The sequence below is a fragment of the Salinivibrio sp. ML323 genome (assembly GCF_001995745.1).
Classification (GTDB): domain Bacteria; phylum Pseudomonadota; class Gammaproteobacteria; order Enterobacterales; family Vibrionaceae; genus Salinivibrio; species Salinivibrio kushneri.
Genome location: NZ_MUES01000024.1, coordinates 1 through 42,774 on the forward strand (window position 1 = coordinate 1; position 42,774 = coordinate 42,774).

The window sequence follows — 42,774 nt, forward strand, 5'->3', positions numbered from 1 at the left end:
ATATATATGTGAATAAAGAGGGTGACGATGACTTACTAAAAATAATGAAAAAAAATATAATCATTAGAAAACTGCTAAATGAGGATAAACAACGTGCCGATCTTAGCCCTTATCATCAAAAAATCATCGAAGATACTGATTTGGGGCATTGGAGTTTATGGCAAGATGAGCTCGATACCAGTGAAATGGAGGCAGTACCATTACCAAAAAAGCTAGTCGCGCGTGATCCTAAAAGCAGCATTAATGAAGGGGTCGTAGCGATTGATTTTGGTACCAAAAGCACGGTTGTGGCGTATCAAAAAGATAACGTTAACATTCATCCGATGCGGATTGGTACCGGGGATCTCAGCAAAGATATTGCAGCGCATCACTATGAAAACCCAACCATTATGGAGTTTGTTAATCTCAACGCATTTTTAACCGCTTACCATCAAAAAGAGAACAAGCCCGATACGCGTTGGTGTGATCTGACGATTTCTCACACTGCACAAAATTCGTTACAAGGCAGTGAATCCAGCAAGTTCAATACATTTCTTGATGCGTTAAAGCAATGGGCTGGGGATAAAAACCGAAACTTAAAGGTTGTCGGTCAGCATGGCAAGATCATCGATCTTCCGCCTTTCCTATCTCTTGAGGATGGAGATTTTAATCCCATTGAAATTTATGCCTATTACTTAGGGTTATATATCAATAACCTGAATAACGGTATTTTTATGGACTACATTTTGTCTTTCCCTGTCACCTATGAAGTGGCCATTCGCGACAAAATTATCCATAGCTTTAGAAATGGACTTAAAAAATCGCTGCCGGCCGAGCTGGGTAAAGAGACGATTAATACCATATCGGTGAAGAAAGGTGCCAGCGAGCCAGCGGCTTATGCACTGACGGCATTACAAGCTTACCATATCGAGCCAGAAGGCGATGAACGTGTTTTTTATAGCGTGTTCGATTTTGGTGGCGGTACAACAGATTTTGACTTTGGCATTTATCGTGAACCAACAGATAAGAAGGACCGACGTCGCTTTGATTATGTAATTGAGCACTTTGGCGCCGGCGGTGATAAGTTTTTAGGCGGCGAGAATTTACTCGAGCTTCTTGCCTTTGAAGTGTTTAAGAAAAACAAAAATAGCTTGTTAGAGCAGGGTATTCAATTTGAGAAACACCCTGAGCGAGATGCGTTTGCGGGGAGTGAGCAGTTATTAAGTCGTTCGCAAGAGGCACGCACAAATACCAAACAGCTGTGCATTGCCTTGCGGCCTTACTGGGAAGAGCATGACGACTTTTCGTTTGATGCATCAGGTGAATTGCAAGTGACACTCACAGATGTCAATGGTGTACAGCACTCTGCTTTTGGATTGCAAATCGATGAACAAGAATTAAACGCCATTTTATCAAGCCGTATCGAGCGCGGTGTCGAAAACTTTTTCGATGCACTGCGGCTAGCATTTAGTAACCGTCAACATATGCTATCGGATATTTCTAATGTGAAGATATTCTTGGCCGGTAATGCGAGTCAATCGAGCTTCGTAAGGGCACTTTTTGATAAACATATTGCGTTGCAACATCAAGAAATGGGGCTAGCTGAAGGTGAAAGCCGGTTTGAGCTTTTTCAGCCACTGGGCGTTGATAGCCAGGATCTTGAGAAGCCAACCGGTAAAACCGGGGTGGCTTTTGGGTTGATCGAATCGCGCGAAGGTGGCCGAATTAAAGTGATTGATCACAATGTGAATGATGATGATATTCGCTTTAAATATTACCTTGGCGAGAATAGAAAGAAAAAATTTAAGCCTATTATCGAACGCGACGTTAGCTTTAATCAATGGATTGACTTTACTTTCGCGGATTACCAAACTTTTGAGATTTTTTATACAGATCAACCCAGTACCAGTACCGGCCAAGTGGCGATTTCTGATACGAGTATCAAAAAGAAAGTGATAAAGCTAGACACGACGGACGATGACGCCTTGGTGTTCATTCGTGTTGTCTCGCCCACTGCCATTGAGTACGTCATTGCGAACGAGGACGATATTCACAATGACATATACCTCAATGAAATCAACCGTATCGAACTTTAAGGAGAACGACGATGATTGCTTTATTACCAACGCTGATCCCATCAATCGTGAGTGCAATAGCAAAAGTCGCGGCAACGGTCGGGCCTATGGTTGCTAAATACGGACCTATGGTGATTAAAACCGTGGGAGAAAATTTACCGAAAGTAATGAGTACTGTCGAGGCAATCAATGTCGCCACTGGGGTATTTAACCCCAGTGATAGTGTCAGTAACCTGGGTGAAAAAGCACTGGCCGCAGATAAAAAGCCTGAAGATTTCGATAAAATCAATGATTATATTGACTATCTTAAACATGATGTTCAGGTTGAAGAACATGAATTGAATACATCGTCAGTTGATACTGCCGTTCGCGATGTTGTTGGAACAACGATTGCCATTAAAGCCATTGCAGAAAATATAGACATGCAGATGTCAAAAATATCACTGCCATTGTTGAATACTATAAGTAGACTAGATGTAGAACCAAAATTGACACTGGCAATCATGACGGCTTATGCGCAAACTGAATTAGAACCTGCTCATCTTGAGAAATACTTGGCCGATAAATTAAGTCTACAAGAAGCGCATCAACACAGTGATGTATTAGTAAGAGCACACCAGATCGCCAATCCCGACATGGACACAACACAAGCGGAAAACGCGGTTATGAATTTACGATAGGATCAACAATGACAAAATCACTGATTGAGCTGCTTGAAGAGCATGCAAGTATTGCACAAACAAATTTCGGGCTTGAAAAACCCATTCATATTCTTGAACATGAGTTTTCGCTCTATCACATCAAAGAAGTGACATTTGATGAAGACTCACCACGAAAAGAAGCGTTCGAGAATGTACTGAATGCATTAACGGTTCAAGGTATTGTTTTTACCTATCTATTGCTGGGTACCAAAGACAGTGTTTATTTTTATTTTGGTATTGCTAAAAACAAGCAGTATCAAGACAATATTGTCTTAGATGTAGATGATATTGGTGAAAAAATACTCAAACCCTCCATCGAAGGTAATTTTAGAGGCAGTGTTGTAGAAAAACTGGATAAAAATCAACGCTCCGAAGTTAAAGAAGCATTGGAAGGTTTTCCTCATATGTATCGACTGCAAGGGGTGCCTAGTGTGCATGAGGATAACGAGGAGTTTCAAGGTGTAGACCGACTCGTTGATATCATGTCTGGGGACGAGTTCTGCTTTGCAGTATTAGCCGATCCCTTGTCATTATTAGAAATTAAAACAATTGAGTCAGAGCTTTATACCATTTATAACAAGCTGCTACCCCTAGCGAAAAAAACCGTTCAAGATGGAAAAAATGAGGCAAGGACAACTGGTGAAACGGAGGGAAGTTCGGAGACAACATCAACGGGAAAAAATGACGGAATTACTATTACTCAAAATACAGGAAAGACTTACTCTATAACAGAAGGCACATCAACAACGGGGGGAGAAAAGCAGTCCTCCAATAGCTATACCACAAACGATCATGATAAATACAAAAGCGGTTCAGAAGCTAAAAATAAAGGCACGACGACTTCTACATCTGTAGCTAAAAACATAGGCAGTAATACATCAGAACAAAAAGGCACTTCATCGAGTGAGTCCCGAGAGTTTACCGATAAAGCGATCCAAGAATGGCTTGATTACATTGATGATGTGCTATTGCATCGCGTGCAAGTTGGAAAAAACAAAGGGCTTTATCTATCGAATATATATATGCTAGCCAAAAACAAGGCCAGTGCGATTAAATTAGGGAACACGGCTCGGTCGATATTTTCTGGCGAAGAGACAAATAAGTCACCGCTGACAGTGACACGTGTGACAAACAAAAAAGAGGTTTATGCTTTTAGAAACTTACAACTGCCGATATTAAAGAAAAATAATAACAGAGAAAACCCCGAAGCTTATAGGCAGTTAAATCTATTACATGCTAAAAACCCATTGAACAATTATGATTGTAATTGGCTTTCCACCAATGAGTTAAGTGTGGTGGCAGGTCTACCACAAAAGGAAGTCGTTGGGTTAACCCTAAAAGAAGAAGTTGAATTTGGGTTGAATATAGCGAAAGCGATTGAGGAACCTAACCAGCTTTATCTTGGTAATTTGGTTAAAAGTGGCTTAATTCAAGGTGTTGATGTTCATTTAGATAAAAATGAGTTAGATAAACATATCTTTATCGCGGGGGTAACAGGTAGCGGAAAAACCACCACCTGTCAGCGATTACTGGACTCTGCGGATATGCCTTTTTTGGTGATTGAACCGGCAAAAACTGAATACAGGGTGCTTGCTAAGAACAATGACGATATTCTTATTTTCACCTTAGGGAATAATAATATCGCACCATTTAAACTCAATCCATTTGAGTTCTTCCCACATGAGAATATCACCTCTCGTGTTGATATGATAAAAGCCAGTATTGAATCCTCATTCGATATGGAAGCAGCGATCCCTCAATTAATTGAAGCGGCAATTTATCAGTGCTATGAAGATAAAGGTTGGGATATTGCTAACTCGAAGAACCGATTTTATGATGATCCTTTTTCTGATGGCGTCTATGCGTTTCCTACTTTAAGTGACTTGGTGTTGAAGACCGAAGAAGTGGTCGCTAGCCAAGGTTTTGATGACCGACTGAAGCAAGATTATATTGGGTCTATTAAAGCCAGATTACAAGGTTTATTAGTAGGTGCGAAAGGCATCATGCTTGATACCCCACGCTCGATTAACTTTAATGATCTGGTAAAAAGAAATGTCATTCTTGAGTTGGAAGAAATACGCAATCCGAGTGAAAAATCATTGATTATGGGTTTCGTTTTATCGAATCTAAATGAAGCGATTAGAGCGAATCATCGAGCCTATCAAAAACAAGGGAAAAAATTTCGCCATATCACCTTAATTGAAGAAGCGCACCGTTTGTTGTCTAAGTTTGAGGTTGGTGATAGTCAAAATAAAAAACAGGGTGTTGAAACCTTTGCGGATATGTTAGCTGAAGTGAGAAAGTACGGTGAATCTTTGATTATTGTCGATCAGATTCCTAATAAACTCACTCCCGAAGTACTTAAAAATACCAACACAAAAATTATCCATAAGCTATTTGCTAAAGACGATAAAGAGGCCGTAGGGAACACTATGGCGCTTACGGATGAACAAAAAGATTTCTTATCTAATTTAGAGCCGGGGCGGGTGTTACTATCGAGCTCTGGGATGAGTAAACCACTGCAAGTACAAATAAAAGAGTATATTAGTACTACTAATGAAGAAGAGATTGATGAAGATGAAATTAGAAAGTTAGCACTTAACTTTTATATCAATAACTATCGTTCAGGCTTCATTCCTGGCCTAGAATTTCTCAATGTACCACCCAACGAGGACGATATTATTGATTTTTTACATGGTAAGGTGGCAATGGCGTGGTACCAGGCCGTAGGTCAAGACAAGAAAAAGGATGATTTAGTATATTATATCGACCGTTTTGGATGGGAGTTTATGTGTCATTTTATTAATGAAAACTGTTACAATACGGGTGATAACGCGGATGAACAGGAAAGACAATCATTGCTAAATGATTTTTTACACAGTTTATATATAGATCGTGATGTGCGCATTACATTGCGACATCATGATACTTTTAGAAAAGATCTAAAAGTTAAAGTTTAGGAGGCGTTATGGGTTTTTTCAGTAGCTTGGGTTCAGCGTTATCTAGCATAGCGTCTAGCGCATGCAACGTAATCAGTAGTGTGGCGAGTAAAATTACAGATGCGGTAAGTACGACCGCTACGAAGATCGCTGAAATGGGAGTGGAACTGGCAGCAAAAGTCGGTGATACGATCAAGGCGATTGGTATTAGTCTAGGTATTATTAACCCTAACTCCGATATGGTAGAGCTTGGCGAAAAAGCCATGATGGCTGATATGAAGCCAGATGACTTTGATACCATTAATGAATACATTAACTATCTTCAAGATGACGTGACCATTGATCGGGAAAAGTTTGATAATTTGGACGAGAAAGATCTATTGGCTCGCTCGTCGATTGGTGCATCGATTACATTAAAAGGTATTAATGAAAAGCTAGATACTGTTGTTACGCCTGATTTTCTGGCGGTAGTTGCGCAACAGGGTGTCGAATCAAAAGAAATTATCGAAACCATAAAAGTATATAAAGAAAAGCAGTTAGAAACGGGTGACTATGGTCTTTACATCAAGGATGAGTTAAGTGTTAGTGAAAGTGGAAAACACGCGGATGCATTGGTCGCAGCCTACCAGAGGGTCGCTCCCGATCTATCGGTGGAGCAAATAGAAGACAAAGTGATGAGGTTAAAGTCTTAAATGACAGATTATATCGTTTCTGTAAAAGGTGACCAAGCGCAAGCCTATCGACTAATTTGGGGCCAGAGAGAAATTATTCGGTTTGAGGGAGAAGAGTATCTTTCGAAGGCTGATTTTTGGCACACCTTTAAGAAAAAAATTGAGTATGTCGAGGGAGAAAAAATCGCGATTGTCATGATTAGGGATGATCCAGAATTCAGTATCGACCCTGATGTGACCATCGCTGATCGCTTTAATAATGAATTAGAAGATGTTCTACTAGCTATCGATGAATTTTGCTTACGGAACCGTGAAGCTTTGTGCTTCCCAAGCTCTATTGACAAATTGGCGCATCGACGTGTGATTCAGGAACGTCCCTATAATGAAGCGCCGATAGTTGATGATAATCTGTCTGATTCCGATAGCTCTTCCTCCGATGAAACCAGTATTCAGGCATTTTATCTTAAAAAAACGCGCAGCTATAAAAGGCAACAATAATGGCTATTTCCGAAAATGATTTATTATCTGCACTGGAAGATAAAACGGTACAAAAAAAAATTATTGCTATTGTTGAGAGCTCTAAGCAGATAAGTGCTAAGCAGTTGAGCGAAAGAGAAAACACCGTTAGAGTTGAAGAGTATGCTCTTATCAAGGAGAGGAATGAAGAGCTAGAGCTGGCACTGACTGAACAAAAAGAGAAGGTTGAAGTGTCAAAAAAGGAGCTTTCCGATCTGGTTAAAGCTTATGAAGATCTAGCGCAAAAAAAGAAAAACACAGAGGAGGATCTTAATGCTTATAAAGAAGATAACAAAAAACTGGTCGAGGCGTTGAGTGACAAGAAAGATGAGCTGAAAAGCAGGCAAGAACAACTAAGTGAGGTAAATGCCGCGTTAGATAAGTATAAGCATACCTTTGAAAGCGATATATTGCTCAGCCAACTGTATCACGAGTTAAGCGAAAAAACTCAGGGGTCGTTACGAGGTATTTTCAAGGATACCAGCACTCAGGGGTTAGTGGCTTGTGGTATCCAAGAAAAGAATATTGCTAATCTTTGGGATTATATAAAAAACGAAGTGGTTAACGGTGATAATGCCGATATAGATAGGGTTATTAAGATGTTTGATGCTCTATTCGAACGCTTTATTTTGGCTTATCCGATGTTCTCGTTTCAGGAAGTAACTAAAGGTATAGAATTCGATACTCAACAGCACATCAAACACAATACGAGTAAGAATACCAGCGGTCCTATTCAACACGTATTGCTCAGAGGTTATGTAAACACCAACACCAATAAAGTAATCAAGCCATCAGTCGTTTTTTTGTGAACTGTAAGGCTAAATATAACCAATTCTGATGAGAAATTGTCTAATGAAAATAGTTATTCATGAGAGTTTTTAATATTAAAAGTCGGGAAAGATATGCCAATAAAACCACCTGGAAAATCAAATATAGCGTGTAAAGAATGTGGTTATATTCTATCCAATAGACAAGCATTTTTAATCAAGATGCGTGTAAAGAAGTTTGTATGTCCTAAATGTCGATCTGACAAGATTACGCTCATTATGTACTAACTAAAAAGACGTTTCATTAAGCGTATTTATGGTCCTTTTTCGAGGCTGTGCAAATGCACTTTGTATCTAACCCCGTGTTTAACGCTGATGCAAGGTACATATCTTAGCGTATATACCTTGCTAAACTGGAGCAACGTATTGCAACCAGTCAGTGTCCATACTCTCACACCAACGGATACACAGGATCGCCCCAGGTGGCGGTGTTGCCGTCCATCATCAATTCAATGGTTAACGGCACGATTTTTTGCATCATGCATACGCAGTCTTTTAGCTGGGCGCGGTTGGCTTGGCTGCCGTGGGTGGCGCCGCCGTGGAGTAATTGATTACGTAACGTATACAAGCGGCTAAAAACAGCGGCTAATACTGTTGCGGTATCACTGTTTGCCAAGGCTTTGTGCGCGCGGGCTTTTGCGCTTTTGCGCGCAGCTTGCCAGCTGTCTTCAGTGATATGGCCGGCTTGATATTCCCAATAGGCTTGCAGGATATAATCATTATCGAGAATCACCCGGATCGGGCCTGAGAACTCTTGCCATACTAAATGGGTTAAACGTGCTTCTTTATCGAGGTGAATCAGTTTTTCTAGAAAGCCTTGATAGAGGTTTTTCTCGGTAAACTGACGTTTTTGCGCAAACTCTTGCGCATAAGCGGCGTTAAATGCAATCCATAAGAAAATAAACTGGCTGTCTGTATCATCCGTTTGCTCGGCTTGTTTTAGCCAGCTGAGAGCTCGGTGTACACGAATAGACAAATTTTCAGGATAATGCTCGCGCTCTTGGCGCTGCCTCGTTTTAAGTGTTTCATAGTTGGGCATAATGCCTCCCTTTGGTGGGGACCCCAAGGCCAGCTAGGCTGGCCATGGAGATGCTGTGAGCTTACAAATACCGCCCTTGAATATACTCGCGGAAGTGGGCGGGGTTGAGGGTTTCGCCGGTGGCGTCTTTAAGTAAGTTGTCGGTTGAAGTGGTGCTGGCGCGTTGCCAGATATGTTGGGACAACCAGTCAAAAATGGGTGAGAGGTTGCCGCTGGCGATTATACCGTCGACATCCAGTTGCTGGCGCATCGCTTGCATTAATTGCGCGGCATAGAGGGCACCCAAGGTGTAGGTGGGGAAGTAACCAAAGCTGCCATCGGTCCAGTGAATGTCTTGCATACAGCCGTTTTTGTCATTGCCGGCGGTACTCAGGCCAAGGTATTGCTGCATCGCGGTGTCCCAGCGCTCAGGAATATGGTCCACCTCCATTTTGCCGCTGATCAGATCGCGTTCAATGTCATAGCGCAGCATGATATGGGCAGGATAGGTGACCTCGTCGGCATCGACACGGATAAAGCCAGGTGATACCTCAGTGAGCACGCGGTGGAGGTTTTCGACCTGAAACGCGGGATCATCCTGGCGGTTAAAGGCCTGTTTGGCTTGTTGACAGATTAAAGTCGCGAAGGGGGCGCTGCGGGCGAGCTGCATTTCAAAAAACAGGCTTTGGCTTTCATGTACGCCCATCGAGCGCGCTTGTCCCACCGGCAAGCCTGCTAAGTCTTGAGGTAATCCTTGTTCATAGCGCGCATGGCCGGTTTCGTGGATCACGCCCATTAATGCCGAGGTGAAATCTTGCTCATCATAGCGGGTGGTGATGCGCACATCGGTGGGTACACCACCACAAAATGGATGCGTGCTGATATCGAGTCGACCATACTCAAAGCTAAACCCAAGCTGCTTCATCACGTGTTCACCCAAGGCTTTTTGTTGCGCTTGTGGGAAAGGGCCTTTAGGCGTGATCACCGGCTCTTGTGCTTGCTTGTCGACCACGGTTTGGATGGTCTCTGGTAGCCATTGTTTGAGGGCACCAAACACTTCATCAATACGCTCGGCGGTCATCCCGGGTTCGTACAAATCAAGGAGCGCATCATAAGGGGCACACAGCTTCTGGTCAGCGCGGATATGGGCTTCTTCACGCGCCAGGGCGACCACTTCTTTTAAATTTTTGGCAAACCCGTCCCAGTCATTATCTTGGCGTTGCTGACGCCAAGCATGCTCGCATTTAGCGCCCGCTAAAGACTTGGCTTTGACTAAGGTGTCGGGAAGTACGCTGGCTTGCTGCCATTGGCGCTTCATTTCTGCCACGCTTGCTTTTTGCGTGGCGCTTAGGTGGCGGGATTTTTCATCCACGTCCGCGAACCAGTCACCCAGCTCTGGCTGGGTCATTTGTTGATGACAGTAGAGGGCGAGTTCTGCCATGGCGTCGGCACGGGCGTGATTGCCGCCATCTGGCATCATGGTGGCTTGATCCCAACCGCAGATTGCGGCAAGGTGCTGAAAATGCGATAGACGTTTGAAGTGAGCTTCCAGCTTATCTAGTTGTTCCATAATCACTTTCCTTGTTTACAACGTTGCCGGATATTCTGGCAATTTCAGAGAGAAAAGCAAGGCAGCGCCTCTGGTTCTGCCAGTAAATGCAATAAAGGAGTTTGCAACGTCATGTATCTATTTGGATACGGGAGTTTGATGAATCCAGCCTCACGGGCGCTGACAGGCGATTCAGGGTGGGCGTGTCCGGTGACTGTCAGTGGACTAAGCCGCCACTGGAGCAATGTGAGTGAGGCGCTTATCTCACCGCTGGTAGTGCTTGAAGGGGAGGGTGAATGTAACGGGGTACTGGTCAATATCGATCCCGAGTCACTGCCCGACTTTGATCGGCGTGAGGCAGGCTATCAGCGTTTACAGTTAGCTGAATCCAACATCGCGCTGCCCGAAGACGTGACGCTTGATGGCCCCGTGTACGTGTATGTTGCCGATACGCGGCGTCCCCCAGATGCAGACAAGCCGATTGCCCAATCCTATGTCGATACGGTCATGGCAGGCTGTTTACGCTACTCAGCGGATTTTGCCCGCGCGTTTTTAACCACCACTCAGGGATGGGAAGGCGCTTATCATAACGATCGCGCCGAGCCAAGGTATCCACGGGTGGCAGGAGTGAGCGATCAAGATAGAGTAGACATCGATCGTTTGATGCAGGCGCACTTGACCGCTTTTACAGCGCGCGGTTAATCAGTCATTGATTGTTCATGACAAGAAAAGGCCACCGACAATGCGGTGGCCTTTTGCGTGTTTACATGATGCGATCGTCGATGTGATTAATTCACGTCCACATAAACGAACTCTGGCGAAGTGACTTCCACGCGGCGGTTTTTCGCGCGACCATCGGCAGTATCGTTACTGGCCGTCGGGGCGGATTCGCCTTTGCCCATCACGGTTAAGCGCTCAGCCGCAATGCCCGCGTCTAAGAAGACATCCGCAACGACTTGTGCACGCTCTTCAGAGAGTGTTTGGTTATAAGCGGCTGGCCCTTGGCTGTCGGTATGACCCACGATCGTTGCCGTCGCTTCGTCATACTTCAGCAAGCGGTCGACCAAGGGTTGCAAGGAGGCGATCGCTTGCTCAGAGAGACTGGCTTTATCAAAACCAAACATTTCAGTTTCGCCGGCCTCAGAGAGCACAATCGATTGCGGTTCGGCAACCGGCTCTGGTTCTTGAACGGGCTCAGGCTCTGCCATAACTGGCTCTTCAACCATCGGCTCTGGCATTGGCTGGTTGTCAGTGCGTCCGAAGTGATACGTCATGCCGACAGTCACGAAGTTATTATCGACGCTTGAGAAGTAGCCATCATCCATATCGTTGATGTGCTGATATTCCAGGCGAACGTTGAGTTTTTCCGTCGCTTGGTGATCGACACCGAGTGCTCCCATCAGTGACACATCGTCACGATCGCCGGCGTTGCTATTAAAGTCCCACATGGCGGCACCAAGCTTACCGTAAAGGGCCGTATCAGGTTTGAAGTGATAAGAAAACTTGGGCGCAAGTGTCAACGCAGTCAGATCGCCCGAGGCGCCAACAGTGGTACCTGATTGGTCAAATGCGGTATCAAAGCGGCCTAAATAATCATAGGTTCCCTCGAGCGCAAACCAATTGTTGAAATCATAGCCGGTAATAATACCCGCGCCGAGCTCTGAATCTCCGCAATCGGTGTCAGTCACACAGCTATCTTCTAAAAACGAAGGGCCAACGCGGCCACCCATGTATAGACCGCTGTCTTGCTGTGCATAAGCTGCTGGTGCGACGGCGAGTAAGAGGCCGAGACCTGTCACGACTTTTTTCATGCCACTCTCCTATTCAAGGATATGAAGTATCTTATTTTACGCATTGTGAATGCTTGTTATTCAGTCACCTTAGACCATGCGGTTGCAACTGCCAGCGAGTGGGGCAGGCTCAACATGGATAACGTGACGTGGATCCTAGGCTAGGCCTGAGAGGCGTGTAACACAATAGGCGAGAAGCGATTTGACCATGATTTGACGTGTTTAACACAGGTGTCTTATTGATGGGAAAGTGCTGACAGAGGCCGGACATAAGCCGGCCTGTGATTCATCAAGGTTATGACTTTCGGGTCCCCGTCAGGCGCTTTTGTGGGCCTTGCCCATTCACAGGGCGGCTGACTGAGATTTCGCGGCCCTTTTTCATCCCCCGCTCGTAATCATCTGTCATCGCCGCCATGGCTTCTTTCAATTGTTGCTTAAAGGTCTCGCGGTCAATATTGGCGAACTCTTTATCAATATAGTTTTTGATTTTGTCGTCGCTATCACGTGCGTCAAGCTGTGGGAGCTTATCGAGCGCGCCCTCAAGCCAGCCCGTGGTAAATGACTGTACGCGTCGCGTTACCTCTTGCGTACTGGTGCCGGTGCCTGCAAAGCTATTGCGAAACTGGCCGATATGCTCATTCATATCACGATAGACCACATCGAAAGCAAAAGCGGCAAAGATAGCGCGGTCTGCATCACCGATAAACTCAGCCTGTTTTAACCCCTTGTGATTGACGAGCACACACTCCACCCCAAACCTGCTATTAATACCGCGAATAATTTTTAAGATCGATTGGCTAATCGAAGCGGGTAACAGTTTTTCTGAGCGCGTTTTACCCATACTGATGAAGTCAATGTCGTCCTGATCGAGACCATGCTTACGCATCAGCCGCTCGGCCATTTTGATCGCCTGCGCTGCCTCATTCACATTGGCGGAATTGCTAAGCTCCAGGCATTTAGCAATTTTTTTGAGCGCTTTGCTTTTCGGATCTGACATGCATACTTCCCGGAAACGAACAAACGCGCATTGTATCGCGTCCGCGAGAGACAACAAAGGGTTGAAAGTATTGACGGTTGTGCTCGGTCTTATAGAAGGGATGAGTAACAAGGCGTGAATACGAATGAAAAAAGCGGGTGGTGTCATTGGCGCGTTAGTAGTGGTCGTGATTGCGGTGATCAATGCCGAGGTGGGCCGTCGTGCGATTAACCAATGGGTAGATCCGGCCAGTTACATTGGCCTTTGGTTGTTATCTGCCGCCGTTATGGCGTTGGCAGGGCAGCGACTTTACCCGCTAAAGGACGTGGCCGAGCGTTGGCAAGGAGAAGCATGCTTCTCACGTCAAATGCCGCCTTTTTCGACATGGCGTCTTGCAGGCTTGCTTTTCCTTGCGGTGACCAGTGCGGTATTCGCCTGCCGATTACTGGATATCGCCACCTTGGGCTTGGTGATGGTGGCGAGTGTGCAAGGTGTATTGGGGCTGGCATCTCGCTCCCCCCATCAACACCGACTATGGATGGGTTTAATGTTGATTTTCGCGGGGTTGGGGTACTTACTTGCCCCGGGCATGTATGCACCCAGCCCGTTAGGCATGATTCTTGGGCTGATGAGTGGTGGTGCATGGGCGAGTTTTTGGCTGCAAGTGACCCAACGTGCTCACCAAGCCGACGTCATCGTGGCGACCAGTTTACGGATGAGTTTATTGTTCGTGCTGCCCTTACTCATTTTTACTTTACCCAATGGGTTTCTCTCACTGCGCGGTGTTGGGTTCGCTGTCTTTGCTGGCGCATTGTTTGTGTTGGCTGCTGGCGTATTCTGGCACATGATAGCTTCAACTCAGAGGCTATTGGTACAACCAATCATCTGGGTGACCGTTTTGCTCGCCTTGATGGGTCTGGTCGCTTGGGATCAAAACAGCGTGATGAATATGCGCCTCACGAGCGCGGCTGCAGTTGTGGTGATTGGGTTGATTGTCATTGGTGGTGCCGGGCGCGCAGAGCATCCCGACTAATTTCTCAGAGCTGTTTATCTATACAGTAATTGGTGGGGTTTGTTACACTGAGAAGATGACTCACACAACGTAACCCTGATAACGCCTGTGTCCTCATTCTCTTCGTCCTACATGCAGCAAGGCTTTGTGATCACACGTCAACAGCGTGATCGCGGCCAAACCACGTCGATTATACTTTGGCTATCGACGCCAGATGGCCCGGTCAAGCTGTGCGTTGATGATCAGCAAAGCGTGTTTTTTGTACCGCAAGAAGAAAAAGCGCGCGTGGATGCTTTACTCCCATCGGTTGATCCTCACGCTTACTGTAAAGCAGTGTCATTATCCACCTTTCAACACACGCCCGTGGCGGCTTGTTATTTCAGTAGTGTGAAACGCGCGCAAGAGGGACAAAGGGTGATAAGCGGGGCGGCTATTCCTTTATATGAAGGCGATATTCGGCTCGCCGACCGCTATTTAATGGAGCGGTACATATGTGGCAGCTTGCTATTCACCGGCCAAGCTCGTCAACGCCAAGGTTACCTAGAGGTGACTCAAGGCAAAGCCAAACAGGCAGACTACACTCCGACGTTGCACCATGTTTCTCTCGATATTGAATGCTCACAAAAAGGCCAGCTTTATTCGGTGGGACTCGCGAGTGAAAAGGATAGCCGAGTGATCATGGTGGGTGCGCCTGAAGACAATGCCCCTGACTGGATAGAGTGGGTCGATAACGAGGAAGCGTTACTGGGCGCGCTAGAAAGATGGTTTGCCTATTACGATCCCGATGTGGTGGTGGGTTGGAATGTGATTGATTTTGACTTTCGCTTGCTTGTGAAGCGCGCCCAGGCCTATCAGCGCGATCTGCGCCTTGGTCGCGGTGGAGAGCGGGCTTATTGGCGGGATGGGGGAAGCAATAAACCTGGCTTTATCAGTTTGTCGGGACGGGTGGTGATTGATGGTATCGACGCACTAAAAACCGCGACTTATGGATTTCGCTCATGGGCACTGGAGGCGGTTGCACAAACGTTATTGGGAGAGGGAAAAGCGATTGATAATCCCCATGACCGGATGGCCTCTATCAATCGCATGTTTCACCACGATAAGGTGGCACTGGCGACCTACAACTTGCAAGACTGTGTATTAGTCAACCGGATATTTGCTCACACCCATTTACTGGATTTTCTTATTGAGCGATCGCGGTTAACAGGAGTAGAGCTTGACCGTGTCGGGGGATCGGTAGCGGCCTTTACCAATTTGTTCTTGCCACGTTTGCATCGTTCGGGGTATGTGGCGCCGAATCTTGCCAGTGAGGGGTGGATCGCAAGCCCTGGTGGTTACGTGATGGACTCCAAGCCGGGGCTGTACCACTCGGTATTGGTTTTGGATTTCAAATCCCTGTACCCCTCTATTATTCGTACCTTTCTTATCGATCCGCTGGGGCTTATCGAGGGATTAAAAGCACAAGAAACGGGTGAAGAGGCAAAGACGGTACCTGGCTTCCGTGGCGGCGTCTTTCACCGAGAAAAGCATTACCTTCCTGCCTTGATTGATGATTTATGGCAAGCTCGCGATCGGGCCAAAAAAGCCGGCGAAAAAGCCTTTTCACAAGCGATAAAAATTATCATGAATTCCTTCTATGGGGTGCTGGGCTCACAAGGGTGTCGGTTTTTTGATCATCGTTTGGCATCGTCGATCACCATGCGTGGCCACGAAATCATGAAAACCACCCGTGAATTGATTGAGGGGCAAGGCTTTGAGGTCATTTATGGCGATACGGACTCGACGTTTGTCTCTTTAGGGGGCGAGAGGTCGAGCGAGCAAGCTGATCAGATCGGGCAGCACTTGGTGAGTGAGGTGAATGGTTGGTGGCAAGCACACCTTAGTGACACATACGGTTTGGACTCGGCGTTAGACATTGAATACGAAACCCATTACCAACGCTTTCTCATGCCCACCATTCGCGGTCAGGAAACGGGCAGTAAAAAGCGCTACGCCGGCCGCGTAATAGACAGACAGTCTGGCGAATCGAGGTTGGTATTTAAAGGGTTAGAAACCGTTCGTACCGATTGGACGCCATTGGCACAAACCTTCCAAAAACAGTTATACCAACGTGTGTTTGATGGCGACGAGGTAGACGGGTTTATTCGTGAGATTGTCGAGCGTACCAACCAAGGTGAGCATGACGATGCATTGGTCTATCGCAAACGGCTTCGCCGACCCTTGGCGGAGTATCAAAAAAATGTGCCACCGCACGTGCGCGCGGCGCGGATGGCAGAGAGCGAAAACCAGAAACGGGGGCGGCCTGCGCAGTATCAGCGTGGTGGTTGGATAGAATACGTGATCACGGTCAATGGCCCCGAACCTTGTGATTACCTGCGTAGTCCAATTGACTATCAGCACTATATCGATAAACAGCTTAAGCCGATTGCTGACGGTATTTTGCCTTTTATTGGCAAGGAGTTTGATACCTTAGCCTTGCCGCAACTGGGCTTGTTTTAATCTAAATTTGCAATTTTGCTGTCCACCCGCTTGAATAAAAGAATCAGCAGGGAGGATGACGTGGAACAGCTCGATTTTTTCGAGGTGCCGAGTCCGTGCAAAGGCATCTGTCAGGTGAACAATAAAGGGTACTGTAAAGGGTGCTTTCGCAGTCGCGACGAGCGCTTTTATTGGTATGACTTCACCAACGAGCAAAAACGTAATGTTGTCCGCCTTTGCCATCAGCGCTATCTGCGCATCTTACGTGCGAAAAGAAAACAAGCGCAAGACGCCGCTTTGGGTGCTGAGCCCCTGCCTTACCAACCTTCCTTGTTTGATGAGCCAAACGACGATCTCTCATCTGAGTGATTGGCTTTCCTTTTCCTTGATTGAACGTTATTGATCATGGCGCCTTTTGTGGTGGTGTTCGTGAAGAAGATGACAAGGTAGGGGGAAGAGAGAGGATTCTCGAGCGATCAAAAAAGGCGCCACAAAGGCGCCTTCTCTCATCTCATCATGATCGCAAATGCGATTAGATGCGGATGAAGTCCATGTGCTCAACTTTTGGCTTGAACGCGTGGCGCTGGATGTCTTGTGGCTTAACTTTTACTTCTTGGCCATCGATAACCAGGATGATGCCTTCGTAGAACTCAGGCTTGTCCATTTGGTTAACAACCACTGGGTGGTCAAGTGCGATTGATACAGGCTCTTGGTTGCCACCGTAAACGATCGCAGGGAATTTCTTCTGATGACGTAGGCGGCGGCTCGCACCTTTACCCTTTTCTGTACGTACTTCAGCTTCGAACTTAAACATAATTAATAACTCTCTTTAGAGTGAAAACACAGTACTGAGCGTAGCGACCTAACTCAGTACCCAAAAACGAGCGCGGATATTAGCACCGCTTGGCCGCTAAAACAAGCCTTATCGGTGGGGGCATCAGTGCCCAAGCCGCCCACACTGTGCCTTTTCTCGTGGAATCGTTTATGGATTGCCCCTCAGTGCGTTCAACTCGCGTCGGATTCGGCGAAAGCTTGCCCTCGGCTTTGCGCTAACAGGGCCGTTAGCCTGTCTTGGCTAATAAAGTTCTCCACATCAAAGATTTTCTGGCGCAGGTGCCAAAACCGGCCTTGTTTACGCGCAATCACGAAGTCAGGCGGACGAAATCGATGCTGTGACGCGGTCACTTTTGTCGGGGCGGTGACGTCGAATGGGCGGTGGCGATCGACCAGGTGGGGTCGGACAAATCGTGCCAGAAAGTCTTGTTTTTGTTTTTTGCTGGCGAGCGGCCACACTTCGTGTAAGTCGTTGCCCTCATGGGTGTGATAGGTCACTTTGAGCTGTGGTTTTTGATAGCGGTTTTTTCCGGCGGTCAGTGTCATGTCGTTACACGCCACGACCAGCGCATCTTTCAATTTGAGTGCCTCTCGCAATTTCTTATCGGGGTCAATCAAAGGGGCATCGCATTGGTGACAGCGACGCGCGGCAATGTCGTTATCGGCGCCGCACTCATCGCAAAACTTGGCGCGAAAGCGGTAACCACAGATCTCGCGTTTGCCATCTTCATCCTCAAAATAGCCTTGGCACTGGCGGCCATAGTGTTCAATCAAGAAACCATTGTCCTCAAGTTTGCCCCAAAAGCTGTTATTAAACCCGCATGCCGGGCAGGGGATCGTCACCAGCTCACTGTCACTATCAGGTTTGGGCATGCCTATTTCTGGTTGGTACAAGTCGTAGACATTACCGGCGTAGTCGAGAATCAAACAATCTTGCTTTCCTGGCGCGAGGCGAAGGCCACGCCCGGCTATTTGCTGATAGAGACTGACCGACTCCGTGGGGCGTAAAATCGCTATCAAGTCTACATGAGGCGCATCAAAACCGGTGGTCAGGACTGACACGTTGACTAGATATTTCAGTGCTTTTTGCTTGAACGCAGTGATCAAGCGATCGCGCTCTGTGCTGGGCGTGTCACCCACGATCAGCGCGGATGCTTGCGCTGGTAAATAAGACAAGACTTCTCGCGCATGATTCACCGTGGCGGCAAAGATCATCACCCCTTGCCTTTCCCGTGCATAGTCAACAATTTGTTCGACAATTTGCGGGGTTGCACGAGGGGCGTTGGCCACCACTTTTTCTAGATCGGCTTCGCGGTAATAGCCGTTTGCAGTGCGAGAAACCTGAGAAAAGTCATAGCTCAGTAATGGCGCATCCAAGACATGGGCAGGGGTAAGAAAGCCCTCATCAAGCAAGTGACTTATCGGCAGTTCGAACACGCAATCGCGAAAAAAGCGTGTCTCTGTGGTGCGCACCTTGCCACTGGTGTGGTACTGATATATCCACCCTTGTCCAAGCCGGTAAGGGGTGGCTGTGAGCCCCAACACTTTGAGGCCAGGGTTGACCGTTTGCAGATGCGCAATCACGCGGCGATAACTGCTGTCTTGGTTATCAGGCACACGATGGCACTCGTCAATGACCAGTAAGGAAAACTGATCGGCAAAGGCATCCAGATTTCGCACCACCGATTGAACGGAGGCGAAAACCACTTTGTCGTGAGACTCTTTACGGCCCAGCCCCGCGGAAAAGATCCCTCCGTTTAATCCATAGCCTTCATATTTGGCATGATTTTGTTCGACGAGCTCTTTAACGTGGGCGAGCACCAGTACTCGGCCTTTGGCGATACGTGCAAGCTCTGCGATCACCAAGCTTTTTCCCGCACCGGTCGGCAACACGGCGACAGCAGGAGACGCATGGCGACGAAAATAATGCAGCACGGCCTTCACCGCGTCAGATTGATAGGGACGTAGGGTATACATAATGAAAAAACGGCCTAAGTGAGGCCGTTTAGTTTACTGACTTGTGACGTCAGGTACAGAATTAAAGTCGTTTCGTCATAATGCAGTGCTGGCGGCGAGGCTGGTAATCGAACTGCTCATAGAAAAGCCGAGCGCCTTTGTTACCAATATTGACCTCAAGGATGACGGCAACGCATTCTTTTTCTTTGGCTCGCGCTTCCACGTGTGGGATCACTTGCGACCCCACGCCTTGCCGTCGCCAGCTGTGTTGGATAAAGAATTGATCTATCACACCGACGCTCCCCCCGTTTTCCACGCTGAAGCTATAGGCGACGACTAAAAAGCCAATGGTTTCGGTTTCTCCCTCATGCTCAACATCAATCAGAAAAACGTCACCACGCTCTGGCTGTGAGAGCAAGGTGCTGAAGGTGGCCGCGACGGGAGTACGATCAAAAGGCAGCGCTTCGTGGTCGTGCTGTTCGTGTGACAGCGTCAATAAGGTTTCAAAGGCATCGGCGTCGGGGCGGCGAAGAGAGACAATCATGGTGTTTCCTTCTATATCACTGATTGGTCAAGACGACCGTATCATACTCGCCAAGCTGGCACGCTCAATCACCAACAATATTTTGATTGGCAGGTTGTGACAGACTCGGCGTCTCAGCAAAAAGCGTTGGGTTTTACTTGCATTGTCATCTGTCCATCACGTGGACAATGACACCCAGTTTATCCCATCACGGCCTGTTTTTCCGTCAGATCTCGTAAAACTTGATCTGTGTCTGAGCCGCAATGTGACGTATAATCCGCGGCAAACAAAGGTGCAATAAGCGGTAATATGCGATTAGATAAATTTTTATGTGAAACCCTAGGGGTGACACGCAAGCAAGCAGGGCGTGTGCTTAAAAGCGAACTGGTGACGGTTGATGGTGAGGTGATCAAGTCGGGAGCCGTCAAAGTGAACGAGCATGAAGAGGTGGCGTTTGAGGGACGACCGCTGACGTTATCAGGCCCGCGCTATTTTATGATGCACAAGCCTGCTGGCGTGGTGTGCTCGCATGAGGATGCGTTTAATCCGACGGTGTTTGTATTACTGGATGAAGTCAATGCGGAGAAGCTGCACATTGCGGGTCGCTTGGATGCGGATACAACCGGGCTGCTGCTATTGACTGATGACGGTCAGTGGTCACATCGTATTACCTCACCCAAGCATCAGTGCTCTAAAACCTATCGTGTGTGGCTGGTTGATCCGATTAGTCCTGAGACTGCTCCTGCGTTTAAAGAAGGGGTGATGCTACGGGGCGAGAAGCAACCCACGCTACCGGCAACCCTAGAGAAAGTGGGTGATTACGAGGCTCTGCTCACCATTCAAGAGGGCAAGTATCATCAAGTAAAACGTATGTTTGCGGCGGTGGGCAATAAAGTCGACGCGCTGCATCGAGAATCTATCGGTAACTTGGTATTAGACGAACACCTAGAGCCGGGTGAATATCGTCCATTAACAGACGAAGAGATCGCGTTACTGGGTTAACGCAGGTGACTGGCTCGCTTCGTCATTGCAGGTTCTCGGTAAGCAACGGTAAGCACAGCATGGGCTGTGCTTTTTTTGCCTTCAGCCTAAGGGGGAGTGTGACGATGGTGTGATAAAAAGAAAGACATTCTTTCCCACGGCGACACAATAAATTGTTACAATTTGACCAATCTCACGTTATTTCCTTTTTTCCTGTCTTTTACGTTAAGGAGAGTTATGTCGCAATCATCGGCTGTCACGTCGTCCCCGACGCAATTAAGCTGGCTTTTGATCTTGGTGCTTGGCGCGATTGCGGCGCTGACGCCGTTGGCGATTGATATGTACCTCCCTGCCATGCCAGCGATTGCCGCGGACTTAAATGCACCCAGCAGTGCGGTGAAATCAACCTTGGTCGCGTACACGGCCGGCTTTGCGATTGGACAGCTTTTTCATGGCCCAATATCTGACAGTTATGGCCGCAAACCGGTGATGCTGGCCGGTGTGGCACTGTTTTTCATTTGTGCCGTGGTCAGTGCGATGGCTCAAGATATAGACGTACTGACAGTTGTACGTGCAACGCAAGGGTTTGCCGGAGCCGCTGCCGCCGTCATTATCCAAGCCTTGGTCCGTGATATGTTTGAGCGCGAGGAATTTGCGCGCACCATGTCGTTCATCACCTTGGTCATGACGATTGCGCCTTTAGCTGCCCCGATGATTGGTGGTTATTTGCTGACCTGGTTTGACTGGCGCGCAATTTTTTGGGTGCTGGCCGGATGGGCGTGCTTTGTGACGCTTTGCATTATTGTCCGGATCCCTGAAACCTTACCTAAACACAATCGGCCGCCGATGCGGATTGGAGCGTCACTGCGTAACTATGCCCGTATGCTGAAAACACCGTTTGCCGTGGGCATGATCTTTTGTTCCGGGTTTTCCTTTGCTGGGATGTTCTCTTTTTTGACCGCAGGCTCATTTGTTTACATTGATTATTATGGCGTCAGCGCGAAGATGTTTGGCTACTTGTTTGCGTTAAACATTGTCTGTCTGATTGTGATGACCTTTATTAATGGCCGTTTGGTGCGCAAAATGGGCTCGCATTGGATGCTTCGCCTAGGGTTAGGCTTACAGCTGGTGGCTGGGATAGCCATTGCCGCGTTCCAATGGTTAGATATTGGGCTTTGGGGCACCGTGATTCCAGTGATGATTTACGTTGGCGTGATTTCAACTATCGGCAGCAACAGCATGGCGTGTTTGTTGGCTTGCTATCCGCAAATGGCGGGAACGGCTTCTTCATTGGCGGGGACGATGCGGTTTGGTATCGGCTCGCTGGTCGGTGCGGGTGTGGCGGTTGCCTCTGATGGTACGCCATGGGGCATGGTTGGCGCGATAGCCCTTTGTGCGATACTCTCTGCCGCTTTCTATTGGCTATTAGCAAGCAAAGAACCATGAGTTATGTCACCGAAATTCAAACTGTGATGGCCGCCGCCTATGACGATCTCTCGGCTGCGATCGCCGCCAAAAAAGTGGCTAATGCGCCCCACGCACGCGAAGCGTTTTTGGGTCGTTGGGTGGCACAAGCGGTGAAGCAGCAACGTTTTCATCACAGTGTCAAAGCGGACTTACAACGCTGGACCCAGCGCGCCCGCAGTGCCGGGACCCAAGCCGGATTAGACACCGAGTTTGGTCAAATTCAACAGGTGTATGCCGAGTGGTTTCCCGTCGGTGAACCCGTCAAGCCAGTGCACAAACAGCAATTGCAACAGTGGGTTGATTGTGCAACTGACGCGGGATGGTGCGTGCATACGCAAGATACGATTGATCGAAAAGTGAAAATTATATCAGGTGGGCAGCATTCAATGGCCGTGTGCCCAGACGCGATGCAATCGGCTTTTGATGATGATCAGCACTTGGCTTCAGCACTGAGCGTGTATGTCCGAGGGCCAGAAGCTGAGGTAATACAATGGGCGCATCAGGCATGGATAGCACCGACGAAGGTGACGGCTTATAAATCGATCGTCAAATACCATGCTGAGTACCGTATTTGGCCCAACAATCAAGCCGATGGCTTAATGGTGATGCCGCGCTAATCGGCATTGATTCGCAGATAAGAAAACGCTCTCGGGCGTTTTTTTCTGTTTTAAAGGCACGTAAACTACATCGGTCCCCTCTAAGCTGGAGTCTCTTGTGAGCGTACTTTCCCGTCCTTTCTTTGATCCTGTGTTTTTAAAGCGTTTGCTGTTAATTGCCGTACCGATTGCACTACAAACCATGATGTTTTCGAGCCGCAGTTTGGTCGATATCTTGATGGTGGGACAATTAAGTGAAGCGGATGTCGCTGCCATTGGTATTGCCGGTAAAGCGATGTTTGTCTCCTCCTTACTGATCCTTGGTGCCATGACCGGCGGCTCTATGTTGGTGGCGCAATATTGGGGCGCGGGGGATCGACAAGGTTTTCGTGAAAAAACAGCGCTAACGGTGACTTTAACCAATGCCACGGCGGCCTTAAGTGCGTTTGTCTTCTGGGCTTATGCGGATGTCATTGTGGGGTTTGCCAGTGACAATCCTACTGTTATTGCGTTGGGGAAAGATTACTTACAAATAGCTGGCTTATCACTGTTTTGTTTGGCCAGTGTCTCAGGGCTGGCTGCCGGGCTTCGTGCCATGCACAAGCCAGGCATTAGCACCTTTTTTAGCGGGGTCGGGATCAGTGTCAACGTGGTGCTCAACTGGGTTTTTATCTTCGGTAATCTGGGCGCGCCTGAGCTGGGTTCGAAAGGGGCAGCGGTTGCTACCGTCCTGAGTGGTATCGTCGAAGTTGCCGCTTTGTACGCTTATCTATATCGTCGCCAACATCTGGTTGCCTTCTCGTTATCTGATTGGAAAGCCTCGCTAACGCTTGTGGCAGTAAAGCGGTTTTTGTCGCTTTCGTTGCCAACGGCGTTTAACTTTTTAATGTGGTCTTCCGGTCTGTTCGTTTACCACGCGATTATCGGTCATGTTAACGAAGCCGGCCTAGCTGCTATTGCGGTTATCACTCCCGTCGAGTCACTCTCACTGTCGTTTTTGATTGGTACAGCCAATGCAGCGGCGGTGTTGGTCGGTAATAACCTGGGAGCCCAACAAACGGACACCGCTTATCACCAAGCCTGGCAGGTGGCGATATTTAATTTTATTGCCGGTGTGGCGATTGCCTGCGTGATGCTGATGATTCAGCCCTGGGTGTTGAGTTTCTTCCCTGCATTAACGGGCGAGACGGCACAGATCACGGCTTACTTTTACTGGGCGATGTGTGCGTTGATTGTGGTGAAAACCATCCCCATGGCAATGATCGTTGGGGTACTGCGTGCTGGGGGTGATGTGCGCTACTGCCTGGGACAAGATTTTGTTGCACAGTGGCTAATTGGTATTCCTGTGGTATTGACCGCTGCGGTGGTCTTTGAGTGGCCGGTTTATTGGGTTTATGCGCTTTTGGGAGTGGAAGAAGTGGTCAAATGGGTTGGGTCTTTGATTCGGGTGAAGTCAGGCGTTTGGCTCAATAATCTTGTTAATGACGGCTAAGGATCGGCGAAAAAGAAATTGGGAAGCTGCCCACCGTTTTTAACGCTTTTCTCAGCCTCTTAATTGGGGTACATTGCCAAATTAATCAAACAGTGTGACCTAGTTCTCGTTTATTGCTGTTTTTAAGACACTATAAGGGTGTGCATTGGCATGTTAGCAATTAAAGGGCTGTGTAAAGGTTATCAGGATGGGAGCGACTTCCATCCTGTGCTGCAAGGCGCCGCGATGTCGCTGTCGTCGACCAGTCAACTGGCGTTGATGGGCGAGAGTGGGTCGGGTAAAAGTACCTTGTTAAATGTGATTGCGGGGCTGGATAAACCCGATAGTGGTGAGATCTGGTTTGACGATACCCCTCTTCATCGATTGAGCGAGGGGGCACGCACGCAGTTTCGACGCCAAAACATCGGCTTGATCTTCCAGCAATTTAATCTGCTTCCCACCCTCTCTATTGCGGATAACATTCGTTTCTGTCGCCAACTAAAAGGCTTGAAAGAAGACAGTTGTCTGTGGCGACAAATTGTTTCTCAGCTTGATTTAATGCCGTTACTCAATCGTTACCCAGAAGAGGTGTCTGGTGGTCAGCAGCAGCGCGCCGCCATCGCACGCGCGTTATATATGTCGCCCAAACTGCTACTTGCCGATGAGCCAACGGGGAGTTTGGATGAGCGCAATGCGGATGCGGTGATGCGTTTGCTTATCACACTAACCAGTCAGCAGGAAGCCGGACTGTTGCTGGTGACACACAGTGATACCGTGGCTAGCTATTTGCAAGGTAGTGTAGGGCTACAAGGAGGCGTGCTCAGTGTTCGGGCCCGTCGCTAGCGCTTTATGGGGGCATTATCGTCGCTATCCCTTTCAAGTCTTTCTCGTCTGGCTTGGGTTAACCCTGGGTGTCTCTTTGCTGGTTGGCGTGTTATCGATAAACCAACATGCGCAGCAAAGCTATCGCCAAGGTGAACAGCTTTTTAGCAACCCTTACCCTTTTAGCATTCATCATACCGAGCGAACACAACGCGTGCCGCATGCCTTTTACATTGGCTTGCGCCGTCAAGGCTTAACCCAATGTGTGCCGATTGATCGTCTCGATGTTGTGACACCGTCACTTAGTGATATCCATCTTATGGGGGTGGATACGATCGCGATGCTGCCATTTATCGCCAATCGGCGAGCCGATGAAGCCCCTTCATTGTCCCCTATGGATGCGATCTCAATGCCATATCCTGTCTATGTGGGAGAGGCCATGGCTGAACATAAAGGCTGGGAAGAGGGGCAAATGATTGATTTGCTGGATTACCCGCCGATCGGCCCTTTACGTATTATCGATAATGATGCGCTGAGTATGGGCACTTACTTGGTGGCTGATATGGCGCTACTGCGTCATCTCTCTGCGCGTACTGGGTTTACCGAGGTGTTATGCGGCGATTTGTCTCAAGCGGAGCGACAAACGATTCGCGAAGCGTTACCCTCAGCCTTGACGTTGACCAAAACCCAATCAACCCAACTTGGCCCACTCACCCGTGCTTTTCACTTAAATTTGCTCGCGATGGGGTTATTGGCTTTTGTGGTGGGACTGTTTATTTTTTATCAGGCGATTTCCCTTTCCATGACCCAGCGTCAGCCCTTGGTCGGAACCTTGCGGCAGCTTGGCGTTGATGGACGCCAACTCTCAGCTGTCATGTCAACAGAGTTGTTGCTTTGGGTGCTACTCGGCGTGGTTAGTGGCAACGTCCTGGGTATGTTACTTGCCAACCAATTACTTCCCGCGGTCGCCACGACCTTGTCTGATTTGTACGGCGCAGACATTAATTTAGTGATGCATTGGCAGTGGCAATGGGGGCTCTACAGTTTACTGCTTGCTATTTTAGGGGCGGCGATGGCGTCCGCTTGGCCTTTGGTGCGCTTAGTCAACACCTCCCCGGGGCGCTTATCGCAACGGATGACCCTGATGCGTGGTACACATCGAGAATATGCCGTACAGGCTATTTTAGCGGTGTTGCTTGGCGTGGCGGCGTGGGGCGTGTCGTATTGGGAGACGAGTCAATGGCAAGGGTTTACCTTGATTGCCTTTACCATGCTAAGTGCCGCTTTAGCGCTGCCTTATTTGTGTGGCTGGCTGTTTCATACCAGTGCAGCAGTGTATGCGGGCGCGCGATGGCGATGGTTTTTCACCGATGCCGCGGCAAGTTTAAGTTACCGTGGTGTGGCGGCGATGGCGTTTATGCTCGCGGTTTCGGCACATATTGGTATGGAAACCATGGTCGGTAGCTTTCGCACGAGCACTGAGACTTGGCTGCAACAACGCTTGGCAGCGGACGTTTATGTTAGGCCGAGCCATGCTGCTCTCGCGGAGATGGAAACATGGTTGGTAAAGAATAAAGACGTGGCGCAATTTTGGACCACGTATCGGCGTGAGCTGACGACAAACCAAGGGCGGCTTGAAGTGCTGTCGGTAGGCAACCGTATGTCTGAGAAGCAAACGTTAGCGATGAAGGCGTCCCAACCTGATTACTGGGCGCAATTACATCAAGCGCGCACGGTATTACTCAGTGAAGCGTTAGCGGCTAAATTTGGCGTTGGCGTGGGAGAGAGCATCAATCTTCCCGCCCCAATGGGCGAGCACTGGCAGGTTGCTGGGATTTATTACGATTATGGCAACCCCTATGGCCAGCTAGTAGTGTCTACCCGCAGTGATGCGGGACAATGGCTAAAGCAGGGCCGATCATCGCTGGCGGTGGTCCTCAATCAGGACACGCAAACCGAGCAGTTTGTTGATCGCATCAATCACCGTTTTTCGCTGACCACTGGGCAGGTGCAAAACCAAGCGGATATTATGCGTTATGCAATGCGTATCTTTGATCGTACCTTTACCGTGACGGAAAGCTTGTGTGCACTGATGTTGATTGTCGCGATATGTGGGTTGTTCTTTTCCACCTTGGCGACCGAGTTGTCGCGCCAACGGCAATATAGCTTGCTACGTTACCTTGGTCTGTCAGGGCGTGAGCTTATCGCGCTCGGGGGAGGGCAATTGGTGCTGCTTGGTCTCACCAGTGCGCTAATTGCCATCCCGTTGGGGCTTGTGCTGGCGGGTATGTTGATCCATGTTGTCCTGAAAGCATCGTTTGGGTGGACCATGACCATGAGCTTCTTCCCGATAAGCTATGCCACCACCATCGGGCTGTCCATGTTGGCGCTTATGGTCGCAGGGGCTTGGCCTGTTTATCGCATGCTAAAACGCACCGCGGCGGCGTCGTTGCGTGATGCGCAGTAAAAAAGAGGCAGTGAAGTGATTCAGCGATGGAAGCGGAAAATGATACGTTCATTGTTAGGGGGCGGCGTGATCTTCGCGCTCGGCGCGCTAGTATGGTGGGGTCAGCCGCCGTCATCGTCTCCTGATACCCGTGGAAATTTTGCCGTTTTTGGTTCGCAAAGTGGCTTTGCCTCTGTAACCCCAGACCATACGCCTACCTATCCCCAAGACATGGCGGCACACTCAGATTTTGCTACTGAATGGTGGTATTTGACCGCGACCTTAACCGACGCTAATGGACAAGCGTATGGCGTGCAATGGACATTGTTTCGCCGCGCGTTAGCTCCGGATCGCAAAGAAGGATGGGCGAGTCAGCAGCTGTATATGGCGCATGTCGCGATCACGAGCGATGATAAACAATGGGAGTCGGAGCGCTTTGCCCGTGGCGGGATTGATCAAGCAGGAGTGACGCTGTCACCTTTTCAGGCTTGGTTAGACGACTGGCAATGGCAGGGCGGTCAACAACCTTTTCCAGCCCGTGTGCTTGCGATATGGCCTGCGCAAGGTAAGCCAGTCGGCTTTACGTTGGAGGTGCGAGATAATGGACACCAGGTCAAGCACGGTGAAGGGGGATACAGTGTCCGTCATGCCAGTCAACCGTCGGCCTCGTATTATTTTTCTTTGCCACAGCTAACCATCAAGGGTGCGCTAACCATTGAAGGTGAAACCATCCCTGTGACAGGCAAAGGCTGGTTTGACAAGGAATGGTCGAGCGGCGCGATGGCCGCCGAACAAACGGGATGGGATTGGTTCGGGCTTAACTTAGATGATGGCCGTGCGTTAATGGTTACCCAAATACGCGGCAAGGAGCCGTTTATGTTTGGATCCTTACTGTATCCTGATGGCCAAGTCGTGACGCTGAGTCAGGATGATATTCGTATGCTACCAATCAGTCATGCCAAGATGGCGGAGGGCGCTAACTTGCCGGTTCGTTGGCAGATCAAAGTACCCAGTGAGGGCATTAGCCTGACTACGCAGCCGCTTAATCCACAAAGCTGGATGGATTTGAGTTTTCCCTATTGGGAAGGGCCTGTGGAAGTGCATGGCAGTGCCACAGGCCGTGGCTTTATGGAAGCGACAGGCTATTAACCCAGTCCGACCCAAGCTTGCGTTTGATGGGGGCGCCAAATGGGTTGGCGTTCAACCGTGATAATCCCAGGATGGTTGTCTCCTTGCGCGGCCGACACCGCGAGACTGAGTGCCGCGTCGCTAATCGCTTCAAATTGTTGAGGGAGAGATTGCACCCCAAAAGGAAGAAAATCGAGGATGCGGCTATCTCCAAAAGTGGCAAAATACAGTGCAGTGGGGGCGATCCCTGTTTGCCGGATGGCGTCCAGCACCCCTTCACACAGCGTGAAGGAGGTGGTGAGTAAGGCATCGGGTAAGTCACCGGCTTCAATCCACTCTGTCATCAGCCTTTGCCCCTCTGTACGGCTGAAAGCTTGACCGTAACGTACTTGTCCATCTACGCCTTGTGCCGCTAACGCACCACGAAAGCCGTTCTCCCTGTCTTGTGAGATGGCCAGCGAGGGGACGGCACCAATCAGTCCTGCTTGATAGACATCCGTTGGGGCAATTAACATCTCGGTGAGCTGGTAAGCGCCTTTTTCATCATCACTCAGCACATTCGCGAATTGGTTGGCATCCAGCCCACGGTCAATGGCAACGATGGGAGTGCCTTGCTGTTGTAATTTGGGGTAGAAGGTATTATCTGCAGGCAAACAAGAGGCCACGATTAACGCATCAATTTTCCTGGAGACGAGAGTTTCAGCCACTATTTTTTCTCGCTCTGGGTCGTCATCAGAGCCCGTAATAATAACCTGATAGCCTTGATCGTGGGCTTTTCGTTCAAAGAGTTTTGCCAACGTGGCGTAACTGGTGTTCGCTAAGTCAGGCACGACCAACCCCAGCGTTTGTGTGGTGCCTGCACGCAAGGCGGTGGCGGCGCGGTTCGGCTGATAATTGTGTTGTTCGACCACCGCCATCACGCGTGCTCGCGTTTTTTCACTGATCCGATAACGGTCGGCTTTGCCATTAATCACATAACTGGCCGTTGTGCGTGATACACCGGCAAGACGGGCAATTTCATCAAGCTTCATAAAGCGATCCTTAAGTAGGCCGATCGTTATTGATGGCTTTGTGAATGCGATCAAAGTTTACGCACTTCAGATCCATAATTTATTTGCATTATAAGATAAAACGATTCAGCCTTAAAGCTGAAAGGTTTCAGCTTGTGTCAATTATTGGCGGCTGATCTCAAGACGCTGGAACGACGATGCGGCTCATTGCTTCCGGCGCATATAAGTGGAAGAAATTGACCAAACGCCGGGAGCAGTTTCTATCGCTTTACCTAAAAGCTGAATCGTTTCAGTTTTTAGGTAAAGCGAATGTGGCAAGTCAAACACGAACACTGCCAATCAACGGTGACTTGCGACCAACCAATATGTCCGCCATGTCTTAGTGATACTGATGTGGCCGACGACAACATCAACCCGTGCCGCGGCACTGAAAAAAGAGGAATGACCTCATGTTGGCACTTAACGTACACGATATTCATATGCAGCAACACGCGGCGTCTAAGCACGAGGCTATCAAAGCCATGGCCACAGTACTCACCCAAAAAGGGCTAGTCGAAGTAGGCTATCAAGACGGAATGCTGGCGCGTGAATCCCAAACCAGTACCTATCTGGGCAACGGTATTGCCATCCCGCATGGCACAACGGATACCCGCGATCAAGTTAAACAAACAGGGGTACAAGTGTTTCATTTTCCCCAGGGGGTTGACTGGGGAGAGGGAAACCTCGCTTACGTGGCCATTGGTATCGCCGCCAAATCAGACGAACACTTGAGTATCTTACGTCAGTTGACGCGTGTGCTGTCACAAGACGGCATAGAGCAACAACTAAAAACGGCGTCGGCGGCAGAGCAACTGGTTACCTTACTCAATGGGCAAACGGCGGATACTCAGGCCTTCACGTTTAGCAGCGACATGGTGTTAACCGGCTTTCCAGCGTCAGATATCACTACCTTGCAAGCCGTGGGCGCGGGATTGCTCAAAAACCATCATTGTTTAAATAGCGATGGCGTCAGCCACGCTGTCGCGGGCCAGCCGGTGCACCTGGGTGAAGGGCATTGGTTGCTCGGTGTGGGAGACGGTGTACTGCAGACCGGGATGTCGGTGGTCATGCCCGCGACGTCACTGTCTCACCAATCCCAGTCGGTCAGTGCGCTTTGGTGTGTCGCAGCCAACAACCGTGCGCATCTTCCTGTGCTCAATACCTTGATGCAATGGAAGCTTGATAAACAACTGGCGGCATCCGGCCGTTACTCGCCACAAGCGCTGGTTGATGCGTTGTCTGCTGAACCCGCCCCCGAACAACCTCATACAGAGGCGCCGTCTGAAGCGCCCACCGCAGAGGGGTCAACAGGCCTGTATACGGTGACGAATGCGCATGGTTTGCACGCTCGTCCTGGGGCGATGTTGGTCAATACAGCGAAAAAATTCAGTGCTGATATACAGGTTGCCAACGCGTCCACCCAGTCGGCGCCGGTTAACGCAAAAAGCTTGATGAAAGTGATCGCGCTTGGGGTGAAACATGGGCACCAGTTACAGTTTTCCGCCCAAGGAAGCGACGCCGAACAAGCGATTGCGGCACTGGGTGATGCCATTAAAGATGGGTTGGGAGAGAACGCATGAGTGCCATTCTGACCGTAACCTTCAATCCCGCACTCGACATGACAGGCTCAGTCAGTGCGTTGCAGCCTGGTGATGTCAATTTGGTGCAAAACTATACACTGCACCCGGCGGGAAAAGGCGTCAATGTCGCACGTGTCTTAACGGATTTGGGCGCGACGGTCGCGGCGTCAGGCTTTCTTGGCGCAGATAACCAAGACCCGTTTGCTCACCTTTTTACCGAGCACGGCATTGCCGATCACTTTTTGCGCGTGCCGGGGGTGAGCCGCACCAATGTCAAGCTGGTTGAAAAAGCGGGACGTGTCACTGATTTGAATTTTCCTGGTATGGCGGTTGAACAGGCCGATATTGAGGCATTGACGGCACGCTTGCTCAGTCTGGCTGAGCACCATGAGTGGATCGTGCTAGCGGGCAGTTTGCCACCTGGTGTCTCGACCGAGCAGTTGACCACTTGGATCACCACCTTGCGCGATGCAGGGAAAAAAGTGGTTGTCGATACCAGCCAGCACGCCTTACGCGCCGCCGTTGAGGCAACACCTTGGTTGGTAAAGCCTAATGAAGCAGAACTGGCGCAATGCCTCAACGCGCCCATCAGTAATGAGCAAGCCGTGTTGCTGGCGCGCGGCGAGCAATTGTTTAACCAAGGGATCGCGAATGTGGTTATTTCTCGCGGCGTAGACGGGGTGCTCTGGCGCGATAAGGAAGGCTGGCTTAAGGCTGTGGCACCGGCGCAATCGGTGGTGAGTACCGTTGGGGCCGGGGATTCTTTAGTGGCAGGGCTGGTATCAGGATGCCAGACCGGCCTCAGCAAAGAAGCGGCGCTGTGTCGCGCGGTCGCTATCTCTGCGCTCGCGGTTACCCAAGTGGGGGTCGGTGTGCGCAATGATGAAGATGTGAACCAATTAATCGAAAAAATCAGCGTGTCGCCTGTTGAGCTGTCAGTGCACGCGGAATAAAACCAATCCATGAGTGGGGTAAAAGGTATGAATCTGGTGATTGTGACGGCGTGCCCAAGTGGCGTCGCCAATACCGTTATCGCGGCGGGCTTGTTAGAAAAGGCTGCCGAGGTTAAAGGATGGACGGCACAGATCGAGTGTCAGTCTAGTGTGCAGCCAACACAGGCGGTATCAACTGCTGATATTGAAAACGCTGACCGTGTTCTCTTGGTCGGTGAGCCAAAAGAGCGGGCTCGCTTTAACGGCAAGCCTGTCTATCAAGCAAGTTTAAATGAGGTAATGGCCGATCCCCAAGCGGTATTGGAAGCCGCCGCGAATCATGCACAGCCGTATCACGCGCAGACGCCAAGCGAGGGCGGAACCGTCAGTATTGTGGGTATTACCGCGTGTCCTACCGGTGTTGCACATACCTTTATGGCAGCGGAAGCGGTTGAAGAAGCGGCTAAAGCGAAAGGTTATCAGGTCAAAATAGAGACACGTGGGTCGGTGGGTGCGAAAAATGCATTAACGGATCAGGAAGTTGAAGCCGCGGATCTCGTGTTTATCGCCGCAGATATTGAGGTTGATTTGAGCCGATTTGCGGGTAAACGTTTATATAAAACCAGTACGGGCATGGCGCTGAAAAAAGCATCGCAGACGCTCGATGATGCGCTTGCTAACGCTGAGGTCTACCAAACAACGCAAGCGAGTTCATCGAACGCCAGTGCTAACCAAGGCGAACGTACCGGTGTCTATAAGCACTTGATGACAGGCGTATCACATATGTTACCACTGGTTGTGGCCGGTGGCTTAGCTATTGCGCTCTCATTTGTATTCGGGATTGAAGCTTTTAAAGAGGAGGGAACACTTGCAGCCGCACTGATGGAAATTGGTGGCGGCAGTGCGTTCGCGCTGATGGTACCGGTACTGGCCGGGTTTATTGCCTTCTCAATTGCGGATCGCCCGGGCCTGGCACCAGGCTTGATTGGTGGCATGCTCGCCGCGTCCACCGGCGCTGGGTTTTTAGGGGGCATACTGGCGGGGTTTATCGCCGGCTACAGTGCTAAGTTTGTGGCAGACAAAGTCAGCTTGCCGGCTTCAATGGAAGCCCTTAAGCCCATTCTCGTGATCCCTTTATTAGCCAGTTTGTTTACCGGTTTGGTGATGATCTATGTCGTAGGCGGGCCTGTCTCTGTCGCCATGGAAAGCCTGACCAGCTTCTTGCAGGGGATGAACTCAACGAACGCAGTGATCCTAGGCGTGGTATTGGGTGCGATGATGTGTTTCGACCTTGGCGGTCCGGTCAACAAAGCGGCGTATACCTTTGGCGTCGGCCTGATTGAGAGTGGTACCTATATGCCGATGGCAGCGATCATGGCGGCCGGTATGGTGCCAGCACTAGGGATGGGACTATCAACCTTCTTAGCCAAGCGTAAATTTAATGATGCCGAGCAAGAGGCGGGTAAAGCATCGTTTGTGCTCGGGCTTTGCTTTATCTCAGAAGGGGCGATCCCATTTGCGGCTAAAGACCCAATGCGAGTGATCCCATCTTGCATCGCAGGTGGCGCGCTGACAGGCGCAATCTCTATGTTGATTGGGGCAAAATTGATGGCACCACACGGTGGCCTCTTCGTGCTGTTAATCCCCAATGCCATCAGCCCTGTGTTTATGTACCTAGCTGCTATTGCCGCAGGTACCTTGGTAACTGGTTTGGTTTATGCGGTGCTTAAGCCCGTCAGCCAACCCTCACCGTTGACGGCGGCCGAGCAATCCTAATCTTATATTGAGTCGTTAACACGCAATAAAAAAGGCCCAGTCGGGCCTTTTCGTTTTGGATGTCTTAAGAAAGTGCTTCTGGCGCTGGAACCATGGGGTAGCGTACTCCCATCATTTGCTCCATACAGTGTACTACCTGACAGCTATAGCCGAACTCGTTGTCGTACCAAATGTACAGCACGCAACGGTTGCCCTCGGCGATGGTTGCTTGGCTATCCACCACACCGGCAAAGCGTGATCCCACCAAATCACTCGATACTAATTCGGTCGACTGAGTAAAATCAATTTGCCCCGATAGCGGCGAGTACAAAGCGACGTCTTGTAAATAGGCGTTGATTTCATCCTTGTGAGTGGGGTTATCTAAATTCAGGTTAGCAATAGCCATAGAGACATTGGGCGTGGGCACACGCACTGAGTTACCGGTTAATTTACCTTTAAGCTCAGGCAGTGCTTTGGCAACAGCACTCGCGGCACCGGTAGACGTGAGTACCATATTCAAAGACGCAGAGCGGCCACGGCGATCGCCTTTGTGATAGTTATCAATCAGGTTTTGATCATTGGTAAACGAGTGAACTGTCTCAATATGTCCGCCATCAATACCAAATTTATCGTGCATGGCTTTGAGCACCGGGGTAATGGCGTTGGTGGTGCAGCTAGCGGCAGAGATAATTCGATCATCGTCGTTAATCACGTCATGATTGACACCGAATACCACATTTTTAAGATCGCCTTTGCCCGGCGCGGTGAGAAGGACTTTCTTAGCGCCTTTGCTGTCAAGGTGTTGACTCAGGCCTTCTTCATCCCGCCACATACCTGTGTTATCGACCACCAATGCGTCATGAATACCGAATTGGGTGTAATCGACGTTCGTTGGGTTATTGGCATAAATGACTTGGATGAAATTACCATTGGCGATCAACGCGTTGCGCGACTCATCAACAGTAATGCTGCCATTGAACGGGCCGTGAACAGAGTCGCGACGCAGCAGACTGGCGCGCTTTTCCAGGTCGCCTTCTTTTCCGCCACGCACCACGATAGCGCGTAAACGTAAGGGGTAGCCGGGACCGCTTTTTTCAATCAGTAAGCGTGCGAGTAAGCGACCGATACGACCAAAGCCATATAGTACCACGTCTTTCGGATCAACGCCGTCGCCTGTCCCTAGCAAATGCCCAAGCTGGCTATGAAGAAAATCAGGAATGCCATTTTCACTGTCATGCTGTTGCCAGTATGTCCAGGCAAGCTGACCGATATCGATTTTACTGGGAGCAAGATCCAATTCAGCCATCACTTCGATTAATGGCAACGTCTGGCTGGGCGATAAGGTGCCCCCCGTATAGCGACGCGCCACGCGGTGTGCCTTAATGATATCAATGGTGCTCGCATTGATCAGTTGACGACCGAACAGTTGGATTTCGACGCCTTTTTGGCGATAAAGCTGGCTAAGCAGCGGATACATGGTTTCAGAGTGTGTTTGACTGGTTTGCCAATCGAGTAGGTAGCTTTCTGGACTCATGAATCGACCTTTTTCACGAATGATAGTGGGTGGGCAGGTTGCCCAGTAGGGTATTTGGCTGATCGTTGCCAGCCTTTTGATTATGCCGCGCAGTCTAAATGATGCGGCATTATTCACCTACTAAAAAAAAGTGGGCAGTGATAAGGCGTTATGACGGTGAGAGGTGGGTAGAATGGCGACCACACGATCTAGCAAGTGCGATCAAAGCTTTAACCTAAATGAAACAAATTACATTGGGCATTTATAACTGTGAGGTACGACGTCCGTTAATTTTCTTAATAATCGACAAGAAAAAAGTCAGTGGACGGAAAGAAAACACAAGCCACTCGGATCGTTGCCGAAAGGCTATGATAACTCGCGAGTCACGCGTGTTTCTGTCTTAGCGAAAGTCAAAAGAGGAAGACGTTAAATCCCTAACTCATCAAGTAAGTCGTTGCTTCCGCTGTCTTTTTTATCGTTTTTGTCGTTAGACTTTTCTTCTAATTGGCGAACCGTCTCTGCTTCCAGAATGGAATCAGGATCAACTTCTTCCCCTTCTTCAAAGTCTTGAAGCTGGATAAATTCGGTACGCTCCATGGCAAGCTCAAGATAGAAGATATTGTTGTGCTCAGTGGTAAAGCTTACGCGGCGTGCTTGCGGCTTGTCGATGTTGCTATCCACTGACACGGTAATATTTTTGTTAACCGCCATCATCTTCGGTTGGTTTTGGGTGATCGAGGTTTGGATTGAGCGCTTAATCTTGCCGGTGAAATCGCCAATAATCTGGTTCATGAGTTCACCGAGCACATCGCCCACTTCATCTGCGGTGTGTAAGCTAGCCAACTCTTCTTCGGGGATCCCCATATGCTGCATGTAATTGCGGTAGATTTCTAACGCCGCGGCGGAGGAAAAGTTGATCACAACAAGGCCAGAGAAGCCACCATCAAACAGCACAAAACAGCCGAGGTCAGGCTTGAGACTGGTTTTGGCAATCTTTTGTACCATCGCAGCATGGTGCACGGGAGAGTCAGTCGCTTTGGTTAATACTGCCGTGGCGGACTGACACAGTTTGAGCAGAATGTCCTCGGAGGTGACGACTTTGGTTTTTCTCATTATTCACTACCGTCATGGTTGATAACACTTACTGTCAGTGTGGCACTGGATTGCGCAATTTGTACACCGATTTTCTGGATATCCGGATAAGGGATCACATTCATCCGTCTGTGATTGCGCCTATTCGGTCATTGAGAAGCGCGAGGTAGTACCGCCAGCAACTGATCCAGTGCGGTGTTGATACGAGTTAGTGCCTGAATGAGTCCCTCTGTTTGCTGCTGGTTAGCGGCTTGTTCGGCCTCAAGGCAGGCTTGATGAAGGGCTGTCGCACCAATGCTGCCTGCGGCAGATTTTTGTTTGTGTGCGGCCTCTTTTAATGCTTGCCAATGTTCAAAAGGCGGTTGCGATTGCGCGAGGGCGCGTAGGCTAGGGACGCTACGTTTAAGGAAAACATCAACAATATCTTGATAGGCCTGTTGCTGCCCGCCATATAAGCGTTCAACCACCGTTGGATCAAGTACATGTGGCTCTTCGGTGCTGGCTGTCACAGGGGGTGGCGTCGACCTTGTCGTGGTGTGAGGACGGTTAATCCAATAGGTTAAGCGTTCGTCAAGCGGATCCAGCTCAATGGGCTTGGTAATGTAATCGTCCATGCCTGCCTCAAAACACCGCGCTTGTTCACCACTGAGCGCATTGGCGGTAATGGCGATAATAGGCACCCAACCGGATGCGCCTTGGATCTCGCGTAAAGCGGCGGTGAGCGCATAACCATCCTTGTTGGGCATATGGCAGTCGGTGAGGACAAGATCTACCTGATGGTTCTGATATGCCGCGAGTGCCTGGTTACCATCATCCGCCATCACCACCTCATAGCCGAGGTAATGGAGTTGCTGAGTCAGCACCTGTTGGTTAGTGGGGTTGTCTTCTGCCACTAAAATACATCCACGAGTGCGTTCCGGCTCGCATGTTTTGGCGTCTGCCTCGTCGGGAAGAGGAAGCATAGCGTCAGATTCCGCTAACATACTGATATCAAGCCTCTCAAACCCGAGGCAGACGCGTAGACCGTGGACCAGACGACGATAGGTTAATGGTGAGGCAAACAGCTCGACAATGCGTTTATCAGGGTGGGTTGCCAGCGATAAGGTATGTTTGAGTGCAATCACATGATCGACAGCGCGTTCAGCGATTAATGTGCTTGGCTCGGTGTGGGTGGTTATCAATAATCGGTGCTTCGTCGGTTGCTTTTCTGCGTTAGACGGTGCTGAGCCATGGTGATAAGCGATATCCAAGTGCGCCAGATAGCGGCACACTGCGTGATTGAGTGCGTCTTGATGAATATCCACTTCAACTGATAATTGTTGCGCCTGCTCGCGAGTAATCGGTAAATCTTCAGGCTCTGCTAATGGATTCACCGTATAACTGATACGCACGGTAAATCGTGTGCCGACTCCCAGCTCACTCTCAATGTCAATATCACCGCCGAGGAGATCGATAATATTCTTACAAATGGCTAAGCCAAGCCCAGAGCCACCAAACTCACGGGTGGTCGACGACTCCGCCTGACTGAATGGCTGAAAGATGGTGTCGACTTTATCAGGCGCAATGCCGATGCCGTTATCGGCGATGGTAAACACCAGCTGGGCTTTTTGCGTTTCTTGGTTATCCATCGCGTCAATATTGACGGCGACAAAACCGGGTTGACGATGCTGGCCGCCGGAGAACTTAATCGCATTGCCAACAAGATTATACAGTATCTGTTTTAATCGGTTGGGATCGCCCACCAGTTGTTCGGGGAGGTCAGGATTAATAAATAGTGACAGTGTCACCTTTCGCTTGTTGGCTTGATGGCTGAGGGTGTCCATCACTTGCTCTACGGTGTCGGACAAAGAAAAGGTGACGCGTTCAAATTGCAGCTTTCCGGCCTCGGTGCGAGAAAAGTCGAGGATGTCGTTAATGATGGAGAGCAAAGAAAGGGCGGATTCACGCACCGTACTCGTCAGGCTATATTGAGATGGCGTTAAAGACGAGCGACGAAGCATATCGAGCATCCCAATCACGCCATTCATTGGCGTGCGGATTTCGTGACTCATGGTCGCAAGAAATTGCGCTTTCGCACGTGATGCGCTTTCGGCGCGCTCTTTTTCGGCCATTAACTGTTCGCGCGCTTGGTTGCGAGAAATAATATGCGCGCGGAATATGACTAACCCATTAGCGATTTTGCCGACTTCATCCGTCCGATCTTGAAAATTGCGGGCCGGGGGCGTCATATCGCCAGCCACAAGGCGCTGCATGGAGTCGGCGAGTTTGGCAATCGGCTGAGTGAATGTGCGGTAAATATAAAAGTACATCGCGCCACTGACGAACAAGATAAAAATCAGTAAATAGCCAAGGTTGAGTTGATTGGAATGGAGTATTGCACGTAAATCAACCATAGACCGGGTTACCACTTTTCCTGTCTCTTGTGCGAACGTAGAGAGCGCATCCTCAAGCGCCTGGTATTCTTGGTCACTCAAGGTTCGCACTGCGGTCATGGCGGCGACTTTGGCACTGGGTTGATAGTTGTTAAAAATAGCGATACCACTGCGCTTTAAACTGGTGAAATGGTGGCGGATGCTCGACAGTTTGTTGAGTGAGTCAGGGTGATTGATCTCGAACTGCGTCAAGGAAAGATAGCGCTCAAAGGTTGCCATATCCTCCATAAAGCGCTGTCGGCTACTTTTTCGCCCATCTAAATACTGATTAAGCTCAGTCAGCATATCGCCATTTTCATCCACCAGTTCATCAAGGTATTGCAACACGGCAAGGTTATCAGGCTGTGTCAGCGCTTGTGAGGCTTTTAATTCGGCAATCAAGTTATCGATAGGGCGAACCACATCAATGGATAGCCGCATCACCTGTTTACGCGCCCATTGCTCAGCGACGGGATCAAACTCGGTTAAGACTTTTTGATGAGCGATACGCTGGAAGCGCTCATAAAGCTGGCTGATCAAGGAAAGCCGCTGCTCTGCGTCGGGTTTTACCTCACGAAGGCGCGCCAGTAATTGCTCAAAATCTTGCTGACTTTCTAAAAAAACGGCGAGCGATTCATGACGGCCCATGACATATTTGAGCATGCTGGCATTCATATCACTGGCGGCCCGTTGCATGCGCATGGTGATGATCGCGCTCGGGATTTCTTGATGAGTGGCGCGGCCGACATCGCGGTTAACCCGATCTTGCATGATGTAGCTCGAGACTGACAGGCCCAACACCATCAAGGTGATGAACGTCATAATCAACCCAATCTTGCTGACGATACTCTTACCAAATGGGCGAGGGCGATTTACCTTCATGACGATTCCTACATCCTTGTCAACGATTGATTTGGGCGTGATCCGTGTTAAATTGCGCGTTGTGTTGTTTGCTTTCATCACGGTGAAGCCAGACTATACTGCAAAGAGACTGGCGTCAGTCGTTTGTATGATTTGGCCTTGCCGCTCTGCTCTCTCCTTGCTCGAGCCAGAATGAAAGGGAGGGGCGGTGAGAGCAGCCATCGTGTCATAGTACGATGGTTAGTTTATAGTATACAGTACGCTAAGCACTGCGAAGCGTGACTCGCTTTCTAATTTCGCCTTCAAGAGGCGCAAATAGCCGACGGGCACGATACAATAACGATAGTTGAACAGTCTAAGGACAAGTAATCATGGTAGTAGATTCAGACGGGTATCAAGCACTGATCGAACATTTTGCGTTTAATCTCTCTGTGTTTGAAAAACCGGGTGAAGCCATTGGCGATGATACCGTTGCGGATATTGTGCACGATCTAGTCGCCTCTAACATTATGACCATTTGCGAGCAAAATCCTGGGCTTTCGTCTGCATTGCGCTTCACCATATTGCGAGAGGCAGACCGTGTAGTGGAAGATATGGAAGAAGTGCTGGCGGGTCGCTGGGAGCAACCAGTCACCGCCGAGCAGGTTGGCTTTCTCGAAGAGTACGTTGCCCTGGTAAAAAACCTGTTCGATGGTGCCATGGTCGAGCTACGCTAGTGACCCCCTGACGGTAACCGTCTAATGCCTGTATACCCCTTGTACGATTGTGAGCGATCGAGACTGACAGCCAAGCTCAGGTCGGTATACTAGACGGCCCATTGACAACCTTAGATTTTACCATGTCCCCATCCGCTCCGCGTCACGCTATTCATCAGCTTTACTCCGCCCGTTTGGCACGTGCAACGCGTCCCTATCGCGCACGTGGCGCTGGTGTAGACCGCTGTTCAGCATGTATGTTAGTTCGTCATTTCTGTGTGTGTGATTACCGTGCCGCCCGCCAGACCCATGCTGCGTTCATGTTACTGATGTACGACGACGAGGTACTAAAACCGAGTAACACAGGACGTTTGATTGCTGACTGCGTGGCCGATACCTACGCCTTTATCTGGTCTCGCACGCACCCTGATCCTGACATGCTGGCGTTGTTATCCCGCTCAGCTTTTCAACCGTATGTGGTCTTTCCTGCTCAGTACACGACCCCGACGCGCATGACCTCACCAGCACGTCTCCATGACAACGCGAAGCGGCCGCTATTTATCATCATTGACGGTACCTGGCGGGAGGCGAAAAAAATCTTTCGCAAAAGCCCTTGGCTTGATCACTTTCCGGTTTTAAGTATCGAGCCTCAGGCATTATCTCGTTATCGCGTGCGCGACGCTCACGGTGAAAATCAACTGGCAACAGCAGAAGTGGCTGCAGAAGTGCTTGCCGTGAATCAAGAGCGCAAGGCGGCAGAGTACTTAAACCAATGGTTCGATGTCTTTCGTGAGCGATACTTAGCAGGCAAACGACAACAACACCTTGCAGAAGACAATGCGCTGACGCGCTTGCTCGATGACCAAACGCTGGCGAAAAATGCCGACACCTGAGTGAAGCGTCTGGTTGAAAAACAACGAAACTTGGGGCAAATCACGGACTTTTGCCTTGATTTGCTGAATAATCTGGTTAAATAACGACAATTTAAGGTGGCTCAGCCATGTATTACGGCTTTGATGTGGGCGGCACGAAAATTGAATTTGGTGCCTTCGATAAACAACTCAATCGTGTCGCGACCGAGCGTCACCCAACCCCAACGCAAGATTACCCTGCCTTAATCGACACATTAGTGCGGTTGGTGGAAAAGTATGATGCGGAGCTAGGGCAAAAAGGAACCATTGGTATTGGGATCCCTGGCTCTCAAGCAGAAGATGGCACGGTGCTGACGGTCAATGTTCCCGCGGCAAATGGACAGTCTTTGCGAGATGATTTACAAGCACGTGTGGGGCGAGAAGTGCGGATTAGCAATGACGCCAATTGTTTTGCGTTGTCGGAAGCATGGGATGTGCAAGCGCAATCGGCAAAAACCGTTCTAGGGTTAATTTTGGGCACCGGCTTCGGTGGTGGATTAGTGATCAATGGCAAGGTCATTAATGGTAAAAACCAAATGGCGGGCGAAGTCGGGCACATGCGTATGCCGATTGATGCCTGGTTACGGTTGGGTGATAACCCGCCGATGTTTGATTGTGGCTGTGGCAATAAAGGCTGCCTGGACAATTATTTATCTGGGCGTGGGTTTGAACAGCTTTATGCTCACTTTTATCAGCCGTTGTCAGCGATCGAAATCATCGAACAGTATCGCCAAGGTGAGCCGGATGCGGTGGCATTTGTTGACTGCTTTTTTGATGTATTAGCCATGGCACTGGGAGGCGTGTTAACCGCGTTTGATCCAGACATGGTCGTGCTTGGTGGCGGTCTCTCTAACTTTGATGAGCTGTATCAAGCGATGCCTGAGCGCTTACCGGCACACCTTCTGTCTGCGGCTAACGCCCCTGATATTGTGAAAGCGCAGCACGGTGATGCGGGAGGGGTGCGTGGCGCTGCCTTCTTACATTTAACCTGATGCCAATAACAAAGCCGACGAACGTCGGCTTCAGACTGCTGACAAAGGTCTAGCTTTCGAGCTAGACCTTTGATCTAATAGGAGTGTCGCAATAGGGATGCTCCGGTATGCTTCAAGAACCTTCTCCACACCAATATGAACTTGAAATGGTGACGATGGAACAACTTGTTCCCAAAGACCATCTTGTTCGTAAAATCGACCGTGCCATCGACTTCGAGTTTATTCGAG

The 42,774-nt window shown here is 49.3% G+C and carries 34 protein-coding genes; 23 read left to right on the plus strand and 11 right to left on the minus strand.

Annotation, left to right across the window (positions count from 1 at the left end; genetic code table 11):
* The 6 genes from BZG13_RS12040 to BZG13_RS12065 all read left to right on the plus strand — a co-directional run.
* Nucleotides 1–2,075 (plus strand): molecular chaperone DnaK (locus tag BZG13_RS12040; protein ID WP_241824805.1); only part of this gene is annotated, 2,075 nt, incomplete at its 5' end.
* An 11-nt stretch (nt 2,076–2,086) separates the two neighbouring features.
* Complete coding sequence (locus BZG13_RS15520) at nt 2,087–2,734, plus strand: YqfQ family protein (protein WP_241824806.1); 648 nt, start codon at nt 2,087–2,089, stop codon at nt 2,732–2,734.
* An 8-nt stretch (nt 2,735–2,742) separates the two neighbouring features.
* Nucleotides 2,743–5,715, plus strand: coding sequence for an ATP-binding protein (locus tag BZG13_RS12050; protein WP_077486792.1), 2,973 nt, complete (start codon nt 2,743–2,745; stop codon nt 5,713–5,715).
* A gap of 8 nt (nt 5,716–5,723) precedes the next feature.
* Complete coding sequence (locus BZG13_RS12055) at nt 5,724–6,386, plus strand: hypothetical protein (RefSeq protein ID WP_241824807.1); 663 nt, start codon at nt 5,724–5,726, stop codon at nt 6,384–6,386.
* Nucleotides 6,387–6,863 carry a hypothetical protein gene (locus BZG13_RS12060; protein ID WP_077486793.1) on the plus strand — a complete coding sequence of 159 codons (477 nt, stop codon included), beginning with the start codon at nt 6,387–6,389 and terminating at the stop codon, nt 6,861–6,863. It abuts the gene before it with no gap.
* On the plus strand, nt 6,863–7,690 hold the full coding sequence (locus BZG13_RS12065) for a hypothetical protein (protein ID WP_077486794.1): 828 nt from the start codon (nt 6,863–6,865) through the stop codon (nt 7,688–7,690). Before BZG13_RS12060 ends, BZG13_RS12065 begins: the two co-directional genes overlap by 1 nt.
* A gap of 409 nt (nt 7,691–8,099) precedes the next feature.
* Here the strand turns inward: BZG13_RS12065 and BZG13_RS12070 are convergent, their stop codons facing one another.
* Nucleotides 8,100–8,747, minus strand: coding sequence for a HEPN domain-containing protein (locus BZG13_RS12070; protein ID WP_077486795.1), 648 nt, complete (start codon nt 8,745–8,747; stop codon nt 8,100–8,102).
* A gap of 61 nt (nt 8,748–8,808) precedes the next feature.
* Nucleotides 8,809–10,296 carry a carboxypeptidase M32 gene (locus tag BZG13_RS12075; protein WP_077486796.1) on the minus strand — a complete coding sequence of 496 codons (1,488 nt, stop codon included), beginning with the start codon at nt 10,294–10,296 and terminating at the stop codon, nt 8,809–8,811.
* A 111-nt stretch (nt 10,297–10,407) separates the two neighbouring features.
* Here BZG13_RS12075 and BZG13_RS12080 point away from each other — a divergent pair, with 111 nt between their 5' ends.
* Nucleotides 10,408–10,977: a gamma-glutamylcyclotransferase family protein gene (locus BZG13_RS12080; protein ID WP_077486797.1), complete on the plus strand. Its 570-nt coding sequence runs from the start codon at nt 10,408–10,410 to the stop codon at nt 10,975–10,977.
* Between the two features lie 86 nt (nt 10,978–11,063).
* Here BZG13_RS12080 and BZG13_RS12085 read toward each other — a convergent pair whose 3' ends face one another.
* Together BZG13_RS12085 and BZG13_RS12090 are read right to left on the minus strand one after the other, a co-directional pair.
* Complete coding sequence (locus BZG13_RS12085; protein ID WP_077486798.1) at nt 11,064–12,086, minus strand: outer membrane beta-barrel protein; 1,023 nt, start codon at nt 12,084–12,086, stop codon at nt 11,064–11,066.
* 274 nt (nt 12,087–12,360) lie between these two features.
* Nucleotides 12,361–13,062 (minus strand): DUF2786 domain-containing protein, encoded by a 702-nt coding sequence (locus BZG13_RS12090; RefSeq protein ID WP_069362462.1) that lies wholly within the window; start codon nt 13,060–13,062, stop codon nt 12,361–12,363.
* A gap of 124 nt (nt 13,063–13,186) precedes the next feature.
* On the opposite strand from BZG13_RS12090, the gene BZG13_RS12095 reads away from it, so the two are divergent.
* The 3 genes from BZG13_RS12095 to BZG13_RS12105 all read left to right on the plus strand — a co-directional run bounded on the left by BZG13_RS12095 (nt 13,187) and on the right by BZG13_RS12105 (nt 16,900).
* A complete protein-coding gene (locus tag BZG13_RS12095; RefSeq protein WP_077486799.1) occupies nt 13,187–14,074 on the plus strand; it encodes a hypothetical protein in 888 nt (295 codons plus the stop codon).
* A gap of 111 nt (nt 14,075–14,185) precedes the next feature.
* Nucleotides 14,186–16,552: a DNA polymerase II gene (locus tag BZG13_RS12100; RefSeq protein WP_077486800.1), complete on the plus strand. Its 2,367-nt coding sequence runs from the start codon at nt 14,186–14,188 to the stop codon at nt 16,550–16,552.
* A gap of 60 nt (nt 16,553–16,612) precedes the next feature.
* Entirely contained in the window at nt 16,613–16,900 is a 288-nt protein-coding gene (locus BZG13_RS12105) for a DUF1289 domain-containing protein (RefSeq protein ID WP_077486801.1), read from the plus strand.
* A 163-nt stretch (nt 16,901–17,063) separates the two neighbouring features.
* On the opposite strand, the gene rplY is transcribed toward BZG13_RS12105, so the two are convergent.
* The 3 genes from rplY to BZG13_RS12120 form a co-directional block, all read right to left on the minus strand.
* A complete protein-coding gene (gene rplY / locus BZG13_RS12110) occupies nt 17,064–17,345 on the minus strand; it encodes a 50S ribosomal protein L25 (RefSeq protein ID WP_046073181.1) in 282 nt (93 codons plus the stop codon).
* 191 nt (nt 17,346–17,536) lie between these two features.
* A complete protein-coding gene (locus tag BZG13_RS12115) occupies nt 17,537–19,342 on the minus strand; it encodes a DEAD/DEAH box helicase (protein ID WP_077486802.1) in 1,806 nt (601 codons plus the stop codon).
* 61 nt (nt 19,343–19,403) lie between these two features.
* Nucleotides 19,404–19,865 (minus strand): GNAT family N-acetyltransferase, encoded by a 462-nt coding sequence (locus BZG13_RS12120; protein WP_069362456.1) that lies wholly within the window; start codon nt 19,863–19,865, stop codon nt 19,404–19,406.
* Nucleotides 19,866–20,153: 288 nt separating this feature from the next.
* Here BZG13_RS12120 and rsuA point away from each other — a divergent pair, with 288 nt between their 5' ends.
* From rsuA to BZG13_RS12155, 7 genes are all read left to right on the plus strand, one after another.
* Nucleotides 20,154–20,846, plus strand: coding sequence for a 16S rRNA pseudouridine(516) synthase RsuA (rsuA, locus tag BZG13_RS12125; RefSeq protein WP_069362455.1), 693 nt, complete (start codon nt 20,154–20,156; stop codon nt 20,844–20,846).
* 216 nt (nt 20,847–21,062) lie between these two features.
* Nucleotides 21,063–22,271: a Bcr/CflA family multidrug efflux MFS transporter gene (locus tag BZG13_RS12130; RefSeq protein ID WP_069362454.1), complete on the plus strand. Its 1,209-nt coding sequence runs from the start codon at nt 21,063–21,065 to the stop codon at nt 22,269–22,271.
* Nucleotides 22,268–22,909, plus strand: a complete 642-nt coding sequence (locus tag BZG13_RS12135; RefSeq protein WP_158074897.1) for a DUF2913 family protein — start codon at nt 22,268–22,270, stop codon at nt 22,907–22,909. The genes BZG13_RS12130 and BZG13_RS12135 overlap by 4 nt, the downstream gene beginning before the upstream one ends.
* A gap of 97 nt (nt 22,910–23,006) precedes the next feature.
* Nucleotides 23,007–24,380 carry an MATE family efflux transporter gene (locus BZG13_RS12140; RefSeq protein ID WP_241824809.1) on the plus strand — a complete coding sequence of 458 codons (1,374 nt, stop codon included), beginning with the start codon at nt 23,007–23,009 and terminating at the stop codon, nt 24,378–24,380.
* A 150-nt stretch (nt 24,381–24,530) separates the two neighbouring features.
* On the plus strand, nt 24,531–25,202 hold the full coding sequence (locus BZG13_RS12145) for an ABC transporter ATP-binding protein (protein ID WP_069362451.1): 672 nt from the start codon (nt 24,531–24,533) through the stop codon (nt 25,200–25,202).
* Entirely contained in the window at nt 25,183–27,648 is a 2,466-nt protein-coding gene (locus tag BZG13_RS12150) for an ABC transporter permease (RefSeq protein ID WP_077486805.1), read from the plus strand. The genes BZG13_RS12145 and BZG13_RS12150 overlap by 20 nt, the downstream gene beginning before the upstream one ends.
* Before the next feature lie 39 nt (nt 27,649–27,687).
* Entirely contained in the window at nt 27,688–28,776 is a 1,089-nt protein-coding gene (locus tag BZG13_RS12155; RefSeq protein WP_077486806.1) for a lipocalin-like domain-containing protein, read from the plus strand.
* Here BZG13_RS12155 and cra read toward each other — a convergent pair.
* Nucleotides 28,773–29,786 (minus strand): catabolite repressor/activator, encoded by a 1,014-nt coding sequence (gene cra, locus BZG13_RS12160; protein ID WP_077486807.1) that lies wholly within the window; start codon nt 29,784–29,786, stop codon nt 28,773–28,775. The two genes, BZG13_RS12155 and cra, sit on opposite strands and share 4 nt — an antisense overlap.
* Nucleotides 29,787–30,214: 428 nt before the next feature.
* Here cra and fruB point away from each other — a divergent pair, with 428 nt between their 5' ends.
* From fruB to fruA, 3 genes are read left to right on the plus strand one after another with little or no spacing between them, the layout of a single operon-like run.
* Nucleotides 30,215–31,384: a fused PTS fructose transporter subunit IIA/HPr protein gene (gene fruB, locus BZG13_RS12170; RefSeq protein ID WP_077486809.1), complete on the plus strand. Its 1,170-nt coding sequence runs from the start codon at nt 30,215–30,217 to the stop codon at nt 31,382–31,384.
* Nucleotides 31,381–32,337, plus strand: a complete 957-nt coding sequence (gene pfkB, locus BZG13_RS12175; RefSeq protein ID WP_069362447.1) for a 1-phosphofructokinase — start codon at nt 31,381–31,383, stop codon at nt 32,335–32,337. The genes fruB and pfkB overlap by 4 nt, the downstream gene beginning before the upstream one ends.
* Nucleotides 32,338–32,364: 27 nt before the next feature.
* Complete coding sequence (fruA, locus tag BZG13_RS12180; protein ID WP_077486810.1) at nt 32,365–34,092, plus strand: PTS fructose transporter subunit IIBC; 1,728 nt, start codon at nt 32,365–32,367, stop codon at nt 34,090–34,092.
* A gap of 64 nt (nt 34,093–34,156) precedes the next feature.
* Here fruA and BZG13_RS12185 read toward each other — a convergent pair whose 3' ends face one another.
* The 3 genes from BZG13_RS12185 to BZG13_RS12195 all read right to left on the minus strand — a co-directional run bounded on the left by BZG13_RS12185 (nt 34,157) and on the right by BZG13_RS12195 (nt 39,969).
* Nucleotides 34,157–35,605, minus strand: coding sequence for a glyceraldehyde-3-phosphate dehydrogenase (locus BZG13_RS12185; protein WP_077486811.1), 1,449 nt, complete (start codon nt 35,603–35,605; stop codon nt 34,157–34,159).
* A gap of 405 nt (nt 35,606–36,010) precedes the next feature.
* Entirely contained in the window at nt 36,011–36,697 is a 687-nt protein-coding gene (locus BZG13_RS12190) for a DUF3334 family protein (RefSeq protein WP_077486812.1), read from the minus strand.
* Between the two features lie 128 nt (nt 36,698–36,825).
* The gene (locus tag BZG13_RS12195) at nt 36,826–39,969 is read right to left on the minus strand and encodes an ATP-binding protein (protein WP_158074898.1); all 3,144 of its coding nucleotides are present in this window, start codon (nt 39,967–39,969) and stop codon (nt 36,826–36,828) included.
* Nucleotides 39,970–40,319: 350 nt separating this feature from the next.
* Between BZG13_RS12195 and BZG13_RS12200 the strand changes: the two genes are divergently transcribed.
* The 3 genes from BZG13_RS12200 (at nt 40,320) to nagK (ending at nt 42,546) form a co-directional block, all read left to right on the plus strand.
* Nucleotides 40,320–40,664 (plus strand): DUF3802 family protein, encoded by a 345-nt coding sequence (locus tag BZG13_RS12200; protein ID WP_069362441.1) that lies wholly within the window; start codon nt 40,320–40,322, stop codon nt 40,662–40,664.
* Nucleotides 40,665–40,786: 122 nt separating this feature from the next.
* A complete protein-coding gene (locus BZG13_RS12205; protein WP_069362440.1) occupies nt 40,787–41,536 on the plus strand; it encodes a tRNA-uridine aminocarboxypropyltransferase in 750 nt (249 codons plus the stop codon).
* Between the two features lie 107 nt (nt 41,537–41,643).
* Nucleotides 41,644–42,546: an N-acetylglucosamine kinase gene (gene nagK / locus BZG13_RS12210; protein ID WP_077458732.1), complete on the plus strand. Its 903-nt coding sequence runs from the start codon at nt 41,644–41,646 to the stop codon at nt 42,544–42,546.
* Nucleotides 42,547–42,774 lie beyond the last annotated feature (228 nt).

Excerpts from the sequence above, each read along its gene's own strand:
- BZG13_RS15520 (WP_241824806.1), top strand. The coding sequence starts at position 2,087 with ATGATTGCTTTATTACCAACGCTGATCCCATCAATCGTGAGTGCAATA.
- BZG13_RS12050 (WP_077486792.1), top strand. The coding sequence starts at position 2,743 with ATGACAAAATCACTGATTGAGCTGCTTGAAGAGCATGCAAGTATTGCA.
- BZG13_RS12055 (WP_241824807.1), top strand. The coding sequence starts at position 5,724 with ATGGGTTTTTTCAGTAGCTTGGGTTCAGCGTTATCTAGCATAGCGTCT.
- BZG13_RS12060 (WP_077486793.1), top strand. The coding sequence starts at position 6,387 with ATGACAGATTATATCGTTTCTGTAAAAGGTGACCAAGCGCAAGCCTAT.
- BZG13_RS12065 (WP_077486794.1), top strand. The coding sequence starts at position 6,863 with ATGGCTATTTCCGAAAATGATTTATTATCTGCACTGGAAGATAAAACG.
- BZG13_RS12070 (WP_077486795.1), bottom strand. The coding sequence starts at position 8,747 with ATGCCCAACTATGAAACACTTAAAACGAGGCAGCGCCAAGAGCGCGAG.
- BZG13_RS12075 (WP_077486796.1), bottom strand. The coding sequence starts at position 10,296 with ATGGAACAACTAGATAAGCTGGAAGCTCACTTCAAACGTCTATCGCAT.
- BZG13_RS12080 (WP_077486797.1), top strand. The coding sequence starts at position 10,408 with ATGTATCTATTTGGATACGGGAGTTTGATGAATCCAGCCTCACGGGCG.
- BZG13_RS12085 (WP_077486798.1), bottom strand. The coding sequence starts at position 12,086 with ATGAAAAAAGTCGTGACAGGTCTCGGCCTCTTACTCGCCGTCGCACCA.
- BZG13_RS12090 (WP_069362462.1), bottom strand. The coding sequence starts at position 13,062 with ATGTCAGATCCGAAAAGCAAAGCGCTCAAAAAAATTGCTAAATGCCTG.
- BZG13_RS12095 (WP_077486799.1), top strand. The coding sequence starts at position 13,187 with ATGAAAAAAGCGGGTGGTGTCATTGGCGCGTTAGTAGTGGTCGTGATT.
- BZG13_RS12100 (WP_077486800.1), top strand. The coding sequence starts at position 14,186 with ATGCAGCAAGGCTTTGTGATCACACGTCAACAGCGTGATCGCGGCCAA.
- rplY (WP_046073181.1), bottom strand. The coding sequence starts at position 17,345 with ATGTTTAAGTTCGAAGCTGAAGTACGTACAGAAAAGGGTAAAGGTGCG.
- BZG13_RS12115 (WP_077486802.1), bottom strand. The coding sequence starts at position 19,342 with ATGTATACCCTACGTCCCTATCAATCTGACGCGGTGAAGGCCGTGCTG.
- BZG13_RS12120 (WP_069362456.1), bottom strand. The coding sequence starts at position 19,865 with ATGATTGTCTCTCTTCGCCGCCCCGACGCCGATGCCTTTGAAACCTTA.
- rsuA (WP_069362455.1), top strand. The coding sequence starts at position 20,154 with ATGCGATTAGATAAATTTTTATGTGAAACCCTAGGGGTGACACGCAAG.
- BZG13_RS12130 (WP_069362454.1), top strand. The coding sequence starts at position 21,063 with ATGTCGCAATCATCGGCTGTCACGTCGTCCCCGACGCAATTAAGCTGG.
- BZG13_RS12135 (WP_158074897.1), top strand. The coding sequence starts at position 22,268 with ATGAGTTATGTCACCGAAATTCAAACTGTGATGGCCGCCGCCTATGAC.
- BZG13_RS12145 (WP_069362451.1), top strand. The coding sequence starts at position 24,531 with ATGTTAGCAATTAAAGGGCTGTGTAAAGGTTATCAGGATGGGAGCGAC.
- BZG13_RS12155 (WP_077486806.1), top strand. The coding sequence starts at position 27,688 with ATGATACGTTCATTGTTAGGGGGCGGCGTGATCTTCGCGCTCGGCGCG.
- cra (WP_077486807.1), bottom strand. The coding sequence starts at position 29,786 with ATGAAGCTTGATGAAATTGCCCGTCTTGCCGGTGTATCACGCACAACG.
- fruB (WP_077486809.1), top strand. The coding sequence starts at position 30,215 with ATGTTGGCACTTAACGTACACGATATTCATATGCAGCAACACGCGGCG.
- pfkB (WP_069362447.1), top strand. The coding sequence starts at position 31,381 with ATGAGTGCCATTCTGACCGTAACCTTCAATCCCGCACTCGACATGACA.
- fruA (WP_077486810.1), top strand. The coding sequence starts at position 32,365 with ATGAATCTGGTGATTGTGACGGCGTGCCCAAGTGGCGTCGCCAATACC.
- BZG13_RS12185 (WP_077486811.1), bottom strand. The coding sequence starts at position 35,605 with ATGAGTCCAGAAAGCTACCTACTCGATTGGCAAACCAGTCAAACACAC.
- BZG13_RS12190 (WP_077486812.1), bottom strand. The coding sequence starts at position 36,697 with ATGAGAAAAACCAAAGTCGTCACCTCCGAGGACATTCTGCTCAAACTG.
- BZG13_RS12195 (WP_158074898.1), bottom strand. The coding sequence starts at position 39,969 with ATGAAGGTAAATCGCCCTCGCCCATTTGGTAAGAGTATCGTCAGCAAG.
- BZG13_RS12200 (WP_069362441.1), top strand. The coding sequence starts at position 40,320 with ATGGTAGTAGATTCAGACGGGTATCAAGCACTGATCGAACATTTTGCG.
- BZG13_RS12205 (WP_069362440.1), top strand. The coding sequence starts at position 40,787 with ATGTCCCCATCCGCTCCGCGTCACGCTATTCATCAGCTTTACTCCGCC.
- nagK (WP_077458732.1), top strand. The coding sequence starts at position 41,644 with ATGTATTACGGCTTTGATGTGGGCGGCACGAAAATTGAATTTGGTGCC.